This is a genomic window from Lacipirellulaceae bacterium (assembly GCA_040218535.1).
Taxonomy (GTDB): domain Bacteria; phylum Planctomycetota; class Planctomycetia; order Pirellulales; family Lacipirellulaceae; genus Adhaeretor.
The window spans coordinates 57,672-110,032 of record JAVJRG010000006.1 but is presented as its reverse complement, the minus strand read 5'-3'; the positions used below and the strand labels follow the sequence as shown (position 1 = coordinate 110,032).

Sequence of the window (52,361 nt, the reverse complement as noted above, 5' to 3'; positions counted from 1 at the left end):
TCCCCTTGCCGGCATCACAAGCAGCAAGCACTTCCCCGCGACGTTCCTTCGAATAAACCATCGGGCTCCTCCTTAAGGTGAAGTTACCAAGTCTACTCGAATTTCCTAAAGGGCGCTATGGTCTCGGGAAGTACGCTCTAGTTTCTAGCGATTCGTCGGAAGCTAACGAACCTGGAGTACCTCTCTCGGCTTCAAGGTTTCGAAGCTGTTCCGTCGCTTGATCTAAGAGAATTTGTAGCTGCTCGGCCCTCGCTTCCGCCTCATCACAGCGTGTGCGAGTTTCCTGAAGCTCAATAGCCAGTGACTCAAGTCGGGCCGTCAGCTCTGCGAGTTGCTCTTCATTGACTGCGGTATTCTCGACTTGCGAAGCATCGTTAGTTTGCTGGACAAGTGCCTCCAGCTCTTTCTGTTGAGCTGCACTGGCATCACGCAGCTCCAGTAGCGATTCATTGGCGGCTGCAAGTTCTGTGGCGAGCCGATCTCTCTCCTCAGTAAGCTCCTCGTTTGCTGAGCCGTCGATCTTTTCTTTGGCCTCAAGATCGTTCTTGAGCTCAAGAACTGCTTTCGATTTTTCGCTGAGCTCACTCTCCAGTCTCGACTTCTCCGCCTGCCATTCGCCTTGTTGCTCTTCCCAATTGGCAAGTTGGGCTCCTCGCTGACTTTCGGAATCGCCAAACTCCTCAAGAGCAGATTTCGCGGTCTCTAGTTCATCACGAAGTTGATCACGCTCGGCCTTCAGGTCAGAGATCTCTTCCTCGTCTCTCCCCTGTGCGGACTCGACTTGTTCTCTGAGTGCTGCAAGTGTCTCTTGGCTTGCCGACTGTTCCTGCTGCCACTCCGCTTTTTCCTGTGTCCAGGTCTCGCTAGCAAGTCGAAGCTGTTCTAACTCCCCTGATCGCTCGAGATTAAGCTGGCTTAGGTCGCTAATCCGTTTCTCAGCCGCGTCGAGTGCGGTCTGAAGCAGGTCGCAGCGCTCGCCGAGCTCGCCAGCTTCCTGATTGTTTTCAGCGGCGGCAAGTTGATCGGTCAGTCTGGCGATCTCTTCGTTGCGCTCTTTGAGTTCCGTCTCAAGGAGATCGAATCGCTCTGTCTGAGTGTTGAGTTGTTCCTCGGCGCCTGCCAATGCGTCGCGTGCATTAGCGAGTTCGGTGCGCACCTCTTCCAGTTGCCGATCACGCTCGGCTAGGAGTTCAGAAACCCCTTCCTCGCTCAAGGATTGATCGTTGACTGCTGTAGCCAGTTCGTCCCGCTCTAATTGCAGTTGCTCTTGCGCTGCTTGGGCGTCTTCTTGCAGTTTTGACTGCACAGCTAGCTCTTGCCGTGTACTTTCCAGCTCTTCGCGAAGGGAAGTGAGTTGGTTTTCGAGTTCTTCGACTTGCCCAAGCCGCCGTTGCGAATCTTCCGTGCTCTGTGCCGCGAGCTGGTCTGACTCGGCCTGCAGTGTGAGCCGTTCCTGGGAAGCTTCAGCGAGCCGTTTCTCAAGCTGTTCGATTTGGTCAGCTAGCCCTGATGCGACCTCGCGAGAGTCGCGACAGGTTTTCATCAGTTGTTTGCAACGGCTTCGGCTAGTCTCTCTTCCTACGGTCGTCTGGTAGACGAGCCAATCACTGAATGCAGAACGCTCTGCCTGCCGTGGGTCAGCTTGGGTAGAGGCTTGATAAGTCGCTGCTTCAGATTCTGAGGTCGGTGTCACTCCCCAATCAACGTTGTCTTCTTCCGGCTCTCCAGAAAACTCAGGTGCTATCTCAAGAGATCCCGTTGGGTCGTTATTCTCCTCGTCGAACTCGTTCTTCTGGTTAACCCATGCGATCTGCACCGCACCGACACGTATGACATCGCCGGGGTTGAATGTCGCAGTCTGAAACGGATTGTCGTTGAGTACAACACCTGCCGCCCAACTCGTTACTTGTACTGCGGCAGGCTTGCGGACGAAGACACAGTGCAACGGTTGCACGCCTGGCTGGGTTAATTGCAGGTCACATCGCGCGCTCGATCCGACGGTGAACTTTTCATTCTGAAAGCTTCGCTCGAACGAGGAATCTGGGGAGGGACTGATGCGCAGCGTGATCGTCTCGCCTTCGCGCGCTTCAAGGTTCGAGGATGGTGCCTGGGCAGTGATGCTCATGGTGGGGTCGTTGGTCTGCTTGAGATGGGGATCCTTGCACCGCGGCAGAGGTATACGCTTAGTGCGGAGATCTACCGTGACGTTATGCAATGGTAGGTCAGAAATAGGCCCTAACTTATGAACTGACGCGGAAAGTCGCAGAACCGATCGAACCAGGGGGTCGCGACTCGCTCGGAAAGGAAGCCAGGCGGCAGAACCGTTACATTCGCTACCCTCGTCGATCAACAGTCGTTTTCGTGACGACTAGAGGAGTAGGTGAACTCGAGCACAGCGGTTGTTGTCCAAGTGAGCTACCGATTGAGGGAGAGAAATATCCCCTAGCACGGTTTTAGACATCAGCCGTAAGTGAAATCTGGTTAATGATTTATGACGATTCGTTCTCGAGGGTTTTAGCTCGTAGCGGGAAACCACCAACTTCCCGACCTATTCCCAGTGGTTTGCGTACTATAGTTACGGTACTCCTGAACAGACGCACGTTTCGTCAGGGGATAAGTACAGGCGGCAACTGGGTTTACGCTCGGTTGTGAAAAACGAACAGAGGACTAGATAGGCATTTGGCAAACGCATAGCTACTGTCGCACGAAGCGTCTGCAGGGTTGTTTGGAAAGGAGTGTCTCGGCGTTTCCACCGAAAGAAAGAACAGAACCATGGCTCGCAAAGACTCATTGCTGAAACTTCGTGATTTGCTCATTAAGCGTCGTGACGCGCTGCGTAAGGCGCTCGCCGGTGACTTGAGCATGTTGCAATCCCTCAGGGAGCAAATCGGGAGCGATGTTGTTGACGCTGCCTTGGATGCCTCGCAGGACGAAATCAGCTCGAAGTTAGCTGAAGTCGAAAGCCGCGAGCTTGGAAACATAGAAAATGCTTTGGAACAGATTCGCAAGGGAACTTACGGCGTTTGTGAAGTCTGCGGCGGAAAGATCCCGCTAGCTCGACTGCAGGCTCTACCTTATGCAACGAGCTGCATTAACTGCCAAAGAGCCGCTGAGAGTTCGGGTTCGACCGGCCAATACGCAGGTGATTGGAGTCGCGTAACCGATTCTGGTGCGGACATCGACGTTTCGTTCAGCGATTTGGAAACTACCTGAGATAAATGCAATGCCATAGGCCTTGCATTCGTCGGGCAAAACGGCCCAAGAGGAGTGCGAGCCAGTATGAAGCCACTGCATGATCTCGGATGTAAGGTTCAGCTTCTCAATTTCCCATCGATGCAGTCGATGCTTGGCAGAGGCCTATCATTTATTCTACTGGCCGCCGTTTCTATTCGCCCAGCGCTTGCTCAAAATGGAAACGCCTCCGGTCTTGCTTCTACCGAGCGGGATCGTCAGTTTGCAGAATTGCAACGTGACGTTTCGGCACTCGACCGCGAACTGAGTATTTACAAGCGCGTCGTGCAACTTGTGTCTCCCTCAGTGGTTCACGTCGATGCCAAGCCGCTTCCGCGTTACGGTTTTCGTCGCGATGTCGAAGAAGCCGGCTCGGGAGTGCTCGTGCGGCTGCGTGGGAAAGATTACGTGCTGACTAATCGACATGTGGTGAAGCACTCCGACGAATCGCATATCCGACTTGAGTTGACCGATGGTCGCGAAATCCGCCCCACACGTATTTGGAGCGATAAGCAAACTGACGTCGCTGTCTTGGCGGTCGAAGCGAAAGACTTGATTCCAGCTAGGATCGGCGATAGTGACCAAGCGGAAATTGGCGACATCGTCATGGCGTTTGGAAGCCCATTCAATCTAAGGCAAAGTGTCACGCGTGGAATTATCAGCGCGAAAGGTCGCACGAATCTCGATTTGGGTGACGGAGAGGTCGATTATCAGAACTTCATGCAGACCGACGCCGCCATTAACCCTGGCAACAGCGGTGGACCGCTGGTGAACTTGCGCGGAGAAGTCATCGGACTGAACACTGCCATTGCCAGTAATTCCGGGGGCAATGACGGAATCGGCTTCTCGATCCCTGCGAATATCGCCGTCCGGATCATGCGACAACTGGTCGAAACCGGCCGTGTCGAGCGAGGTTTCCTAGGCGTCACACTGGACGGTTACTTCGACGACCGCTCGGCCCGTTTTGTTGGGCTGCCAAGGCTGATGGGGGCTCGTGTGAAGCGGATCACGGAAAATTCCCCTGCTGACCTCGCAGGGGTCCACACAGGGGACGTCATCCTTCGCATGAATGGGAAGCCGATCAACGATGATCAACACCTGATCAGTCTCGTCAAGCTTACCGAAATTGGCCGTCGTATTGAGCTAACGCTGTTGCGTGACGGACAACTTCTCAAGAAGACGGCCACGGTCGGCCGCCTCGATGATTTCGCCGATAATGTCGAGAAGGCACCCTAGCTTGGAAGCCGGACTCCCTCCGAGTAGAGCTATTCGGTGCGAGATAACTCTCTCAACAGGTAATCAACGACCCCGGCACTGTCGACATCGACAGCGACATCAATATTCGCTTGTTCATCCGGTCGGCGTCTGCGATCAATGACCGTTGCCCCAAAGGTGAGATCTCCGGAAGTCTCGACATCGCAAGGGAATGACTCGGTCGTAAACAGTTCAGGATGGACCACGGCAGCGACAGCCACGGCTTCAGGGACGATGAGTTCTTCCAGTCCAAGTTTCTGACGATAGGCCTGGAACGCGGGCGGCAAAATTCTATGCAGCAGCGCCCCCTTATTGGTTTCTTCTTTGGGAAGGTGATTCAACGCACCAAACGTCAGTGCTGCTTGCGAAGTCACTCCCAGCGGAAGCATGGTCTTGGTTGCGGGCGTATTGATAACACGTTTCGCCGCTTCTGCTGCGCAATAGATGTTGAATTCTGCTGCGGGGGTCACGTCACCACTGCCGTCTAGCGTTCCGCCGACAATGATCAGATGGCCAATCTGCTGAGCGAGGTTCGGTTCCATTTGCAGCACCGAAGCAATGTTGCTCAGCGGGCCTCCCGCAACGAGGGTTACCTCGCCGGGTGCCTTGCGAATCTCTTCAGCGATAATCTTCGTCGAGGCGTGTCGATTGTGCAGTTCAGCGCATTTGATGTCGGCACCGCAAAACCCGTCCTCTCCCCACAGCCAGTGATTGTTGGCGAGTAGGGGCTGATCCTCATCTGCCTCTCCGATTCTCGGCCAACGGGGCGGGTCGAGTTGCTCGACGATGGCTTGCAAGTTATGGGAGGCCTGACGTGGTGAGACGTTACCGCCCGTAGCGGTGACGGCCACCACTTCCAAAGTTGGGTCAAACAGCGACAAGCAAACCGCGAGGGCGTCACCCACGCCTGGATCAACGTCGAGAATCACTTTGCGTGAGGACGCATCCGATTCCATCGGCTTTGGCTTCGGTTGAGTCGTCGGGTTGGCCGCTGTTTGTTCAGATTCCATGCAGAAAAGTCCTTCGTGGCACAATCGCCGCTGGTCAACACTTTCAATGTGAGACCGCATTCTAGCGATTCGTAGTAGGCAACGACAACCCAACGACTTGCGCGTCAAACAAGCTCCGTCTAGAATATGCTTATCAAAACTAACCAAATCGGAAGCAAGTATGGCCCCTCAATTTCAATCACTGCTGGGAAGAATCGTCGCTGGCGAAGACCTGACACAAGAGGAAATGTCCCAAGCGATGGGAGCCGTGATGAGTGGCGAGTGTGGCGAGGACCAGATCGCTCTGCTCCTTACATCGCTGAATGCCAAAGGCGAAACCGTCGAAGAATTAGCCGGCGCTGCCTCCGCGATGCGGAACCACATGACCCCGATCAAGAGCCGGCACGAAAAGCTTCTCGATACTTGCGGCACTGGAGGCGGGGGGAGTCAGACGTTTAACATCAGTACGACCGCTGCCCTGGTGATCGCGGCCTGCGGCGTGCCTGTCGCGAAGCACGGCAATCGGAGCGTCACCAGCCGTAGCGGTTCGGCAGATGTGCTTTCTGAACTGGGCGTCAACATCGAGGCAAGTGTTCCGCAGGTTGAGCGTTGTCTCGACAAGCTTGGTATTTGCTTTTGTTTTGCTCCGCTAATGCACCCAGCCATGCGGCACGTTGCAGCCGTGCGGAAGAAGCTGGGCGTGCGAACGATTTTTAATTCTCTCGGTCCGCTGTCCAATCCGGCAGGAGCAACGCATCAATTGATGGGCGTTGGATTGCCCGAGATGCGTGTGCCTCTTGCGGCAGCGCTCGCTCGCCTTGGAGTCAAACGTGCCCTAGTCGTTAGTGGCTCTGACGGACTTGGGGAGATGACACTCAACGGGGCGACGAACGCAACTTGGGTACAAGGGACCATGACCAAGGACACAGAGTATACCCCAGCTGATTTTGGTTTAGGTGAGACGAATCTTGAACGGATACACGTAGCCAACCCACAAGAAAGTGCTTCGAAGGTTCGTTCCGTGCTGCTGGGCGAGGAAGGCCCAGCGCGAGACATTGTGTTGCTCAACGCTGCAGCTGGTTTGATGACTTTCGGGGTTGCCGAAGATCCACAGGAATCGGTTGCTAGAGCGGCAGAGGCCATTGATAGCAAGGCCGCCGTCAAGCTGGCAGAATCGCTCGCTGAACTATCCCACCAGTCGATCTAAGGGATGGGCGATTATAGCTGTCTCTTTCGATCCATCTCACAAACACAGGTAACCACAGTTGCCCAAGAATCCCGCCACTCGCGACTTCACTGGCCAATTAGTCTTCCTTGGCACAGGAACTTCCGTTGGAGTTCCTGCGATTGGGTGTAGTTGCCATGTCTGTACGAGCAATCATCCGCGAGACCGGCGGACACGCTGTGGCATCGTGCTTGGCCTGCCGGAAGGAAATCTGCTGGTCGATACCCCGCCCGATCTGCGGCAACAGTTGTTGCGGGAAAGAATCGGCATCGTTCACTCAGTGATCTACACGCACGAACACGCGGACCATATCTTCGGTCTCGACGACTTGCGTCTGATGCAATTCTATCTTGGTGGGCCTGTGCCGCTCTATTGCGAACCCTTCGTGGAGGAACGCATACGCAAGTCTTTTGACTATGCGTTTCAGAAGCGAGAGGGACTGCACGCGGGAGCGATTCCGCAATTAGAAATCCACCGACTCAACCTGGAACCGATTGAGATTCTAGGAGCAGAGGTTCTGCCGATTCGATTGAAGCACGGGCCGCGATTCGACGTCTTGGGTTTTCGCTTTGAGGACATTGCTTACTGCACGGACACCAGCGAGATTCCCGAGGAGAGCCTGCCTAGACTTCAAGACCTGGATGTTCTCATCCTCGACTGTCTCCGCCGCGACCCGCACACTACGCATTTGAGCCTTGACCAGGCGCTCGCAATCGGCGAGCAGTTGAAGCCCAAAAAACTGCTACTGACGCATATCTCGCATGATCTCGGTTATGAAGAAGTCAGCAAAGAGCTGCCGTCTGGGGTGGAACTCGCCTACGACGGGATGGTTATCCCGCTGACCTAGTCGTGGTTCTTCTTAACGTAGCCGCGTTCACCAGAACGTGGATGTCGTTCAGCCCGCTTCCACCGTTTGGCGACGGTAGCTGCGAATTACCTAGCGACTAACCGAGCATCGCCAAGCACTGCCAGGTAATCCAAAGCGATGGCGATCAACTCTTCATTGTACGGGGTTGAAGCGAACACAGGCTGATCGTTGGCTTGCAGGTCATCGAACATGTCCTCTTGTTCCTTCTCCGTATTTAGCTCGGCACGTTCGGCCAAGAACTTTTCTTTGTTGAGCGTAATCACCGGATTCTCTTTTCGTTCCAAGTACCGCTCAATGCTCTTCTTTTCTTTGTCGAAGTACTCAGACTCGGCGACGCGTGCCTCGGAGCGACGACGCAACTCATCGATCGCTTGAGGTGCTGCAAACGGATAGTTCTGGTGCGGCAGTGGTCGCACCCGATCGAACTTCATTGGGTAGTCGAGATCCGCCTCGCCAACTTCCCAGTGCGTCGTTCGCGACGGAAGTTCGATGTCCGAAACGACACCGCGGTTTTGAGTGCTGTCGCCACCAGGACGGTAGAATTGCTGAATGGTTAGTTTCAAAGCACCGTAGTTGGGTGGCTTGATCGGCATGATCTGACGGCCAAGGTCAGTGAGTTGCTGAACCGTTCCCTTGCCGTGGGTCGTTCGATCTCCAACGACAATTCCGCGACCGTAGTCTTGAATCGCACCGGCGAAAATCTCGCTCGCACTTGCGCTGAACTTATTGATCACTACAACAACGGGCTTCGTCCACACGGCACCCGGATCGTCGTCGGGATAGGGTTGAACGCGTCCATCGGGGCCCTTCACCTGAACGATTGGGCCTTGGTCAATGAACAATCCAGTCGTGTCAACAGACTCCGGCAGCGAGCCGCCGCCGTTGAAGCGAAGGTCCACAATCACGACGTCGACATTCTGCTTGTTGAAGTCTTCAAGCAGTTTCCGCACATCGCGGGTGGTGCTCTTGTAATTGGGGTCACCCTTACTGCGGGCCTCCATGTCCATGTAGAAGCTGGGCAGATCAATCACACCGATGCGGAATACGCCACCGTCGGCTTGGTTCTGTTCGAGAATCTTGCCGGAGGGCTCATCGCCGCTAGCCGTTTCGTCGTCTGTTGCCAGAGGTTCGCCTTTCGAGTCGCGAATGATCACTTCGCTACGGGCTTCGCTATCCTTCAGCTCGATGTGCTCGCGGACGATGTCAAGGACTTTGAGAGTGGTCCCGTCTGATGGTTTCACTTCGAGGCGGACGGTTGTTTGAGGTTTGCCTCGGATTTTCTCAACAACGTCGGTCAGCTTCATCTCTGCGATGTCGATCATTTCGCCCGAAGTGCCCTGCCCCACCGCCGTGATCACGTCGTCAACTTGCAAGCGGCCATCTTTGTCAGCGGCTCCTCCAGGAACGATACGTCGAACGATGGTCTCACCGTAGCGAGACTCCAACGACGCACCAATTCCGTCGAGGCTTAAGCTCAAGCTGATCTTGAAGTTCTTCAAGTTGTTTGGCGACATGTAACTGCTATGCGGATCGAAGCTCATCGTCACCGCGCTGAGGAACAGCTCCAGCAACTCGTCTTTGTCGGTTTGGTTCCACCGACGACGAATACTCTTGTACCGTTTGTGTAGCTTCTCCTTCGCCTCAACATCCTCTACGTCGTCTGCAGTTTGGAGAAGCAACTCGTACTTCACACGTTTGCGCCAACGATCCGCGATCTCGTCCGTCGACTTCGCCCAAGCGATTTGATCGGGATCGCGAACGAACGTTTCATCCACACTGTAGTCGTGTTCCGCGTCGATGAACTTGTCCGCATAGTCCATGCTGGTGTCAACTCGCAGCAAGAAAAGTTCGAAGATGCGGTTGGCTAGTCGGACATCACCACGGCGAATGTAGTCGTCAATGCGAGTCCGTTCTTTGGCGAACGAGTCGATGTCCTCCTGTATGAAGTAGAGTTTCATCGGATCGAGCTGCTTGAAGAACATCTCCAACGCGCGTTGTGAGATCTCGTCGTTCACCCGCATGTCGGACAAATGGTGGCGATCCATCAAAGCGCTGACCAAGAGCGCGATGCGTTGTTCGTTGTCGGTCGGCGGCTCAGGACGTGCTGTCGCTAGGGAAGCGAGCCAGCCGGTACTCGCCAGCGTGAACCCAAGAAGTGCAGCGGTTGTGAGGCGTTTGCGCGTGCTCATAGCTGCCCAGGTGCGTCGTTGAATCATGGTCTATTCTGTTCCGTCGTGGAAATCAAATGGTTCAGTTTGAGAAGATAGCAACCTCATCTTGATCTGGAGTCAGCCGCTACAGCAATACGTTTCAGCGTTTCCTAGGGTTCACCCAATCACAATCTCTCTCCTAGAGCCCCCAACCGCAAAACGCTGTCGAAATCGACTTCTTGTCTTTCAGACGCGTGGTTAATCACTGCAAGTTACTACTTGGTAAGTGGTTAGGGTTTCGGCACTACCACCGCGTCTGTAGGAACGCATCGTAGCGGAGTGAAACCGAAGCGACAAGATCGACGCAAATACCCTGCCTTGAGTGTCTCGCGGACAATCTTGGCATTGCCCTTTACACAAAGGCACCGACGAGAGCTTGGTCCCAGCGGGGGAATACGCTGCGAAGATCGAGCAGCAGCTCTGAGCCATCAACACGACAAATCACAGGGGTAGAGCGTTTCTGCAGGGAAGCAGCTAGCTCTGCCGCATCCCCGTTTTTCGGCGTGACAGCAATCGCCCAGGAGGAAGCAGAGAGCGTCTCGCCGTGCTCGGACATCCACGCCGATTCAATCTGACGGGGTACAGCATGGCCTACTCGCTCTTGCACATTAATTAGCTGCGCGAGACGTTCGGCTCTGAGCTGCAAGTTTTCTACCGGCGTTGAGAGTAGCTGCCAGACGGGCACCGTGAACGGCACTTCGTCAGCCGACTTGTAGAGGTCAAGCGTTGCTTTCAACGCCAGCGAATCGAGCTCGCTCGCAGCTAGTGTCTTCGTGAGTGGATGTGATCGGATTCTCTCCACTAATGCCCGCCCTCCAGCAATGATTCCGCAACTCGGCCCACCGATCAGCCCGTTACCAGCTGTGATGACTAAATCGGTGCCATCGGTGATCATGTTGCTCAAAGGAGGAATGGCGGAGTATCCAAAATCGCTCGGGTTAAGGAATCCAGCCGCAGACGCAAGTTCGACGTAGTGGCCAGGAGTCTCAGCCTTCGCGGTTGGGTTGGAGAGGCGACTGCAGCCTATCGTCAAGACATTCTCGACGGAGCTATTCGCGAACTCCCTGGTTCGGAGTGCAGCTCCGCAGCTTGAAGCAAGGCGTTGCCAGTCGTGCGCGGACTGCTGTAAGGATTCGGTCACATGCAATTCGCCCTGAGTTGCCAAGCTGGCTATCGTCAAGTAAAGGGCAGAATCACGTGAACTCGTGATAAGTGCATCTTCAGCTACAGCCAATGCGCTCACTTGCTTTTGTAACTTAGTTTGAAGAGACTCGCCGCTGCGACGATAATCGCCTGCGGCAGCAAGCATCGCGTGGACGGCAGCCTCTGGGATCGGAGCAGCAAGCTCACCCCCCACGATCATACCGGTCGCGTTGATGGCGGCACCGGAACTCTCAGAGTCGCCAAGCAGTCTCCGGGCGAACTGCTCTGCGAGGCTTGGGAGCGACGGCAGCTCGAAACTACTCGCCTTCTCGCTGACGGTGCTACGAAGGTCCTCGTAGAATTCAGCCGCGCGTGTTGCCACCGTCGATTGACTGACCTGCTCAATAACGCTCTTCACCTTGGGGTGGGCGAGCAGTTCTTTCGTGCTGGGTAGCTTCGGGAGTTTCGGCGACGAGGGCATGATGAAAGCTCTTGGACAGATGGCCACAACGAAAGACCATCTTAGAGCGACCCCGACGGAAGCGTCTACACTCTGTGCATCACCGACTTCGCTTACTTCACCTCTGCAGATTCGCTCATGCCGACGTCTGCTGGGGAAGGAAACGGATCTTGAGATGCCAGCTTCTCGATCTCTTTGAGTTCCCGAGCACTCTTGCGTGGGAGCGGCGAGCCATCGGGCCAGACTTGCCAGACGGAGCAACCCATGCATGACAAACAAAAGAAGAAGGCGATAGTCCCACCGACAATCTTGGTCCTGAGTGTGAGCAACGCTTTCATGGAGGGATCCCGATCGACTGGCCTGCAGCTAAAGTTGGATGAGAATTTAGGCATTCCGTGGGTTACTTCGGGCGTTCACCCTGCATGAACTCGCCAATAGTACGTGGGCCTTGAGGTTCCTGCTTCCCGCCGAATACGTTGCCCCAGCCGGAAGGTTGCTGGCGTGAAGCGACTCTCGTGTTGGTGGCTCCTTTCTTCTGACCGAAACTAAGCATCTCTTTCGCACCCTCCCAAGCCTTCTTCGAGCCGGAGACGACCTTGCCTGCGCTCGCCTTCACCGGGGCGAAAGTGTCCTTGGGAAGCTTGGGCATTTCGAATTTTGGCATCTCGATTTTGGGCATAGTCACCTTCGGCATGGCGATCTTCGGCTTCGGGAACCATCCCCAGCGGTTGGTCTCAGGCGTGGGAGTCACCGCGGAGTTTGGGGTGGCGGCTTGTCCGGCTGGATAGCCTTGGGCCTGGGCCGGCTGCGCGAGTGCGGAAAGGATGATCGCTACGGCAAGAATGCGAATGGTCGGCATCGCTTGGTTCTCCGTTACTGCTGCTGTTGCGGGTATCTGTTCTTGAAGGAAGCGAGCTGGAGTGTTTCAAAAGCGAGGTGCCCCGTCCAGGTCGATCGCTTGCTATTGGCTAGACAGCGGTCTTCAACACGCAGCGGCTTGCTAGCACTCGGCCCGTTCCAATCACCCACGAAGCAATTTAGGATGTACAGCCTGTTTCACTTCTATAAAGAACTACATGGCTTCCCTAAATATGCTCGGATTCATCGGTTCAGGTCGAATGGCAACGGCATTGGCTCGCGGCTGCCTGCAAGCAGGCTTGTTCTCCGCTGAAGAGATCATTGCTAGCGACCCCTATGAGCCAGCGAGACAGCAGTTCGCTGAGCGATTACCCGGCGTTACCCTAGTCGACGACAACGCTGCGGTCCTTGAAAAAGCAGACACCGTGTTCCTGGCGGTGAAACCTCAGAAAATGGACGAGGTACTCGACGCGATTTCTGAGAACGTTGAGTTTCGGCATTTGCTCATATCAATCGCTGCCGGAGTAACACTCGAACGATTAGCAAGCAAACTCCCCGAGAACACACGCCTCGTCCGCGTGATGCCAAATACTCCGTGCTTGGTCGGCCACGGCGCTTGCGGTTTCGCGGTAGGAGAAGCTTGCACCGAGGAAGATACCCACAGCGTCCAGAAGATTCTCAGCAGCGTCGGTATCGTGCGAGAGGTGGATGAATCACTTCTCGACACCGTGACGGGACTCTCCGGTTCCGGTCCAGCATTCGTTTACACCATCATCGAGGCTATGGCGGCAGGCGGGGAAGCTGGCGGTATGTCCGCCGAGCTAGCGCTTGAATTAGCGATTCAAACGACACGCGGTGCTGCAGAAATGCTTTCAAGCACCGGGCTCTCCCCAGCCGAGTTGCGAGACCAAGTCACCAGCCCAGGTGGCACTACCTTGGCCGGGCTGCAGTCGTTGGAAAAAGATCATGCCGCGGAAGCTTTGAAGGCGGCTGTCGTGGCTGCCACACGACGTTCTGTGGAACTTGGTCAGGGCTGAGCCTACCATTACAACAACTACAACAACGCAAAAGTTGTATCTTTGAACCCAAACCAGCTTTTCCTCCATGTCCATTTTCTGTCGCATTGATGACAAACACGTTCCGCTCTACCGCATCATGTGGGTTTCCGCGACGCCGCATTTCTGTGGCGAGGAAGACTGCATGCGTGAGGGTTGCTATGAGGTCAGGCTCGAACAGGGGGAATCTATTTGGGCCAAAGGCAACGAGAACGATAAACTGATTGCTCAGCTCGAACGCTGGCAGGGCGGCCTAGGCCCCACGGAATCTGAAGGGGATGGGGACGAACCTTGGTAGTCAAACGATTGTTGTGGGCACAAGCCCACCGTTAGCAACTAAGCAAAGCCGAAGACGGGGGACAGGAGACGATGAGCGAAAAGAAAGCGGACGAGCTGCATTGGCGAGAGACGTACTTCATCGTTTTCCCCAAAGACAATCGCCCCTCGCTCGATGAAGTCGAGCATGTTCTGAGCGATGCAAGTCCGCGGTTCAAGTTGCAAAACCTTGCTGCCGACGATCAAGGGATGTTTCAGTCCGTGTTGGTCGAATCCGACGAGGATCACGCCGCGGTCGAAGTGAGCTTCGAGTTGGGCGAGTCGGTCATCGAGCAGAACCTTGAGTTCGCCAAGCAGATGCAGGATCATGTCCCTTCGCAGCAGCTTCAGCAGTTGATGCAGGCGGACGCGCGGCTTGATGTGGCCCACTTCGAGCGTTGCCCCGCCGGAACGACGACAGCCTCCTCGGATCGAATGAAGCCCCCTACCCCGTCGCTCAACTTGGACGAAGCCTACAGCGACGATGCCTATGCCGACGATCCCTTCGGCGACGATTTTGGCGATGGGGGTGAGCCAGACTTCGAGATGCTCGATCCCACGTGTCTTCTGACAGTGGTTGATGCCCTCGCCTCTTTGACCGGAGGTTTGACGGTAGACCCGGCGGCTGGAGAGTTGGTCTAATCTTGTTCGAACATTTCGCCTGATGCTCGATCGATCGCGGCACGAGTGCCGCGGCGAAACGCAAGCTCTCTTTCCCTAACCACCTAAATACCTAGTCCCTTAAGATATGCTCGCGAAAGATACCAAGCCCGGCGCTATCATCAAACAGAACGAAGCCCCGTTGATCATTGAATCGGTCACTGTTCAGAGTCCTTCTGCCCGCGGCGGCGCGACCTTGTACAAGTTTCGTGCTCGCAATCTGGTCAGCAAACAGAAGGTCGACCTTTCTTGTAAAGGGACCGACAACCTGGAAGAGGCAGACTTTCAACGCCGCGAGGCGACGCTCATGTATGCCGACGCTGAGCAGGTTCACTTTCTCGATCAGGAAGATTACAACCAGTGGTCACTACCGCTGGAGGACTTGCAGGACGAGATGCAATATATCACCGAAGACCTGCAAGGCATCCTGGTGCTGATCTACGACGAACAATGCGTCGGCATACAGCTTCCCGCCTCGGTCGAATTGAAGATCGTCGAGTGCGACCCCGGCGTGAAAGGCAACTCCGCCACCTCACGCAATAAGTCCGCGACGTTAGAGACGGGACTTACGATCCAGGTACCTGAGCATTTGAAGCAAGACCAAGTTGTCAAAGTTGATACTCGAACCGGTGCTTTCCTGAGCAGAGTTTGATTCCTAGGACCCGTCATAGCCGCAGTGCTACGCACCGCCGGTCGAAGCCTAGAAAAGCTCACGCTGGCGAACCGCGGACTTCTTGCTTCTTTTTTTCTTCGGAGGAGACTTTTTGGTCGCTTTCTTCTTAAGCGACTTCTTTGCAGCCTTTTTCTTCGTTTGCTTTTTCGCAACTTTCTTCTTGGCAGCTTTGGCTGGCTTCTTTTTGGGCTTCGCCTTCGCCTTCTTCTTGGTACTTTTCTTTTTGGGCGTTGCTTTCTTTGCAACCTTTTTTTTCTTCGGTTTTTCTCCACCGAAGATGTTATCCCAGTTGTCAGAGAACTTCTGGGTTGAACCGACTCTTACCACGCTCATGACTGATCCTGAAAATCGACTGCTTGGTTTGTTTGGCCTGTTTCAAAAGGCTGATATTCTAATTGTGGACGAACAGTTCGTGAACATGCCCGTCGGGATCGGCAAAGAATGCCGCGTATTGCCCCCAGGGCATTTCGCTGGGGTGCTTCACGAGCTTTGCTCCCTTCTCCAGCAACTCAGCAAAATGCGTTTCTAGCTCTTCGCGAGACTCGCACTCAAACGCCATCTCAAAAGGCGTGCCGGTTGCAGATTGTTGGTAGCCTTCGTAGCCCGTGGTTTCCTTCATCACTTGGCGATCGCACAAAGCAAAACGAACCGGCTGGCCGCCGAACTCGACATACTGCGGTAGTTCTTCAAGAATCTGAAAGTCCAAGACATCACGGTAGAAAGTCTTCATCACTTCAAACTGGTCAGTGAAAAGACCAATCATGTTAATCTTCATAGGTCACCTTTTGCGTCATTCCGACAGGAGGCTCGCCGACCGAGGAATCTGGCATGTACTTTCATTCGGTTTCCTGAGCGAACTCTGCCACTTACCGGATTACTCGGTCGCTGGAAGCTCGGTCGGAATGACACGGACACACCATCTAACTCTGCTGCAATTTCTTATACCTGAACCGCTTAGGCTCATCAGCATCCTTGCCCACTCGCTCGCGATGTTCCCGTTCGTAGGTCTCGAAGTTGCCCTCGCACCAGTGGACGTAGCCATCCCCTTCGAAAGCCAGAATGTGAGTCGCCAATCGGTCGAGGAACCAACGATCGTGACTGACGACCACGGCACAACCGGCGAAGTTGGCGACCGCCTCTTCTAGCGCCCGGAGCGTATCGACGTCTAAGTCGTTCGTCGGTTCGTCTAACAGCAAAACGTTGGAACCGCGTCGCAGGAGTTTCGCAAGGTGAACGCGATTTCGCTCACCACCGGAAAGGATGCCGACCTTCTTTTGTTGATCGGTGCCACTGAAGTTGAATCTCGATACATAAGCCCGCGAGTTCATCGTCCGCTTGCCCATCTGCAAATTGTCGAGCCCACCAGAGATTTCCTCGTAGACGGTTGCGTCGGCGTTCAGATCGTCGCGAGATTGATCGACGTAGCCGAGTTCCACCGTTTCGCCAACGATCAACTCGCCGCTGTCGGGCTCTTCCTGCCCCATCAACATTCGTAGCAGTGTGGTCTTGCCGGCACCGTTGGGGCCGATAATGCCCACGATGCCACCAGCGGGAAGACGGAAGTTGCAGTTTTCGAAGATGAGCCGATCGCCGTACGACTTGCTGAGGTTCACGCCTTCAATCACTTTCTCGCCCAACCGTGGTCCCGGTGGAATTTGGATTTCTAGCTCCTCGGGGCGATCTTCAAATTCCTCAGCCACCATCTGCTCGTAAGCGTTCACGCGGGCCTTGCTCTTCGACTGGCGGGCTTTGGGAGACATGCGAATCCATTCCAACTCGCGTGCCAGAGTCTTTTGGCGAGCGGTTTTCTTCTTCTCCTCCATCTCCAGGCGTTTTTGCTTCTGCTGGAGCCAGGAGGTGTAGTTCCCTTCGTAGGGAAAGCCCTGCCCACGGTCGAGTTCAAGAATCCACCCGGCGACGTTGTCCAGGAAGTAACGATCGTGTGTCACGGCAACGATCGTACCCGCATACTCCGCGAGGTGGCGTTCCAGCCAGGCGATGCTTTCGGCATCCAGATGGTTGGTCGGCTCGTCGAGCAGCAGCAGGTCGGGCTTTTGCAGAAGCAACTTACAAAGGGCGACCCGCCGTTTTTCGCCGCCGGAGAGTTTCGTCACATCGGCGTCGGCGGGGGGTAAGTTCATCGCGTTCATGGCGATTTCAATCTGTCGATCAACCTCCCAGGCGTTCGCCGCGTCGATCTTGTCCTGCAAAGCTGCCTGACGATTCATGAGCTTTTCCATGGCATCGGGATCGTCGGCGACCTCCGCGTACTTGTCGCCGATCTGCTCAAACTCATCGAGCAACGCCCGCGTCTCGGCAACCGCTTCCTCGACGTTGCCTTGCACGTCTTTGTCGGGATTGAGCTGCGGTTCCTGCTCCAGCAAGCCAACCGTAAAGCCCTCGGTCAATTCCGCCGACCCGTCAAAGTCCTTGTCGAGCCCTGCCATGATCTTCAGCAGCGTACTCTTTCCACTGCCGTTGCGCCCGAGGACACCAATTTTCGCGCCTGGATAGAACGCTAGGTAGATTTCCTTGAGGACCTCACGCTGGTTGATCTTCTTGGTAAGATTGGCGATCTGGTAGATGTATTTTTTGCTCATGTGAGAGATTTAAGATTTGTGATTGCTGATTTAAGAATGTTTCGGTGGCTAGCTTCGCGAGGTCTTTACGCTTGCTGCGAAAATGGCGACTAGCTCGCTGCATTCCTGTCGAAGTGATTCGAGCTGCTTTGGATTGACGATTTCCGATTCAGCGAGTAACTCTAGCCAGTATGAAGTCTCGTCTGCTTCTCGTAGGGAGATCGTTAGGATGGAAGTAAAATGCTTCTTGGTACCAGCTCGGCAGGCTTCTCGGTAATTCGCTCCTATTGATGTCCCTGAACGAAGTAGTTGGTTGCCGAGCGTTCTGGCAACATTCGTGTTTGGAAGGCTACTGACGAGCTTGATGATGCGTAACGCGAACTCTTTCGTGCGGTCAGATAACTCCTGGCGATTCATCGGAATTTCTCATCTTGATAGTGATCTTAAATGTGAAATCAACAATCATAAATATCTACTCCCACTCAATCGTCGCTGGTGGCTTACTGCTGATGTCGTAAACAACACGATTCACACCCTGCACTTCGTTAATGATTCGTGTGGAAATCCTGGCCAGCAAGTCGTAGGGCAAGTGGCTCCAGTCGGCGGTCATGAAGTCGTCGGTATTCACACTGCGTACGGCGATCGTATCGTCGTACGTGCGGCTGTCGCCCATCACACCGACGCTTTGGATGGGTAGCAAAACGGCAAAAGACTGTGAGGTCGCCCGATAGAGCCCTGCCGCTTTGATTTCGCCGACTACGATGGCGTCCGCGGCACGAAGAGTGTCGAGTCGCTGCTTCGTGACTTCCCCAAGACAACGCACGGCCAGCCCTGGTCCCGGGAACGGATGCCGCCAGACAATTTCTTCAGGCAAGCCAAGTTGAAGTCCTAGGCGACGAACCTCGTCCTTGAACAAGTCGCGGAGCGGCTCAATCAGATCGAAGCCAAGCTCTTCGGGTAGTCCGCCAACATTGTGGTGCAGCTTGATTGTGTCCGCTGGGCCATCTGGGGCGGCACCGCTTTCGATCACGTCGGGGTAAAGCGTTCCCTGTGCGAGGTATCTCACGCCCTCGATCTTGTTCGCCTCTTCAGCAAAGCACTCAATAAAAGTGTGCCCGATGCGACGGCGTTTCTCCTGTGGGTCGGTCACGCCAGCAAGAACATCCAGAAAGCGATCCTCAGCTTTCACGACGTGTAAGTCGGTCTTAAAGTGGTCGCTGAACTCCTCGACCACGGCCCTTTCTTCATCGAGGCGAAGTAGACCGTTGTCGACGAGAATACAGGAGAGCTGTTCACCAATCGCTTCGGCTAGAATCGCAGCGACCACGGCGGAGTCGACACCGCCGGAGAGGCCACAGATCACACGGTTGTCGCCGACCTGTTCACGAATCCGCGCGATCGTCTCATCGGCAAAGTCGCCCAGCTTCCATGTGCCGTCGGCTTGGCAGACGGTCTTCAGGAAATTCCCCAGAACCGTCGGTCCCTCGGGGGTATGCGTCACTTCGGGGTGAAATTGAAGTCCATAAATGGGCAACTGTTTATGCTTGATTGCTGCGTAAGGGCACGTAGCGGTTTTGGCTAACGGCTGAAAGTCGTCAGCAATCCCCGCCACCTGATCGCCGTGGCTCATCCAAACTTGCGTCATTGCAGCGACATCGGCGAAGAGTTCCCCCGCGTCGGTGATTTCGCACTCGGCCCGTCCGTATTCCCTTGATGGAGCGTTATCGACCTTGCCACCCAGGGCTTGGCAGACGAGTTGCATGCCATAGCAAATGCCCAGCACGGGGATGCCGAGCTCGAACAGGTTTGGATCGCACTGAGGAGCCCCCGGCTCGTAGACGCTGTTGGGGCCGCCCGAGAGGATGATCCCGACGGGGTCGAGTTCCTGAAGCCGTTGGGCAGTGATGTCGTGACGGACGATCTCGCAGTAGACGTTTTGCTCCCGCACTCGTCGCGCGATAAGTTGGGCGTACTGAGAGCCGAAGTCGAGCACCAATACCCGCTGGGCGGCCGCGGCTGAGGGAACATTCGGCGGGGCGGGGGCGGTCTTGGTCATCTCAGTACTCTGCTCATTTTCGCTGTAGGAAAGCTCATCATTATAGGGGGGAGGTGCCTTTTCGGAAGTAGCCGCGGGCTAACAGCCCGCCGGTGAATTGCTCCTCAATGTTCACATTTCTCAACCTCGAAGTTGCTTTCTCGCCTCACTCGTTTTGGCAATGCGACGAGGCCGGTTATAGTGGGAATTGGGCGGGTAATGACGAAGTTGATGGAACTTGATAGCTCGAAGCCCTGAATTAGGAATACAGCGAAAAGTGCAGATACTCCTTACGAACGATGATGGCATCTACGCGCCTGGGTTGGCTGCCCTGGAACGTCAATTGCGGGCTCTAGGTGACGTGCAAGTGGTCGCCCCGCTGACCGAGCAAAGCGGCGTTGGCCACGCGATTACCTACCTGACGCCACTAATGGCTCGTGAGGTGTTCGACGGCCCCCGCCGGCGTGGGTGGGGGGTCGAGGGGAGCCCGGCTGACTGCGTGAAATTGGCAGTCTCTGAGTTGTGTCCCCAGCGGCCCGATTTGGTTGTCAGTGGCATCAATAGCGGCATGAATGCCGGGATAAACGTGCTTTACAGCGGCACCGTTGCTGCTGCGATTGAAGGGGCTTTCTTCGGAATCACCAGCATCGCCGTCTCCTTGGAGTACGACGAACAAGCCCGCTTCGACAGAGCGGCAGAACTAGCTGTACCAATCATCGGGCAAATCCTTGAGCAGAAGGACGCGGAGTCCCAACTCTTCAACTTGAATCTTCCAGCAACTGCTTTGGAGGCAGGAGCCGAAGTGAAAGTCGCTCCCCTTTCGGTCGCCCCTTGGGGTGAAGATTTTGAGCGACGCATGGACCCACGGAATCGGCCTTATTTCTGGGCTACTGGGGTTCAGCCGCAACCTCCGTCGCATATCGATACGGATCTCTCGTTGTTGCGTGAAGGATACATCACCCTTACGCCCCTCAAATTCGACATGACCGCGCGTGACGAGCTGGAAGCGATGCAATCGTGGCAGCTTGGCACGCCATTCGCTGATATCAACAATTAACCTCCTCCCCAATCGAGACACACCATCATGAAGATGCCCTTCGTATTTACGCTTGTTGGTTTGTTCCTTTCAGTTGGCTGTGAAGCTCCGGAACTTCCCGGAGCCGATGTTGAATTGACTGCGGAAGAAAAAGCAGAAGTTCAAGAACAAGTCAAGGAACCGGAACCAGAGCCGCTGGCGGTTGATGAGAATGGCGTGAATGAAGGGGCTTCCGAGTTTACCTCCAAATCTCCACAGCAAGGACGTAAGTCGCGGGAGGCGGGGGGGTATCTCGGCACGGTTTCTGCTACTTACTTTGAGACAAAGCACAAGCTTTTTAATATCCAAGTTCAAAATCAAATGAGAACCTTCAATGCGATTCATGATCGCTACCCAAAAGATCATGAGGAGTTCTTGAAGGAAATCATTAAGCCGATTGGCATGCCGATTCCTGAGCTTCCCGAAGGTCAGGAAGCGATTTATGACCCTTCAGATCACACTTTGAAAGTACAACCGATTCAATGATGGAAGCTGTTAGCTAATAGCTATTAGCTCTTAAGAAAGGAACGGACGCCGCTACGATTCGCCTCTTCGTGTTATTTCCTCTTCGTGTTATTTCCTCTTCGTGGAAAGGCCACAATGTACCGTCGTTCGACTGATCCCTTTCGACCTGCTCCTTGGTTTTGGAAAGTAGTGCTTGCCGCAGTCTTGGCAGGTTTTGCTCTCTTGAATCAAGCCCGTGCTGCCCAACCCTGTAGCATCGGTGGGTGCCAGTCTGCATGCACGCATGTGGTTGTCGTCAAAGCCGAGCCCGCGAGCTGGATCTTCGCTCCCTCACGCTACACGCACGACCCAGATACCGGGGCGCGTGTTGCCCAATATCAGCGAACTCGCGCGATCGAGCCGCTGGACGATCCTCGTGCGGTGACCAGTGGTTACGATCGCAGCCGAATCATTCAGCGAGGTGCTGACGGCTCAGTGAACACTTATTACCGCGTTCGCTCCTACGGTAATGGTCTCGGCGGACTTGATGCGGAATGGGAACGCTGGCACGACGCTCGCCGTGGTTTTCCGGTCGTTCCAGGTTATGGTGCAGGGGGCTATGGCTTTGGTGGCGGAGGCTTCGGGGCTCCGTTCTATGGTGGGGGCTTTGGGTTTCCTGGATTCTTCGGTTCTTGGTTAGGCTATCCGCAGATCGGTCGCCCTGCCCTCGGTCAACTCGACCCTGATGGGGCGAACGGTTTCCGGGATGGTGTGCGTCCTCGCACGCCGGACCGGCAGTTCTATCGCAACTCGCCATGGCATAATCGCGGCGGGAACCTGGGGCCGGGGAGCTAAGTCGCTCCGGCCGTCATGCCAACGATTTTTTCGCAAGCTGGGCAACAAAAGACGCGATGGACCGCGAACCAACCCCGCTTGACCTCAATAAGAACCTCGATGCGTTCTTCGCAGTGAGGACATTTGGGGGTAATGTCTTCCCTTTCGATTTTTACCATTTTGATTCTCCGTATGTCATTTACTCCGGAGAGGTATTCGCTTCACAACGAAATATCTTGCATTGAAGTCGGGGAAGTCGACTCAATTCCCGGCTCGTAATCGTTGCACGGCGTTGATCGGTTTCCCTTTGTTGTAAATCGTGTAGCCGTCGATCAGCCAGCGGTCGTCTCGTTTGGTCCAGGTGACCTCCACATCGTCGAAGTATCCGACGAGCGCGCCGCCCTTCTTCGAAGTGCCGTTGATCATACCGCGGAATTTTGTTTCGGCAGTCGCTGGCTGATTGTCTGAGTTGACGGTCGTGATGACTTGGCTGCCGCCTGTCGCTTTTACTTGAATGAGTGGCAATGCAGCTTCGGCATCAGCGCGGATCATCGTTGCCTTGGGATCGATATGAGTCAGCAATGCTGGCAAATCATTTGCTTCAATGGCGTCGAGGGTTTGCTGCAAGGATGTCTCAATCTGTTCGCGATCAGTGACCACGAACCTCTCAACGGCCAGCAAGACGAACGTCAAGGCCAGCACAACGGCCAGGGCAGCAGCCGACTTTCCAGTGCGACGGGCTAGGAATACGAGACCCGCAAAAGTCGTCGCCACGGCCCCGACGGCCCCGACGGCCACCGCGTTCTCTAGGAGCAAACTCATGTGGTGTTCCCCGAGTCAATGTTCCGTCGTCCGCGAATGAGCATCGTGATGCTCAAGCCCAGGATCAGTGCTAACGTGAGCTGGAGTGGCCAGAGGGGGATTTCGAGCTTATTCGGGGTCGAGTACTCGGGAGTTTCTACGGGGCTCTCTGAAACATCCTTTCTGCCAGTGGCATCGGTTTCTACTTCGTACCCTTCGGCGACGGCAGCGCGAGCTTTGTAGCGGTTCTCAATGCCCGCTTGGCGTTTGCCGAACTTTCCTCCAGTGGCTAGCAGGACTGCGAGGCCAACTGTGGCGAAAATGGCGAACCAGAACCACGGGGAGTCGGTGATCGGGGGTGCGTTGGTGGGCTCGTTCATAAAACTGAAACCGGAGTCTCGACCTTATTGCTTTTTGCACAGTGAACGTGTTTTCTGGTGCAAAAGTCTTGTGACGGCGATACTGTGAATTGTGCGAACTCGTTACCTTGCAATGACTTGTGGGTTTTTGCCGATAGCGAGGTGGATGACTTTTGCTTCAAGCGTCGTATTATTCCCCTTGTTGCTTAGTGCTTCCTCCACAAGTGGTCGCTATTTCCCATGTAACCGGGGGCTAACGCCCGGCGGCTGATGTCTGATGGGAACTGCTTTGCATTCTTTCTAAGCTACCCGATGTGCTGGCTTGAATTCAACGAGAAAGACGCGCGGCACGATCGGTGACCCGTAGGCTGACGCCTTGCGGCTCTGGGGCTTGGCGATTGGGTTGATGCCAGATTCTGTCAGTTCGGTTTATTGTGGGGTCCGGAGCGGAGTGACTCGACCTCTAGCTTGTACGCGAACGCACCCATGCGGCCTTGGTGGCCGCCGGTGAAGTGGCCGTAGAACAGCGATTTGGGGTCAAGATGATAGCTGCCTTGCGACCCGTAGAGATTCTTCGGCTGCTGTCTGGTGGTCGGTTCTTTTGCTTTGTCCTTGAAGCGTTCAATGCCCTCTAAATCGATATCTTCGTACGAGAGTGCAGCGTCTTCTTCGCCCTCTGCTGTGGCGAGCATGCGTGTCCAGGTGGGTTCGCCAACGAGTGTTTGATGATGGCCTCGCATTTGGTCGACCAGGGTGAGCGTCAGGCGATCTTCGATCTGCTGGACGTTCAGCCAGTGGGGCCATTGTTGGTTGGGAATCACATTGCCGGCAACAACTTTTAATAGTGCAGCTCCGCGCATCTCTTGCGGGGCCTGATTACCGCCGAACTGTTGCACCTTGCCGCGCCACGCCAAGCGGAGGGTTGCCGTGAGGCCGTGATGAAGTTTCAGCTCGCGCTTGACGACAGGTTTTTCTTCCTGGGTTGCCGCCTTGGTAGCGTGACTCGTGAGATTCAGCGAGAGTGTTTCCGTTTTGTAGCCGTCTGCTTGTGCCGTGACTGAGAGAAAAGTCGGGTAGCACTTCATGCGTACGATCCCCTCTGAGTCTGAGGTATAGGTTTCAGGATTCGTCGAACGACCGGTCCGTGGCTTCACGCTAACATTGGCTTTTGGGACCGGGTTCTTCTCGGCATCGACCAGCTTTAGTTCGACCGGTTGCTTATCTTCTTCGGTAAAGCGATACGCCTGCAGTTCTCCGGCATCTTCGGCGTGATGAAAACTCCCTGAGAGTTCGAACTTTTGCTGTTTTAGTTCATAGCTGGCTGTACTAAGCGTCAGGTGCTCGTAGTTGTGGCTCGAACTCGGAGAGATCGAATACTGAAAGAAGAAGTATCCGTCGTCGCAAGGAGTCAAAACTTCCTCCGAACCACGACAACTGACTTGCAACTCGGTCTTGTTCAGCGGCTTCTCATGTTGATCCACGAGACGGAAATACATGTAAGCCGTCATCCGACCGTTGCGATTCACCTTGGCGGTTTCTGCCGTTAGGTTGGCCGCGTCGATAAAGCGGACCAAATCCTCCGGGAGCGACTCGACCTTCACACGGGCGGCGACCTTCTTTTCGAGGGGTTCCAGCATCCCAGGCAAGGCGGCTTCGATCTCCTGGCGGTGCTTCTCCAGAATTCTGCTAGCCGCTTTTCCTTCGCCATTGTCGAGTACCGCTCGTGCGTACCAATAAGCCACTCGTGGATTGTCCGGAGCTTGGCGATAGGCCTCAGCAAGCAGGCCAAGCCCTTCCGAAGCGTTTTCGGTCATCGCACGAGTCTCGAAAGCAGCCAACAAAAGTCGCTGAGCCGCGTCGCCCTGGTGCCCTTCGACCGAAGTGATGCTGGCGATCTTCTCCAGCGGAACGGTGAGTGCTGCTTGGTCGTCAACCTGCAGCTTGACAGCATCGCCGTCCATTTCGATCTTCGTGGCGACGATCTCGGTGCCGGAGCGGAGGGTGATTCGCTGTTCGGCATTAAGTTGCGGTGTGTGAAGAATGCCGACGACCGAAAACAACGCGGCAACGAGTAAGCGAGAGCGATAGCGAGGAGACGTGGGGTGCATGAATACTCCCAAGGCAAGAAACTGGCAGCTTTCTCGCATTATAGCAGAGATAGCAACCGCGACCTGTTTGTTACATGCCGGATTCTTCCATCGTGCCGAGTTTACCCATAGGGATCGTCGAGCAATTCCTGCAAGCGTGACTTGAGCGGCTCTTCGAAGTGGTCGGTCCAGGTCTCATCGATGAGGCCGACTTGGATCATGTCTTGGATGTGGACACGATCTTTGAGCCGATGAGAGGTGAGCTTCATTAAAACGAGAGATTCTAACGAAACGGTTCGCGTCGATTTGACAAACTCGACTTCATCAAGCGTAGGAGTCGGTGTTGTTTCGTGAGGTTTCACCAATTCTCCGGCGAACACCAAATGCACGGCTTCGCTCGGCTTGTTGTCCTCGCCATCCAGAAAAAGGGATACGCCGTTGACGACGTGATAGTGAAAGCCATGTTCCTTAGCGGCAAAGATTGCTTCATCGAGCGAATCTCGATCAATTAGGATGTCGACATCGCGCGTATTCCTGATAGCTCCTTCATCGACTTGGGCAACCCACACTTGGACCGCGTTACCGCCGACGACTGCGTACGGGATGCTCGCCTGTTCCATTGCTGCACAGAAACGGTTTAGGCGGTCACGAACTTTCTCCACAGCTTGCTCGATTCTGTCCCAGAGGACATCACCAGTGTAGCGGATTTCGACCATGCCTTTAGTTTATTCCAGGACGAGGAACGCGTCGAGCAAGCTCAACGGCTAACGAAGCCATCGAGATTCGTCGTATTCGTGCGATTCGTTGACCGTATGGCGTTGCTAAACGGCTCACCGTTTCGCAAACAACGGCCCGCCGTACTCTGCCGTGCTGCCGAGCATCTCTTCGATCCGTAGCAACTGGTTGTACTTGGCCATGCGGTCGCTGCGGCTGGCGCTGCCGGTTTTGATTTGGCCGGTGTTTAGGGCGACGGCCAGGTCGGCGATGGTGGCGTCCTCGGTTTCGCCGCTGCGGTGGCTGGTGACGCTGGTGTAGCTGTGGCGGTCGGCGAGGCGGATGCTGTCGATCGTCTCGGTGAGCGAGCCGATTTGGTTCACCTTGATGAGAATGCTGTTAGCGATTCCCTCGTCGATGCCGCGTTGCAGGCGCTCGACGTTGGTGACGAACAGGTCATCGCCTACGAGCTGGCACTTATCGCCGATCTTGTCGGTGAGCAGTTTCCAACCTTCCCAGTCGTCTTCGCCGCAGCCGTCTTCAATGGAGCAGATTGGGTGCTTGTCGACCCAACTGGCGAGCAGGTCGACCATGCCGGCGGAGTCGAGTTCCTTGCCGTCGATGGTGTAAACCTTCTTGTCGGAGTCGTAAAACTCCGTGGCGGCACAGTCCATGGCGAACCAGACTTGCTCGCCTGGTTTGTAGCCTGCCTTCTCGATGGCGGTGAGGATCACGTCGAAGGCTTCCGCGTTGGCGCCCAAGTTCGGGGCGAAGCCTCCTTCGTCGCCGACGGCGGTGTTCATTCCTTTTTCGCTGAGGACCTTCTTGAGGTTGTGGAAGATCTCGCAGCCGCAACGCAACGCGTCGCTGAAGTTGTCGAAGCCCAGCGGCATGACCATGAACTCTTGAATGTCGACCGAGTTGTCCGCGTGTTCGCCACCGTTGAGGATGTTCATCATTGGCGCGGGAAGCAGGCGGGCGTTCGAGCCGCCGAGGTAACGGAACAGCGGCAACTCGCAAAATCGGGCGGCAGCGTGAGCCGTGGCCAACGAAACGCCGAGGATCGCATTCGCCCCGAGACGGCTCTTGTTGGGCGTGCCGTCGAGGTCGAGCATCTGCTGATCGACGCCTATTTGATCGGTCGCGTCCATGCCGATCAGCTCGTCGGCGATTTCGTCATTGATGTGCGAAACGGCCTTGGTGACGCCCTTGCCCATGTAGGCGTCCTCGCCGTCGCGCAGCTCCCAGGCCTCGTGGGCACCGGTGCTGGCACCGCTGGGGACCGCTGCCGAGCCGACGGTGCCGTCGGCGAGCGTGACGTCGACTTCCACGGTAGGATTACCGCGGGAATCAAGGATTTGGCGTCCGTGGACATCGACGATGGTACTCATGGCGGGGGCCTTTCTGGCTGGACCGGTGTGGAGGGATTGTGTCAAGTTGTCGGTAGGCGAGGGCTACCGTTTGATTGGCAAACTGCTCATTTTAGGGTTGGACGGCTCGCTGTCGAGCGGCCCCACATGGGTATCTCGGTGAAAAGCCCCACAGACGCTCGGTGAAGAGCATATTAACATGTGGGTTGTTAGGCATACATTGCATTGCCTGGTTAGCCAGCGATCCGTGTCCTGAACTGAGCGTTCGATCATCAAAAGATTCGCTTCTTTGTTAGGAGTACCATAGTGAGTGAAATGGAATTGCCCGTCGTGGGATTGAATGGAGACGCTGCCAGCACGAAGGAGCTGAATGTCGAGGCGGCTGTGCGTGATCGCTATGGTGCGGCTGCACAGGAAGCGGAACCTGCCCTTTGCTGTCCCGTGGACTACGATCCTCAGTACCTAAAGATCATTCCTGAAGAGATCATCGAGCGGGACTATGGTTGCGGTGATCCTTCTAAGCATGTCGCTGAAGGCGAGACAGTGCTCGACTTGGGCAGCGGGGGTGGGAAGATTTGCTACATCGCCTCCCAGATCGTTGGTCCAGGGGGCAAGGTCATCGGCGTTGATCGTAATGATGAGATGCTCGCCCTCGCTCGTAAGTACCAGGGTGAGATCGGCGAGAAGATTGGCTACAAGAACGTCGATTTCCGGAAAGGGAGCATTCAGGACTTGGGGCTCGACTTAGAAGCTTTCGAGCAGAGGTTGGCGGAGAACCCGATAGCCACAAGTTCTGATTGGTTGAAGGCAGAGAGTTACGCCGACGAACTGCGTGCTTCGAAGCCACTTGTCGAAAGCGACTCGGTGGATGTGGTGGTCTCAAATTGCGTGTTGAACCTCGTGAGTAACGCGGATCGCAAGCAGTTGTTCGCCGAGATCTTTCGCGTGTTAAAGCGAGGAGGTCGTGCAGTCATCTCCGACATCGTTAGCGACGAACCGGTTCCGCAGCATTTGCAGAACGATCCGAACCTATGGAGCGGCTGCATCAGTGGTGCGTTCGTTGAGGGAGAGTTCCTCAAGGCGTTTGAAGACGCGGGCTTTTACGGCGTCGAAATACTCAGCCGTCAGGAGGAAGCGTGGGCAGTGGTCGAAGGGATTGAGTTCCGCAGCGTGACGCTCAGAGCTTACAAAGGAAAAGAGGGCCCCTGCATGGATCACAAGCAAGCGGTGATCTACAACGGCCCCTGGAAGCAGGTGAAGGATGACGACGGACACACACTCAAACGCGGTGAGCGGACGGCCGTTTGCAAGAAGACGTTTGACATTTACACACGCGAGCCTTACGCCAGTCACGTGACGCCAATTGAGCCGCACACGCTCGTTTCGCCAGAGGAAGCAACCGAGTACGATTGCCACCGCAATGCGGTGCGGCACGTGCGGGAAACGAAGGGGCTGGATTACGACGAAACGAGCTTGCCGGGAGAGGATTGCTGCGGGACCGAGGGGTGTTGCTAACATCGTCCACGGCTAAGCCGCAACGGCTCACCCTTCCAGCTCTTCCCAACGCTCGTAGGCTTCGTTGAGCTTCGCTTGTGTTGCGTCGAGTTCGGATTGGTTCTGTGCGAGTTCTTCCTTGGGCAGCTTGAAGTACTCAGGGTCCGCCATTTTCTCGTGCCAAGCGGCTAAATCGCTCTCAAGTTCCTCGATTAGCGCGGGTAGTGTGTCGAGTTCTCGTTGGTCTTTGTAGGAGAGTTTCTTGGTTTGAGTTTTCGGCGTCGCGTGCGGTTTCGCCGTGGTCGGTTTTTCGGAGGTCGGTGTTTCTCTTGCTAAGGCGCGAGCGGCGGGTTTCCGCTGCCTGAGCCAATCGTCGTAGCCCCCGACATACTCATGGACGCCGTCGGTTTCGAAGGCGATGGTGCTGGTAACGACGTTGTTGAGGAACTCGCGGTCGTGGCTTACAACAAGCAGTGTCCCGCCGAAATCGATGAGCCGTTCTTCAAGCATCTCCAAAGTTTCCGCGTCAAGATCATTCGTTGGTTCATCGAGGACGACCACATTCGCCGGCTTCGCGAACAGCTTCGCAAGCAACACGCGATTGCGTTCGCCACCTGAGAGGAACTTGATTTGGGTACGTGAGCGTTCAGGCGCGAAGAGAAAGTCTTGGAGGTAGCCGTAGATGTGCTTCTTGACGGGCTGGCCTTTTTCATTGACGACATCGATGCTGTCGTACCCTTCGCCGACAGCGTGTTCGACGGTTTCTTCTTCGTCGAGTTGGCCTCGGATTTGATCGAAATAGGCGATGTCGAGATTCGTGCCGAGCTTGATGCTGCCCGATTGCGGTTCCAACTCGCCGAGCAGCACTTTCAGCAGCGTGGTTTTGCCAGCTCCATTTGGCCCGATGATGCCGACCTTGTCACTCCGCATGAGGAGCGTCGAAAAGCTCTCGAAGATCGGGCTGCCATCGTTGTAACTAAACGAGACTTCTTCTGCCTCAGCGACAAGTGCACCGCTTTTACGAACTTCTTGAATCTTGAGCTTACTTGTACCTTGTCGGTCACGGCGTTTGCTACGCTCGTCCCGCATTGCTTTGAGGGCACGGACGCGGCCTTCGTTTCGAGTTCGGCGAGCTTTGATGCCTTGGCGGATCCAGCGTTCCTCTTCGGCAAGCTTTTTGTCAAAGAGGGCGTTCTGCTTTTCCTCCGCGGCGAGGGCCTGTTCTTTGCGGACCAAGAACGTGTCGTAGTCGCAGGACCAATCGAAGATTCGACCGCGATCGATCTCGAGGATGCGGGTGGCGAGTCGCCGAAGGAAGGCGCGGTCGTGCGTGACGAAGAGCAACGTGCCTCGCCATGCCGAGAGGAACTCTTCCAGCCAGATGATTGCTTCGACATCCAAGTGGTTGGTTGGCTCATCGAGCAACAGCACATCGGGCTCGCCGACCAACGCTTGCGCCAGCAGAACACGACGCTTCATGCCACTTGAGAGCGAGGAGAATTCCGCATCAGCGTCGAGGCCCATTTGGGTGATTTGCTTTTCAGCCGTGTGCTGCACTTCCCAATCTTCCGCGGAATCGGCAACCCCTTGGGCAACGATATCAGCGACGCTTCCACGCATCTCTTGCGGCACATCTTGCCGTAGCTGGGTGACACGCACGCCCGGAGCGAGACTCACCCTTCCTTGGTCAGGGGTGAGCGCACCGGAGACTAGCTTCATCAATGTCGTCTTGCCAGCACCGTTCCGCCCAAGCAGGCCGATGCGCTGGCCTGACTCGATGCGGCAATTGACCGCGTCTAAGAGCGGTGGGCCGCGGAAACCGATAGAAACTTCTTCGAGAGCAACGAGCGTCAAAACAATCCTTTACTAACTCATCTTCGTGAGCTTTGTCACGCGGCCAGTCTTGACCCATTCAGCGACATAGATGTTCCCGTCGGCGTCGAAACACGCGTCGTGAGGGTGGACGAATTTGCCGTCGAGCCACTTCTTCTCGTCGAGGCGAATGTTGTGGCCGCCGGTGTCTTTCTTGTCCTTGAGGATTCGCTCGCTATCTTCGCCGAGGTGGGCAATCACTTCGTTGTTTTTATCGAGCAACGTCACGCGGCCGACAAGATCGGGGACCAGCAGGACTTCGCCGTGGACATCCATATTGGCGGGCAGCAGGAAGTCGCCTTGCGTGCGGAGGTGTTCGCCCAGCATGTTGAACCACTGCAAACGGGCGTTGGCACGGTCGGCCACGACAATGGTTGGTTCGTCGCCGCGATCGTCGATCCAGATGCCGTGTGGGAGATTAAAGGTCGAGTCACCTTTCTTACCATTGCTTGGGCTGCCAAAGGTCGAAACCCAATTCCCGGCGGCGTTGTAATAGTGGATGCGAAACGTGCCGTAGCCATCAGCTACGTAAAACCCATCGCCACCGGGATGAAACGCGATGTTGGTAGGCATGAAGCGGTTGCGGCCCCAGGGATTGTCCTTGGCATCGCGGGGGAACTGGTCTTCGCCCTTGGCATAGAATCCGCTCTCTAGCGGAGCACCGTTGCGCCAAATCTGTTCGCCTTCGAGCGTTAGCTTTGCGATGGAGCGTTGTTGTTGGTAGTTGCAGATATAGAGGAACTCGCCATCGGCCTCCTTGCGAGTCTCAATGCCGTGTCCGCCCCCTTGGAACTGGCTACCGAACGAGCGCACATACATGCCTTCGGCGTCGAACACAAAGATTGACGGATGGTCTTTCTTACCAAGGTGGCCTTCGTGAATTACATAAACGAGCCCCTGACTGTCCACCGCAACGTTGTGTGTGGTTTGCCAGGTGAATTCGTCGGGAAGCTGAGCCCAGTAGTGATCCACGCGATACTGATGCTCGCCCGAGCCAACAATCGTTTCGCCACCCTCGGCTGCCCTAGCGGTATGAATGGCCGGTGTCGCCAAAGCAGCTAGTGAAGCTGCGGCTGAGGTCTTAACGAATTGACGCCGTGAAAAGGCATTGTTGGATATCTTCATGGTTCGAATCACCTTGAATATTTAGGGGAAAAGAAGGTTCCGCAGGCTGGGACCGCCATTCTACCCTTAAGAATCGACAGTGGAACCGTTAGAGGGCAGGCTGCGGTGAGCGCTTCAGCAGGCTTGCTGCCTCGGCTAGCCAGGCTTCGCTGGGCCTGCCGTAGGGGCGGAACTTCGTTTGCGTGCCCAGATCGTCGCGGTAGAAGAGGGCACGGTGTTCGCCCAACTGAGCGGCAGCGGGTGAGTCGATCAGGCTCGTGGAGTCTGCCGCGCTCATCTGCATGGCGACGCGGAAATCGATCTCGCGCAGTGTGAGCCGATCAACAGCGCGGGTGAGGCTGTTGTAAGACTCGCACCAGAAGAGGAAATGAATTCCTACTGCGGGGCCTTCCTTGAGAAGCTGCCGGAACATCTTGTCTGTTGAAGGTGGCTTGTTGGCACCGCCGGTTGAGAAGCTAAAGTCGTCCTCGGTGAGTCGTAAGTCGCGAAACTGGGAGAGGTCGTGAAGGACAACGAAGTGCGAAGCAAGCCGTTCTTCAGGAGTACTGGCTTCGGCAGCATTGGTCCGACTGAACAGCAGTTCGTGAAGGCTGGCGATCTGAGTTGCGGCAGCGTCAGGGAGCATGCGTTGAAGCCTCTCGCCGAATAGCGGTGCAAGTGTCTCCCACTGGTCAGGTTGCTCTGATTCAGATCGTGTGCCGTCCAGAATGGTGAGGCTCACGGGCTTGTCGCCAGGCTTTGCTGCCAGAGCAAGAACTGCCGTTGAAAGCATGCCAAAGGCCATTGATTCGTCGCCGCCGACGATTGCCAAGTTGGCACCGCTTTGTCTTTTGAGGGAAATCTTTAGCGGGGGTTCGATGCGAACTGATGAGCCGAGCCAAAGATTGTTTTCCTCGCATGCGGCAAAACCGGCAAGCGATTGTTTGAGTTCTTCATTGTGGCTTGGATCGGCGGGGACGTTGCCTTCGAAGACGATGGCCGGATCGAAAGTGAGACTCGACTTCTGCTGTCTCTCGGCGAGTTGTTTGAGATAATCACGTCGCTGGGCATCGGGTAGCCAGGCGACTTGGAAGGTGTGGTTCCCTTCGACGAAACCATTTTGGTCGTTGTAGATAGCCTCGCCGGGGCGGCTTAGCAGGCGGGCGGCGCTGTTTTCGTCGCTGAGAATCAGATTCGCGTCCGCTTCGCTACATTCCAAGGCGACTCGAACGGCCATTTGCCCCAGTGTGCTGCGTGCCAGGGAGTAAGCACCCGAGAGCGACTGCGAGCCGAGAATAACGTGGATGCCGAACGCTCGACCTTGGCGGACGAGCCGATCAAGAAGGAGGGCCGCATCTTGAGCGAGCCGATCATCGGCGACGAACAGTTCTTGGAACTCATCGATGATCAGCACGGTGCGTGGCAGCAATTCGTCGGGTGCAGCCTCACGTAATCCGGCAACATCTTGCACGCCATGTTGGCGGAACAGCTCACCGCGACGGCGGAGTTCGACGTCTAGGCGTTCCAGCACACTGACGCCGAATTCGCGTTCGCTTTCGATGGCGATGACGCGGGCATGAGGCAACTTGCCAGTTGAGTAAGCGGCAAACTCGACGCCTTTCTTAAAGTCAACGAGGTAAAACTCCAACTGATCGGGACCGTAGTGCATCGCCAGATTGGTGATCATCGCGTGCAGCAGTGTACTCTTTCCAGAGCCGGTCTTTCCTGAAATCAGCACATGCTGAGAGGTACCCTTTCCAAGCGAAAGGCTTTGTAACTGGCGAGCTCCGGCGCGACCGATCGGGGCCTCAAGGCTGCGACCGCTATTGCTATTCCAAAGCTCTCCCTCTTCGGGGGCAATCCAAGAGAACGGGACTTCGACTTTGCTAGCGATGCGGGATTCTTCTCCCGCAATGCGGAGGATCTTGTTGAGAATGTCGGGCGAAGGGAGCTGGTCGAGCTTCAACGGTAGGCGATCGAACAGGGGGTAGTCCCACGCGAATTGATCTTCTCTAGCGACAAGCTTCACGGCATTCTCACGTAGTTTTTCGAGTGAAAAATCGTGCGGTAGCTTCAATTCGCTGTCGACACTGAGCAACACATGCACGCCGCAGCGGGGACCCGCTGCAGCGAGGTTTTCGAGACGTTTGGCCGTGAGTTCGGTAAAACCGGCGGGGAAGTTAGCTACGGCGATCACGTGATACGGCTCAGCAACTTCGCCAGCGTGGGCGTTGTACTCATGGATCGTGGCGAAGTCGTTACGTAGATACTGTTGCAGTACCTTTTCAATATGATCGGACAGAAGCGCCAACTGGCCGGCGATATCCTTCGAGTCAGTCCATATCTGCTTGCCGATAAGCTGATCGTGATAGTCGGACAGATGAGCCAAACCGCCGAAACTCTCACCCAGCCCGGCAGCGTCGATGGCCGTGATCCGCAGCTTCCCGGCGGGGGCTGTGGTCAAGAATTTCAGGAGGAGAACTTGCAACAGTTCACTCGCCTTGGCACGCATTTTCCCTGAGGCTGAGACGAGCAAGTTCGGTGAATCGGCTAGCGTCATGAGCGCTGGTAAGTCGAGACTCGTCTGCTCAGGACGGAGACGCTCGTCCTCGGAGATGGCGTTGCGAATCGACTTCATCGGCAGAGTCGCCTTGCCGAAGCGAAGAGAAGCTGGCAGCGTGTTCGGGCGACTCCAGCTTGAGTAATCTGTCTTCTGCCAATTGGGCAAGATCGAGTCAAAGTCTTGCTTGGCCCTGGCAAGTTCGCAGGTGATGGTTGCGTAGGAGGCTTCCCACTTCGATTTCATCCCGTTCCAGGTTGTCTCACGCTGCGTTTCCGCAGCGGCCAGGTCTTTTTTGCGCTTCTCGCTGAGCGATTGCTCGGCAGCGATTCGGTTTTGGACGTGTGTCTCAAGCAGCGGGGGGTACTTCTCTTCGATCGCATCGAGGGCCGACTGTCGCTCGGCGGCGAGAGTCTCGATCTTGTCGTGGACCTTTTTGGTGAGTTGTTCTTCGAGTCGATTACAAGAAGTTTGGCTGGCCAGGATTGCCGCCTCGCATTTTTCGGCAGACTCAGTGAGGTCTTTATCGCGTGCTGCTAGATGGGCTTGCTGTTGCTGCTGGCAAGTGGTTTCGGCGGCTTCGCGTGCCGCGGACTCCAGTTCACCGGCGATGCCTAGGTGATTGAGAATCGATTGGTAAAGGCTGAGCGACTGGCGACGCCCCATCGGCATGAAGATGGCCAGGAGGACGAGCGTCAGGGCGATTCCTCCGCCCAGTGTTCCCATCAGAGCGAGTGGCCAGGAGCCCCCAGAGAGCGACCAGGCAGGAATGGCAGCGAGGATTGCTGAGGGTAAGAACCAAGCTACTCCTCGCCACCCTTCTAGGAAGAGCGAAGGAATTCGCTGATCTTGCAACTGGAGGATCTGTGTCCGTAGCTCGCCTACGGCAGCGGTGAGCGCTGCCGTGGGCTCGGGGACATTCTCAGCAGTGCTACTTGGCTGCGGGGTGAGTTGCTTCGCGGCCTTCTCAAGCCTTCGCAATGAAATGAGCGATTGGGCATCACGCCGCAAGCCTTCGACTTGGCGGCTTTGGGCTTGGATGTAGTTGAGCTTTTCAACACGCTGCTCTTCAGGTTGGTCCTTCAACCCATCATAGAGTGAGAGAGCCTGCCATTGGGTCTCGCTCTTCTCATGTTCCGCGGCCTTCTGAACCTTCGCGTGTTGAGCCTCTAGTTCATCGAGCCGTTCTTTGAGCTGCGCAAGGAGCTGGTCCTTCTCGCTTTGAAAACGGGCCGCGGCCTCACGCTTTGCCTCGCCGTACTCGTTCTCGAGTTCCCGTCGACGTTTGAGATGTTGCTCGGCGACTTGCGATTGAGAGGATTGAAAGAGCTGCTCGATCTTTTCAATGCGAGTTCCGTAAGTCGCCTGAATGTTGGCTTCCGCCTCTGCTCGCTCGTTGGCCGCCTGCTGGAGAGCCGTCATCAATTCCAGAACCCGACGGTTGGTCATTTGCGCTGGATTGGCCTGCGCTGTGACCTGACCGTTGGAGTTGTCAGGAGTCGAGTTAGGAGTCGAAGGGCTTTTCATACTTGTTTGGGGTCTTCACATTCACGGTGCATCGACGCGACGATCTGCGTGGTGCGACTCGAAGCCTCGAGGGAGAGTTTTACCAGCGGAGAGAGTGGCTCTAAATGTTGCTCGCAAAACTTGCGACTCACGGCGTCGTTCCAATTCTCAGAGACCTCATTCCAAAGGGCGAGCAACTCGTCGAACGCATCGCGAAGTTGGGCACTGCCGGTGTAGAGGTCGGTTTGTCGCATAATGACTGGCTATGAAGTTTCGGAACCACGGATGAACACTGATTTACACAGATAATCGAGTTAGTCGTGTGGGAAGGGTGAGAGGTAAATGCGACAGATCAAAACTCATTTGTGTTTATCTGTCTTCATCTGTGGTTTCAGGAATGGTGTTTCGAACTGAATTTTCAACGGTGTAGTTTTCAAGCTTGTTGAGGATGATCTTGAGTTTGGCTAGTGCGTGGGGCATGTCTGTGACGAGTTGTTCGCGGAGTTGGCCGACGCGTCCCTGGTATTCATAAACTTCGTGGTTGAGGGACTGTTTCCAATGCCGCACGGTTTCACTTTTCTCTCGACAAAGTTCAGCACGCCGCTTGGCGGCGTGAAGCACGTCACGTTCTTCGCGGCAGGCCGGTCGTTCGCCGGCGACGGGGAACATCAAACAATGCTCAAGGTCGATCTTCGCGAGATTGACCGCTTCGTCAGCTTTTCTTGTTTGCTTCTTCCAGTAAGCAGGCTGCTCATGATCGATCCACTCGCACGCCCGTTGGAGTTCGCCATCGAGCAATTCCAACGCGGCTTGAGCTCGGGCGTTGAATCGCGCTAGGCCGGCGCGAAGGTCTTCAATCGCTTGTGAATTACGAACTTGAGCGGGCTGTGACATCGAGGCTTTCTACTTTTGCTGGAGATACTCTTCGATGCGTTCCGCCTTGCGTAGGAGAAAGGGCGTGTACTCGTTCGTGGCTTCGATCGAGCGCCCTAGCAGACGGAGGATTTGCTCGAACTCCTCAGTGAACTTTTTCTGTTCCTGATCTCGCCAAGTCGCGCTGAGGACGTGAAGCTGGTTGCCGAGCGTCGAGAGACGCTCTTCGAGTTCGGCATTGAATTGACGAAGCTGGTGCGCAAAGCGGCGCAACTCCGCTGGGTCGACAATCGCTTGCGACATTCGCGATCCCTTTCCTGTTCCTGAGAAAGCTACAACGGTTACGTGAGCCAGCTCAACCGACCTGACAGATGAGGCAGGTGCTGAGCGGCGGTAACTTATGTCGTTGATCGCAACCCTTAGAAATGGTTGCGTTTATGGTTATCTCCCCACCAGTAAGCATAACCTGAGCACGGCAGAGAGTAAAGAAAACGCCATGCGCAGTGCTTGACTCGTGTCATTCCGAGGTTCTCGCCGGAATGACACGAACTATCGCGGTGGCAACGTCGCCGGCTCTTGGGCGGCTTTTTCGATCGGTTCTGCCGCTGGCAGCGGGCAACCGTTGCGATAGGAAGAATCGATTTTATCGAGCTCTTCGGCAACCGCTCGGACGGTCGAGCGGATCTGCGCTTCGGTGTGATCGCTCGTGATAAAGAATCGCAAACGAGCAGCGCTTTCTTCAACCGCTGGATAAAGAATTGGCTGCACGTTGATGCCGCGATCGAACAGTTGACTCGAAAGTGCCAGGGCGTCTGCGGAGTTCCCCGTGATGATCGGTACCACGGGGGTGTTGTTGCTCGTGCCGGTGTTCAGGCCAGCAGCTTGGGACAGTTCGAGGAACAGTCGTGAGTTTTCGGCGAGCTTGGTGACTCGCTCGGGTTCCTCTTGAAGCAATTCCAACGAAGCGAGTGCCGCGGCTGCGTTCGAGGGCGAGAGGCCAACGCTGTAGACAAAACCGGGAGCAGTGTATTTCAAGTAATCGATGAGCTCTGACTGTCCGGCAATGTAACCGCCGCAACTGCCGAACGACTTGCTGAGCGTCCCCATCCAGATGTCAACGTCTTTGGGGTTCAGGTCGTAGTGTTCTGCCATCCCGCGCCCCCGGAGGCCCATCGTGCCCATCGAGTGAGCCTCGTCGACCATCAAGTAGGCCTTCTGATCTTTCTTGATGTCGACGAATTTCGGCAGGTCGGGGTAGTCGCCATCCATGCTGTAAACGCCTTCAACGACGATTAGGACGCGTTGGTACTCGCCGCGGATTTCGCGCAGGATGCGTCCGCAGGCTTCCCAGTCGTTATGTGGGAAAGGCCGACGGCGAGCGCCGGAAAGAATCGCCCCCTGCATGATGCTATTGTGCGAGAGTGCGTCGTGCAGAATGAGGTCGCCGGGGCCAAACAGGTGGCCAATCACCGATTCGTTCGTCGAGTGCCCGCCGACGAACACGATGGCATCTTCAGCGCCGATGAAGTCGGCAATGCCGCGCTCAAGCTGCCCGTGCAAAGGCTTCTGCCCGGAGACTAGCCGGCTAGCAGAGACGCTCGTGCCGTACTTCTGCACGGCATCGCGTGCCGCCTTGGTGACATACGGATCTCCCGACATGCCCAGGTAATTGTAGCTACAGAAATTGATGTACTCGTGCCCGTCGATCTGTGTCTTGTCGTTGGTGACGCCCTCGTGGACCGTGAAGAACGGTTTGCGTCCCGTCTTCTCGACCAGCTTCTTGTTCTCTTGGAGCCGACGGTATTCTAGCGACTTGGCGAATTGGTAGTTTTCTTCAGGGATTTCTTGAACCGACGTTTTCTGCGATCGATCCGCCAGTTTACCACCGAGGTGCTCCTCGATTGCTTCGACAACTTCGCCGCAGGTTTCCATGTTGGGAAGAACATGGTCTGGGAACCGCCCGCCGAAGGCGTCTTCTAGGGCGGCGACGATTTCCATGCGTTCCAGCGAGTCGAGACCCATCTCGACAATGTTCGTGTCCCACTCAAGCTCTTGAGCACGTTCTTTGGCGATCAGGCGAACTTGTTCGTAGACCTTTTCAGCGATTTCTTCCTGCTGAGCAGAGATTGCGTGTTCGCGGGTCGCTCGATTCTCTTGTCTTAATGGCGGCTGTGGTTTCGCCGCAGCACCATTCACGGCAGAAGCAACGGACGCGGGTGGCTCCGCGGTGAGTGGACGCCGTTGAACGGGTTTCGTTTCTTCGACGTGCGATCTTGCTTCTTCCTCTGACGACTCGTCCTCCAAAATATCGGCGGCGGCTTCCATTCCGTCGGAATCGAGTAGCGATTCATCTTCGCTGGTGCGACGGACTGAAGCGGCGATTTCGTGGATACCTTCCTCGGCGGACCACATTGCCAGCGCGGCAAGCGTGCCTGCTTCATAACCTGCCTCGCAGGCGTGGCGTTGGATCTTACCGCTAGAAGTCTTGGGGATGCTGCCGGTTTTCAGCAACACGATCGAGGAAACAGCCAGCTCATGTTTGTTGGCGACTTCCTTGCGGATGGCCTCGAAGATCGCGGCCACGTCCATATCGCGGCGGCGGTTGGTCTCTTGGACGACGACGAGGCGCTCTTCGCCTTCATCACCTACGGCAAATGCAGCCCCGGCGCCAGGCTTGAGATGCTTGTGCGCTTGGTCGACGGTCAGTTCGATGTCCTGCGGATAGTGGTTTACTCCGCGAAGAATGATGAGGTCTTTCAGGCGACCAGTGACGAATAGTTCGCCGTCGGAGAGAAAACCGAGGTCGCCTGTGCGGAGAAACGGACCGCGACCGTCGCTCAGGCGAGCTTGGAAAGTTTCTTTCGAGATTTCCTCGCGCTTCCAATACCCCTGCGCGACACTTGGGCCGGAGACCCAGATTTCGCCGACGCGGTTTTCGCCGAGGAATTCGCGGGACTCAGGGTCCGCGATGACGATGTTCTGGTCGAGGAGATTTCCACCGCTGCCGACGAGGGCGCGTGAATTCTCACCCGCAGTTTCCGTGGGAACGGCCTTGTGCTCTTCGAGGGCGGCGATCTCGAAACTGCGGACGACTGGCTCGGTCTGCTTGTAGCCGCCGGCTACGATCAGCGTCGCTTCGGCAAGTCCGTAGCAGGGGTAGAATGCCTCTTTGCGGAAACCGCATTCGGCGAAGGCTTCGCTGAAGCGCTTCATGGTTTCAGCACGGACTGGTTCAGCACCATTGAAGGCAAGCGACCAGCGACTGAGATCGAGTTGTTTCTTTTGCTCGGAGGTGACTTTCTCAACGCACAGATCGTAGGCGAAGTTCGGTCCACCGCTGATGGTCGAACCGGTTTGCGTCATGATCTGCAACCAACGCAACGGTCGTTGCAGGAAGTGCGTAGGCGAGAACAGCATGTTCGGACGGCCCATGTAAAGCGGCTGGAGGATGCCACCGATGAGGCCCATGTCGTGATACAACGGCAACCAGAACACGCCACTGCCTGAGCGGGAATGCTCGAAGGCGTAGGCGATCATTGCCGAGTTGTGCATCAGGTTCGAGTGCGTGAGCATGACACCCTTGGGGACTCCCGTTGAGCCCGAGGTATACTGCAAAAAGGCGAGCGTATCGCCGTGGACGTCGGGACGCTGCCAAGTGTCTGCCAGTTCGATTTCCCATTGATCGGTCGCACGCCAGCGCATCTGTTGTAAGACCGGCGTGTCGGTGATCATCGTCTGGACGCGTTCCAGCACGTCGTGTGTGGTCAGCGCGATGGCAGCTTGGGCGTCGTTGGCGATCGCTTGAATGCGCGCCATGTTGCGATTACGCCGCGGCGGATAGGCAGGAACGGCGGTCACCCCTGCGTAGAGACAGCCGAAAAAGGCGGCGACAAAATCAAGTCCCGACGGATAAAGCAGCAGCGCGCGTTCGCCTTCGAGCCCCATCGATTGGAGCGAGGCGGCAATAGCGCGTGCCTTTTTGTCGACATCGGCGTAAGTCCATTCGATGGACTCTTTCTCGCCATCGACGAGAAAGCGAAACCCAATGTCATCGCCTTGATGCGTGGCGCGGTGCTCAAGAAGCTCAACGAGCGTCGAGGGTCCGAAGAACGAGCCGGGTAGTTGATCCTGATTCACGTGAGGTTAGACTCCGAGGGTGTTACCACAACTCGGACAACTGGGGCCGAGTATCGATGGTTAACACGAATTGTGTGGGGTGGCGAGATTGCCATGGGTGGGATAGCGAGAGGGTTCGATGCTTCGGATCAGCGAAGCTAAGGGGTCGTTAAAGCTCTCTTGTTAAGCTCCCTCTTATTAAGCGTTGAACAAGGGCCTCCGTTACTGCCTCCTCAAACTGGCAGCACCAGGTCTAAGTTAGCGGCGGGTTCTCGACGAGTTAGGCTGACTGACGCGGATCGGCTGAAGTCTCGTGCGAGGCTTGCCGCTGAGCAGGGCCTTCAAGCTCATCCAGCCGTCCATGAGTTGTTGCCACTCTCTGCCGAGACGATTCACGAGAAGTTTGGAGAAACGACTTCGCACTTGCCTGACTCCGATCGTAGGGTTTGCCAGTGGGAACGCTTTTGGGCCAGTTTTTGGCTTCAAGCGAACCTCTTATCATAGTTGGAACCGACGGGGGCTGCACCCCGCCAAAATCGCCGCAACCCTGCGAGAATCCTCAGGATTGACCCTAGAAAAATAACACTCTGACCCGCTGAGGGCAAATTTTCGGGATGATGGCGACGCTGTGAATAGAGTGAATGTTTCGCCCGGGCAGCCTTCAACCGTCGCGATTGCTAGCAGCTACCTAGGAGTGATAGTTTACCACCCGAGCGACCAGGAGCCCCGCTGGATCCGAGGGGGGATGTCCCCGGGGGAGGCGTTTCTTAGCCCTTTGAGGCTGAGTGAGGCGGTCGTTGCCGGTCAACGCCTCTCGGCCTCGTTGCCGCACATTCGTCGGACGATTTCGATGAGAGCTGCGTAATGAACAATTTGCATCACGCCGACGACACGTAGCCAGGCGATGAACCCGTAGCCTCGTTTCGAGAGGCGTTGGCGAGCCTGGCCAAGGCCTTTCCAGCGAGGTAGGATTTTTGTGGCAGCATCGGCCACTTTCGATGCCAGTCCCCGTCCTTTGGTGTTCGCCCGCATGTCGAAGCGACCACCGGCTCTCCTGCGGGTTTGCGTCAGCACTTCTTTCAATGTCGTCCGCGTCGGGTGGCTGACCACGGCGTCATCAAGATACCTGACTGAGTAGCCTTGAGCCGCCGCGCGCTGGGACCACTCAGCGTCGGCGCCGCTCATCAGCGAATCATCGAAATCGCCAACTTGCTCGAACAGTTCTCCACGCGTGACCATGTTGGCCGTGACCACCCCGTTGGATTTGGCGACCCTCGATTCCTGATTGAGGCGAATCGCAATGTCGAACAGCTCGACGGATTTGGGAGATTTCGGGTCGTAGGCAACGACGTCAATGCGACCTGCGACAACGTCGGTTCGATCTGAAGAAGCTAACTCGGCAGTTGCCTTCTCAAGCCAGTCAGGCGCAGGTAAGCAGTCGGAGTCGGTGAAGGCGATATAGTCTCCCTTCGCCAGAGTTAGACCATGATTGCGCGCTGCGAACGACCCGGGCTTCGACTCAGTGGAATAACGTGTGAAGTCGTAGCTGGCGACCAATTGCTCTGGCGGGTCGTCGGAACCGTTGTCGATCACGATCACTTCGAACTGATCGCGCGGAAGCGTTTGCTTGCTCAACGCGTCAAGGCACAGCTTCAGAAAGTCGCTGTGGTTATAGACGGGGATGATTACCGACACGAACATGAAGTCGAGGCTCGCAGTGGGCGGTGTGTGCCAAATGGACGAGTGATCGCTGACGCAAGAGTACTTCCTTACTCTAGCTTTTCCTACTGCCTCAAAGACGGCTTCGAGAAAACTTTCGGCTCGCAATTCTCGCAACTAAGGTGGTTGAGCGCCTCAAGCGACTGCGTCGGCCAGTTCTTTCAGCCTGTCTGGCGTTGAGGCTGAGACTAGCAGTACAGAATCGGGCCGTTGTAAGTGGGCATTTCGGATCAGGTCTGCGGCAGGGACTTCGGTGCGACCGTCTAAGGATTGCCGAGAGTTGCGAAGCACTCGGTGAAACAAATAGGTGACGTTCTCCTGATAGCTGTCGATCTGCTCGGCGGGCCAAGCAGATTGCCACACGGTACCAAACGGGGCCCAGCAATCGTCGACCGCTCCGATCCCTGTGCCGAACGCTTTGATCGCACCATTTTCCAAGAGGCTTTCAAACCGCTCTGCGACCTCCGGCACGAGGTCGTCGGGATGGGGCTCGTGAGCGAGCAGGATGTCGATCGTATCACGCTTGAGAAATTTTAGGCTACTTTCTACGGTGCTCTCAATGCCAGCTTTTGAGAAGTCGTAGCGGGGACGCGTTTTCGCACCCGCAGGTTTCGAGATACTGTTGCGGATCAGTATCTTCAGTCCGCGCGTCCGATCCAAGATCGGTTTAGCGATCGAGCGAATCCAAGCCTTCCGGGCGTTGTAGGGTTTACGAGGCGGACCGACTTTCGTCGTCACGATGACTTCTTTCGAATTACCGAGGACGTGTCCCAAGGCTTCTTCAGCGGTTCCGTACGAAGGGGCCACGTCGAAATAGTTGATGCCAAGATCCAGTGCCGTTTCGATCAGCTTGGCAGACCGTCGCAGCCCAATTCGGCCGTCGAGTCCCGCGCAACCGAATCCTAAGCAGGAAGCAGTGCGATCAATCGGCTTGAGGTAAACCTGCTTCATGGGAATCCTTAGCAAGATACTCGGCTAGCCTTGTGGCGAATGCCATGGCAGTGAAGGTGCAGTTGGCATTGCTGTTTGTGCGGAAGATGCAGGCCCCGTTCGCGAAGAGGTTGTCTGTGCCAAAGACTTGCAAGTTCCTATCAACCACGCCCTGCTCCGCACTCTCTCCCATGATGCATCCGCCGGAGTGGTGGTTCGTGTCGTGGAGTTGGTCCAGAAACTTCGGGTCCTCCTCCAACAGTGCCGGCTCGACGACCAAATCCGCCAATTCAGACTCTTGCAGCGCTTTCTCAACACGCCTGGTGAAAGAAGCCAGGTGGTGAATCTCGTTGCTAGAGAGTTGCCAGTCGAGCAAAACCTTGGGGAGGCCAAACTCATTCGTCTCGCTGGAGTCGATCTTGATTTGGCTCTCACGCAAGGGCTCGGTCTCGGCTTGAACCGTTAGCGAAATGCGCGAGCCGCTGGGGATCAGCACTCGGTGCTCCACAACAAACTTCCACATTAGCGGAATCATGTGACGAGCACAGGCGAACGCATTGCGGAAGAACTCGGAGATCGAACCGATCTTTCGGCTGTAGAGGGCGGCTTGGAAAAACTGCTTGAGGAAGACGAGGTTTTCCTTGATGGAATTTTCGAAAGCGATCCACACCTGATTGTTGAGAACAGGCTCTTGATCGAGTAGCTCGTTGAAAAGCCGTAGTTTGGGTTGGAACTTATGGCTGCGGAGGACGATCGTGCAAAACAGGTCGTAGAAGGCTTTGGAATCGCGTGGCTTAATCATCGCGACTCGTCCGCCAAGATGGTCTTGAAAGTACTTACCGACATTCTCGTTATGTTTCCAAGGACATTCCCAAGACTCATCGGCGGCTGCGTGTAGCAAGAGTCGCGCATTCTCGATCGTCCCGGCACTAAGCACGAAGCTCTCGCCAGTGATTGAGTGACGTTCCCCCTTGGAGTTGCAAGCCTGCAGACTTTCGATGTGACCGTTCCTTCCGGTAAAGCCGGTGACCGTCGTGTTGAGAACGACCGATAGTTTCGGTTTCGTTTCGATCTCTTCGCGGAAGATGGCGGCAAGGTTAGGTATTTTGAGCCAGCGAGAGAGAAAAAGCTCGACCTCGGTTCCCAGTTTGGGTTTATCCTTCTTCAGTGACTTCCAGACGAATTCATCTTTTTGGAGATCCTGATCGATCCCGAGGGCATCGTAGGTCGGACCGTAATACGGGGCGAACTCTTCATAGCTCACGGGCCATTTTGAGCCTGGCAGCCAGTCTCGCCCGTTGAAGTCGAGCGGGTTGAACTCAACGAGTTGCCCGCCCCAGAGGTTCGTCGTGCCCCCGAGGGCGACGCTGCGTCCAAGTCGGATTCCCTCATGCTTGCGGCCGATTACCGAGTAACTGTCAGAAGAAAAGTTACTCAGCGTTTCGTCACCCGCTTCGAGGACGACCACCTCGCGCCCAGCCCGCACCAGTTGCACCGCCAGATGGATCCCGACGGCCCCCGCCCCAATCACGACAACGCGATTGGGGTTCTGCTTCTGAGCGGTAAATTCGTCGAGATTCGTGAATAGCATACAGCGTTGCGTAGACTCAAAGAGTAATGGCCATTTATAATAGCAGCCGCAACGCGTTCTTGTCCGACTCCAAGGCAGCCGAGGGCTGACGCCCGAAGGGCTGATGGATTGTTGAAACTGCTTCTAGTCAAAGTACGGTTGCTAAACATAATAGCTGTGTCTTGAGCTATTAGCCACCTCCGGCCAAGGACGAAATAGGGCCGCGACACTGCTGCATCGATGCAAAGTCACTAGCACTTATGGATCACGATCCTGATCATCTTTTGGTTGGCTGCTTGCCCTATCAGGGCTCGGGTAACCCCTATCAAGATCTCTTAGCCGAGTCTGTAGAGAAAACTGGGGTTAAGGTCGAAAACCTACCGCGAGGTATGAAACCTCTGATCAAGCTTGCCTTTGGTCGTTCGCCAAGCGTTATTCACGTTCATTGGCTGGATGATTATCTATTTCGCAAGAGTCTCGTTTCGACCGTGTTGAAGTCACTACTAACAGGATTCTGCTTTCTCCTGCTTAAGCTGCGGGGGAGACGATTCGTCTGGACGCTTCACAATTTGCATAACCATGAGAACGCCTATCCGAAAGTAGAGCGTTGGTTCATGCGTTTTTTTTTGCGTCTGGTCGATGGAGTTATTTCGCATTGCGAGTACGCTAAAGGTGCGCTAGCAGAGAAGTATGGCGTGAGATTACTTGAAAAGACATTCGTCATTCCACACGGCAACTATCCAAGCAGTGTAGTTGCTCCGAATCAAAGGCATCAGATTCGAGATGAGTTGGGTCTTGATTCGACAAGCGTACTTTTCCTTTTTGTTGGGCAAGTCCGACCCTATAAAGGAATACTCGGTCTCATTGACCAATTCAAAGAGCTGGAAGATTCGCGTGCGAGACTGATGATTGTTGGAAAAGTAAGGAATGAAGCCCATGCGGAAGTGATTGATTCCCGAATTGAACGAGACGGTAGAATTCAATTTCATCCTGGGCGGGTGGAGCAGGCAAGGCTTGATGAGTACCTCTGTGCAGCCGATGTATTCGTTGCTCCGTTCACAGAGGTTTTGACGTCGGGCAGTGTGATTTTAGCTATTTCTAATGGTTTACCTTGCATCGTGCCGTCGCTAGGCTGCCTGCCTGAAACCCTTCAGACACAACCAGAGTTAGTCTACCAAAGCGACCTGCCAGATGATTTAGGACAGAAGTTGCAGTATGCGATTGACCATTCTGAGGACTTAGCTGCGATTGGCGAGAGCAACTATCGCTACGCAAGAGATTCGCTAGGATGGGAAGCTATTGGGCAAAAGACGGCAGCCCTTTACCGCTCGTCTCCAATCCCAAACACCTGACCGATTTCGCACCGTCGGACGGAAGAACCCACGGCTGCAAAGTATGGCGTCCACAGGACAATCCAGGCTCCAGGATCAGTGCGCTCCCTCGCGACTAGCGTTGGCTTGCTCAATGGCTTGTTGCACGAGCGTGTTCATTTTTCTTCTGTCAGCTAGAGCAAGCGAGCGCTTCTTGAGTATTGAGAAATATGCCTGCTGAAGGCGTGAATTTCCTTTCGAGAGCAATCGCGTAGCTCGTGAAACCTGACGGTCAGTGAATTCTGGTTTATAGAGCATGATGCGTTTGCCAGCAGCGATCTTGTAAGCGTAACCGTGAGATTCGGCAATAAATCGAACAGCTTCTTCGGAGTAGAAGAATACGTGCCTCCCTGTCATCAGGTTAAGATATTGCCAGGAATCATCCTGTCCCGAGAAAATCTCTGTAGAAGCGATGTAGAGTTTCGGTTGTTCAGACAGTGAATTCGCAATTTCTCCTGCTGGGTTGGGTAGGTGTTCCCAAACCTCGAAAGCAGTGACCACATCGAACGTGCCCTCAACACCGTCTGCCTCAAAGCCGTTGGCGTAATTGTTTGTAGCCAGCGGATCGCGATAGTAGGCGTCGATTCCGACGTCTCTGAGAAGTCGTACAAGCAATCCGTCTCCGGCACCCCAGTCGAGTAATTTGGCAGTGGAGTCTAATTGGAATGCACGATAGATCATGAACAGCAGACGTTGCCAGGCTACCGCTCGGGATGCTGCATTGACGTCAAGGTGTCTGCGATTGTCACCGTAGGACTCGTCAAGCCAGTAAGGAGTTTCCGTTTGAAGCGACCTGCACTCATTGCACCGGAAGAACCCAATTTCATACTTTCCCAGGATAGTCTTTTTGAATTGCAGTTCCGTAGAACTCTTGCAGAGACGGCAGGAGGTAGACATAGAGATCTCTTGTTTTGATTTGCGATTCTGGAGTTCTTCGAGACTCTGCTTGCTTTCTAGTAGTGCTATTAGGATAGGTGCTTCCGTACTTCTAACCGTTGAAAAAGACGGCAGCCGGCAATAGCTAGTCGCGAGCAGTGTTGACTATTCTTATTCTAGCTTACCTAACGAACTCACATCACCATTGTTTGTAAGTTGCTTGGCGATCGTCACCTGTTCTTCCTCAGAGAAAAGTTTCATGTACTTCTCCAACCCATAGTCCTTGATGCTCTGTTCTGTCGAAGCTTTCCATTTCTCATAAGGCAAGACCGTTTGAGTTGCTCCACTTTGCCCAGTGCTATTTACTGGGGCTTCGAGTACTTTTGCTTCGGGCAAGCCGAGCCAACGCCATACAGTTTCAAGATAGCTGTCTGGCTGCTCGCAGAATTCGTGATAATTCAGCACCAGATGGTGCGGGTGTGCTTCTTGCTGGAGCGTGCGATTCAAGTCGTTATTCCAAGTCGTCACACACGAATCGATCGTAGGAAAAGCAGCTCGCCAGGCATGATAGTCTTTCTTAACAGCCTCCCAAATTGAGGCAACGGTCGCCCTGCCATCACGGATGACATGGACAAAAAGAGCATCTGGAACGTGTTTCTGGATCAGATCGATATACCGCAGGTGAGTAGGAGACTTCTCGATCCAACCAAGTGTCCCTTCCCGTCTTGAGATCGCGTCAAACTGACGAATAGCATAATCGATTCTTGGTCCGATGGCTCTTGTTGCCGGGAATTGCCACTCGCGGAATTCGGGAGAGTCGATGTGTTGGCCGATTTCCAGTAGACGCCTTTGATAAGCAGCCTTCGTGCTGCGTCCATAACCGAATTTTGATAAAAGACCTATAACCGTATCTGCGAAACTCTCCCTCGGCGAGCGGCACTTTGCAAGTCCAGCACGCAGTCGCTGCATACCGACAAGTTGTGGCATTAGCTGCGTTTCCGGAAAAGTGCTTAGTCCGCCATGCGCCGACAACCGCGACTGGACCAAAGTTGTGCCGCTGCGGGGACAACCCACGACAAAGACGCGTACTGGTTTCATTCGATTTAGGCTTTGCGAGGGATGAGAGAGTAATGCGTGATCGTGATAGGGGATGACTTCCTTGCGAGGAGGCTAGGAATAGGCAAGTCAAATGGATCAAAACTCGGTCGTTTTCTTGAGTTTTCCATCACGCAATTCGCGAAATAGCTGCAAGAGATCGAGTATGCTCTTGCGCGTACTCGGGTAGATGAGGACAAACGCAGAGACGGCAGTCAGGCAGGAACCAGTAATCACCAGCAGCCTCATACCCGGTTCTAGGTCTGCAGTAAGTTCTTGGCAATACCATGCCAATGGGGCGACGAGAGTCGAGACGACAATAGGGTCAGCAAACAGTCGGTAGATGTCTCTCGCCTGAACTGGTCCACGTCTGCAGGTATACCACACATTGCAGGGGAAAATGATTAGACATGAAGTCGCGGAATAGGCAATAGCGACACCTAAGGGTCCCCACCGATTGCCAACTAAGAAGCTAAGAACAATGATTGGCCCAGCAAAAAGAATCCATCGCAGGCTATCGGCAGTTCGGCCTTGAGAAACCAGGAGCCACCCTAGGGTCGATCCGATCGATTGCGAGATCGCGACCAGTGATAATACGCGAAGTATTGGGGCGACATCGGACCAACCGTCGCCCAGCACTGCATCAACGATCGACTCGGATACGGCAAACGTAAAGGCAGCAATTGGCATCGTTACCAAAGATAGTTTGCTGACAACGTTTACGTACAGGTTCTTGTAGCGGGTTGGTTCGTCAACGAGTCGGCTTAAGGTGGAGACCATAAGGCCCGATAACGGAACGCTAATGCTTCTCGTAGGCAAAAGAAATAGTTTGTAAGCCCGTTCGTAGTAGCCTAGTGGCTCTTCTCCCCATGACTTTCCGATGATTAAGTTGTCTGCATTTCTTACGAAATAATTCATGAAGTTGAAGCCGGTAAGATTGGCACCGAAGACCACCAAGCTTCGCGTTCCGCTCCTCTTGACAGGAAAGCTTGGCCTCCAATGACAGAATCGCCAGAGGGCAAGCATGCGAAACAAACTCATTGCGACGGGGATGACAACTAAAGCCCAGTAGTCCCATGGCTGGCCACGCCAGATAGCTGCACAGGAGATGCCAATAATCTGTGCACCGATGAAGGATCCGAGATCCAAGACGGCTAGTGATCTAAAGTCCATGCTTCTTTTGAGCATCGCTTGGTGTTGTATGCTCAGCCCACTTATCAGAAAAGTAATCGACAAAACGAGCATAATGGACGTCAATCGGGGCTCTTCGTAGAACCAGCTAACAAAGGGTGCGAGTATTGCGCTGGCCACCGCAACACATGCTCCTAGCAAGGCAGATATCCAGAATAAGTTTGTCGCTTGCTGTGTTGTCAACGACTTGCTCTGGATCGTGGCGGCTGACAGACCCGCATCCACGAACATCGCGGCGAAGTTGGTAAAGAAACCAACCATCGCCACTAAGCCAAAGTCTTCTGCCTGGAGTAAACGGGCAAGAATCGGGATAGTCGCGAAGCCAACAAAGATTCGTACACACTGAGCCACACCGGTAACAACACCTCCGCGGACCGTTTTGCCCTTGAGGTCTTTGCGAAGCTGGTCGCTCGAGAAGTAGTCGATCGGTTGTTTCAAAGTGTCAGGCTCTTTTTGGCCGTGGCGCTCGTGACGCGATTTCTTGCCGTTGGTCCTTGCGGAAGTGCAAGGCATTAGAAGTGTCGCAGGCTCGGCGACTTGGTAATTGAATGAATTAAAGGCCCATAAAAGCTCCAAGGCCTTGCTCGGCGAAACCGGCAAGGCCTGGAACTATTAGAATCACTAGATTGTCAGGCCGCAATCAATAAACGACCTCGAAGCCACCGTTCACGCCATTGACGAAGATATTCTGCGTTCCGGCGTCGTCGCGGAAGCCCATATCCGGTAGACGGTAGCGGACGTGCTGCGAAGCCCGTCGGATGTTGTCAACGAAGGTGCCCGTGTATCCGAGCTTCAAAGCGAGTGCCTTGGTCACTTGGTAGCTGGCATTAGCACGGATTTCGACCAATGGGGCGAAGTCCTCTTCTTGACGACCGTGGTTGGAAACCGTAGGTGGGAAATACAAAGGATGATTGTGCTGCCCAGGAATCAGGTCTTCGCCAAGAGCTGCCGTTTGATCCATGTTCTGAATGTTGTAACCAAACATGAAACGGCCATTGAAATCGAACAGGAAGCGACCCCGCTGGCTCTTATAGGCTAAGGCGATTTGCGGTCCCACGATGTTGTTGACGATCGAGGTGTCCCAGAAGCTGTCGCCCAAGACCCCGCCCTGGCCATCGACGCGAAAGTTATCGTCGAGTTGGAAGAACCTTACACCGTAGCCCATTTGCAGGAAGCTATTCTGCTTTGTGGCCATTTTATGGCGGTTGTCGAGCACGTGGGTTCGCATCAGCTCGACACCGTCAATTCGCGTGCGATTGCGGATTTGGATAGACTGCCAAGATGTTGGGAGTTCCACGAGGTCGCCAAAGTCGTGCGGAAGACCACCACCAATCACGTTGGGGACCTCACCCGGATCGCCACCTTCGAGACCATCTGGACCGAATTGCCCGTCGCGGTCGATGTCGTCAGCGAGTCCATCACCATCGAGGACACCATCTCCGTTGCTATCGGCTTCAAGGCTGCCGCCGGGGACTCCTCCGGTCGCGCCAGTGCGGACATCAATGAAGCCCGACATAAAGGGGATGGTGGTTGTCAGAGGGCCACCACCTGGGGCAGCCCCAGGCAGAACAACGGTCAGCCCCGGGTCTTCAAAAGCGATGGGTACCGACCCAAGAGGACTTAGGAGTTGGTTATTGGGGTTATTTGGGATACCGCTCGGGAGTCCCAAGGCACCACCGTTCGTATTGTCTTGAGGAGTGAACCCGAACCCAAAGTTCTGGGCGGAGATGCTGTCAAAACCATCCAAGACACCCACCAGCCAACCAGCGTTGCCGTGAAAGTATCCACCTTCATAACGATGGCCGTAACCGACGCTTGCCCGCGGTGCGGCATTCATGATTCCGTTCGGGCGTAGGGGAGCTGGGATGATAAACTCGTCGCCAGGGACGAAGATTTCGTCACTATCGGGGTCCGTAGGATCAGAAAGCACGATGATTCCTCCCGAGTCGAAAACTCGGAAAGCATTAAGCGATCCAGCGGCTGTTCCACCTTGCAGTCCAAGCGGATGCCGTTCTCCGGTAGTCACCCAGGCGATGCGATCGTAGTTGAAGAAGAACCCGCAGTCCTTGCGAATAGGACGACAATCGAAGTCGAAGTCGACCGGCGCGAAGTACTGCGAATCGAAGTCGTTGCAGCAGATATTGCAGAACGGATCTTCCACCTGTGCCTGGGCAACACTTCCGCACAGGAGCAACAAGCAGGCAACGGTAAACTTTGTCATTCGAGCAGTCATAGGATTCTCAGCTTCCCCTCGTGGACGCAACTGGTGGAACCGGCTGCGAAACGTTAGTCAGCTCCCGTCCTCCAAGTGAGAACAGGATCGTCTGTGCCGGTAGTATCGTCCTCTCTGGAAGCACCGGTTGAGGAAACGTGGTAAACTCTAACGGAAATAACGGTTTTTCTGGCCGTGAGGTGCTAGCGTTGGCCTCCGCTTGCAAGCCGGGCTAATCCGCAAGCGGCGGGTGGTGATTTGTTTCAGCCTTTTGCCAGCGGTATACTTCCCCAAGTTCCCGAATCCCTGTTTCTGACTGCTCCCAAAGGCCTTTAATGATGGCTTCGAATCGTTTTTCGAACTTGCTAGCACGCGGTGCTGCGCTGCTTATCGCGTTTTCGTTCGCGGTCTTGGCAAGGAAATCAACAGCGCAGCCGGCAGTGCTCGAACGCCCGCAGGCAAACCAAGCGAACGAGGCCGAAGCCGATTCTCCGGGTTCGACGTGGCTTCGAATCGATGAAGACAAACAGGGTAAGCCGCTAGCACTTCAGACAGCGATCGTCCGCTACGTGCCAGAGGCCGAGAAGGCCAGGGTCACCCGCGGCGGAACTCCCTCGCGGTATGTCGATCTGGT

At 55.3% G+C, this 52,361-nt stretch carries 44 protein-coding genes (1 of these 44 only partly in view); 14 read left to right on the top strand and 30 right to left on the bottom strand.

All coding sequences use genetic code 11. The annotated features are described in order from the left end of the window. Positions 1-115: 115 nt before the first annotated feature. Positions 116-2,125 (bottom strand): FHA domain-containing protein, encoded by a 2,010-nt coding sequence (locus tag RIB44_09190; GenBank protein ID MEQ8616755.1) that lies wholly within the window; start codon positions 2,123-2,125, stop codon positions 116-118. Between the two features lie 647 nt (positions 2,126-2,772). Between RIB44_09190 and RIB44_09185 the strand changes: the two genes are divergently transcribed. Beyond that, the gene (locus tag RIB44_09185; protein MEQ8616754.1) at positions 2,773-3,213 is read left to right on the top strand and encodes a TraR/DksA family transcriptional regulator; all 441 of its coding nucleotides are present in this window, start codon (positions 2,773-2,775) and stop codon (positions 3,211-3,213) included. 66 nt (positions 3,214-3,279) lie between these two features. Continuing rightward, a complete protein-coding gene (locus tag RIB44_09180; GenBank protein MEQ8616753.1) occupies positions 3,280-4,467 on the top strand; it encodes a trypsin-like peptidase domain-containing protein in 1,188 nt (395 codons plus the stop codon). A 29-nt stretch (positions 4,468-4,496) separates the two neighbouring features. Here the strand turns inward: RIB44_09180 and RIB44_09175 are convergent, their stop codons facing one another. Then, positions 4,497-5,495: a nucleoside hydrolase gene (locus RIB44_09175; GenBank protein MEQ8616752.1), complete on the bottom strand. Its 999-nt coding sequence runs from the start codon at positions 5,493-5,495 to the stop codon at positions 4,497-4,499. Between the two features lie 160 nt (positions 5,496-5,655). Between RIB44_09175 and trpD the strand changes: the two genes are divergently transcribed. Both trpD and RIB44_09165 read left to right on the top strand, forming a co-directional pair. Further along, positions 5,656-6,681, top strand: a complete 1,026-nt coding sequence (gene trpD / locus RIB44_09170) for an anthranilate phosphoribosyltransferase (GenBank protein MEQ8616751.1) — start codon at positions 5,656-5,658, stop codon at positions 6,679-6,681. Positions 6,682-6,739: 58 nt separating this feature from the next. Next, positions 6,740-7,546: an MBL fold metallo-hydrolase gene (locus tag RIB44_09165; protein ID MEQ8616750.1), complete on the top strand. Its 807-nt coding sequence runs from the start codon at positions 6,740-6,742 to the stop codon at positions 7,544-7,546. A gap of 86 nt (positions 7,547-7,632) precedes the next feature. Here RIB44_09165 and RIB44_09160 read toward each other — a convergent pair whose 3' ends face one another. From RIB44_09160 to RIB44_09145, 4 genes are all read right to left on the bottom strand, one after another. Next, positions 7,633-9,783 carry a carboxy terminal-processing peptidase gene (locus RIB44_09160; GenBank protein ID MEQ8616749.1) on the bottom strand — a complete coding sequence of 717 codons (2,151 nt, stop codon included), beginning with the start codon at positions 9,781-9,783 and terminating at the stop codon, positions 7,633-7,635. Positions 9,784-10,129: 346 nt separating this feature from the next. Beyond that, positions 10,130-11,401 (bottom strand): hypothetical protein, encoded by a 1,272-nt coding sequence (locus tag RIB44_09155; GenBank protein ID MEQ8616748.1) that lies wholly within the window; start codon positions 11,399-11,401, stop codon positions 10,130-10,132. Between the two features lie 92 nt (positions 11,402-11,493). Beyond that, entirely contained in the window at positions 11,494-11,718 is a 225-nt protein-coding gene (locus RIB44_09150) for a hypothetical protein (GenBank protein ID MEQ8616747.1), read from the bottom strand. 62 nt (positions 11,719-11,780) lie between these two features. Then, entirely contained in the window at positions 11,781-12,239 is a 459-nt protein-coding gene (locus RIB44_09145) for a hypothetical protein (GenBank protein MEQ8616746.1), read from the bottom strand. Between the two features lie 217 nt (positions 12,240-12,456). Here RIB44_09145 and proC point away from each other — a divergent pair, with 217 nt between their 5' ends. The 4 genes from proC to RIB44_09125 all read left to right on the top strand — a co-directional run bounded on the left by proC (position 12,457) and on the right by RIB44_09125 (position 14,920). Then, positions 12,457-13,275, top strand: a complete 819-nt coding sequence (gene proC / locus RIB44_09140; GenBank protein ID MEQ8616745.1) for a pyrroline-5-carboxylate reductase — start codon at positions 12,457-12,459, stop codon at positions 13,273-13,275. A 67-nt stretch (positions 13,276-13,342) separates the two neighbouring features. Further along, positions 13,343-13,591, top strand: a complete 249-nt coding sequence (locus RIB44_09135; GenBank protein ID MEQ8616744.1) for a hypothetical protein — start codon at positions 13,343-13,345, stop codon at positions 13,589-13,591. Positions 13,592-13,662: 71 nt separating this feature from the next. Further along, the gene (locus RIB44_09130) at positions 13,663-14,250 is read left to right on the top strand and encodes a hypothetical protein (protein MEQ8616743.1); all 588 of its coding nucleotides are present in this window, start codon (positions 13,663-13,665) and stop codon (positions 14,248-14,250) included. 106 nt (positions 14,251-14,356) lie between these two features. Beyond that, the gene (locus RIB44_09125) at positions 14,357-14,920 is read left to right on the top strand and encodes an elongation factor P (GenBank protein ID MEQ8616742.1); all 564 of its coding nucleotides are present in this window, start codon (positions 14,357-14,359) and stop codon (positions 14,918-14,920) included. A 48-nt stretch (positions 14,921-14,968) separates the two neighbouring features. On the opposite strand, the gene RIB44_09120 is transcribed toward RIB44_09125, so the two are convergent. The 5 genes from RIB44_09120 to guaA all read right to left on the bottom strand — a co-directional run bounded on the left by RIB44_09120 (position 14,969) and on the right by guaA (position 19,576). Then, complete coding sequence (locus RIB44_09120) at positions 14,969-15,274, bottom strand: hypothetical protein (protein MEQ8616741.1); 306 nt, start codon at positions 15,272-15,274, stop codon at positions 14,969-14,971. Between the two features lie 58 nt (positions 15,275-15,332). Continuing rightward, positions 15,333-15,716, bottom strand: coding sequence for a VOC family protein (locus RIB44_09115; protein MEQ8616740.1), 384 nt, complete (start codon positions 15,714-15,716; stop codon positions 15,333-15,335). Between the two features lie 145 nt (positions 15,717-15,861). Continuing rightward, positions 15,862-17,541: an energy-dependent translational throttle protein EttA gene (gene ettA / locus RIB44_09110; GenBank protein MEQ8616739.1), complete on the bottom strand. Its 1,680-nt coding sequence runs from the start codon at positions 17,539-17,541 to the stop codon at positions 15,862-15,864. 48 nt (positions 17,542-17,589) lie between these two features. Beyond that, positions 17,590-17,937, bottom strand: coding sequence for a four helix bundle protein (locus tag RIB44_09105; protein MEQ8616738.1), 348 nt, complete (start codon positions 17,935-17,937; stop codon positions 17,590-17,592). A gap of 55 nt (positions 17,938-17,992) precedes the next feature. Next, on the bottom strand, positions 17,993-19,576 hold the full coding sequence (guaA, locus tag RIB44_09100) for a glutamine-hydrolyzing GMP synthase (protein ID MEQ8616737.1): 1,584 nt from the start codon (positions 19,574-19,576) through the stop codon (positions 17,993-17,995). Between the two features lie 256 nt (positions 19,577-19,832). Here guaA and surE point away from each other — a divergent pair, with 256 nt between their 5' ends. The 3 genes from surE (at position 19,833) to RIB44_09085 (ending at position 21,929) form a co-directional block, all read left to right on the top strand. Next, positions 19,833-20,612 carry a 5'/3'-nucleotidase SurE gene (surE, locus tag RIB44_09095; GenBank protein MEQ8616736.1) on the top strand — a complete coding sequence of 260 codons (780 nt, stop codon included), beginning with the start codon at positions 19,833-19,835 and terminating at the stop codon, positions 20,610-20,612. A gap of 27 nt (positions 20,613-20,639) precedes the next feature. Continuing rightward, positions 20,640-21,116 carry a hypothetical protein gene (locus tag RIB44_09090; protein ID MEQ8616735.1) on the top strand — a complete coding sequence of 159 codons (477 nt, stop codon included), beginning with the start codon at positions 20,640-20,642 and terminating at the stop codon, positions 21,114-21,116. Between the two features lie 114 nt (positions 21,117-21,230). Continuing rightward, on the top strand, positions 21,231-21,929 hold the full coding sequence (locus tag RIB44_09085; GenBank protein ID MEQ8616734.1) for a hypothetical protein: 699 nt from the start codon (positions 21,231-21,233) through the stop codon (positions 21,927-21,929). 240 nt (positions 21,930-22,169) lie between these two features. On the opposite strand, the gene RIB44_09080 is transcribed toward RIB44_09085, so the two are convergent. The 5 genes from RIB44_09080 to eno form a co-directional block, all read right to left on the bottom strand. Next, the gene (locus tag RIB44_09080) at positions 22,170-22,730 is read right to left on the bottom strand and encodes a hypothetical protein (GenBank protein MEQ8616733.1); all 561 of its coding nucleotides are present in this window, start codon (positions 22,728-22,730) and stop codon (positions 22,170-22,172) included. Further along, positions 22,727-23,089 (bottom strand): hypothetical protein, encoded by a 363-nt coding sequence (locus RIB44_09075; GenBank protein ID MEQ8616732.1) that lies wholly within the window; start codon positions 23,087-23,089, stop codon positions 22,727-22,729. Before RIB44_09075 ends, RIB44_09080 begins: the two co-directional genes overlap by 4 nt. Positions 23,090-23,487: 398 nt before the next feature. After that, complete coding sequence (locus RIB44_09070) at positions 23,488-25,176, bottom strand: tetratricopeptide repeat protein (protein MEQ8616731.1); 1,689 nt, start codon at positions 25,174-25,176, stop codon at positions 23,488-23,490. 101 nt (positions 25,177-25,277) lie between these two features. Continuing rightward, positions 25,278-25,871 carry a hypothetical protein gene (locus tag RIB44_09065; protein ID MEQ8616730.1) on the bottom strand — a complete coding sequence of 198 codons (594 nt, stop codon included), beginning with the start codon at positions 25,869-25,871 and terminating at the stop codon, positions 25,278-25,280. A 114-nt stretch (positions 25,872-25,985) separates the two neighbouring features. Continuing rightward, entirely contained in the window at positions 25,986-27,260 is a 1,275-nt protein-coding gene (gene eno / locus RIB44_09060; protein ID MEQ8616729.1) for a phosphopyruvate hydratase, read from the bottom strand. Between the two features lie 294 nt (positions 27,261-27,554). Between eno and RIB44_09055 the strand changes: the two genes are divergently transcribed. Continuing rightward, positions 27,555-28,754 (top strand): methyltransferase domain-containing protein, encoded by a 1,200-nt coding sequence (locus tag RIB44_09055; GenBank protein ID MEQ8616728.1) that lies wholly within the window; start codon positions 27,555-27,557, stop codon positions 28,752-28,754. A 27-nt stretch (positions 28,755-28,781) separates the two neighbouring features. Here the strand turns inward: RIB44_09055 and RIB44_09050 are convergent, their stop codons facing one another. The 10 genes from RIB44_09050 to RIB44_09005 form a co-directional block, all read right to left on the bottom strand. After that, entirely contained in the window at positions 28,782-30,587 is a 1,806-nt protein-coding gene (locus RIB44_09050) for an ATP-binding cassette domain-containing protein (protein ID MEQ8616727.1), read from the bottom strand. Between the two features lie 12 nt (positions 30,588-30,599). After that, positions 30,600-31,730, bottom strand: coding sequence for a peptidase (locus RIB44_09045; protein MEQ8616726.1), 1,131 nt, complete (start codon positions 31,728-31,730; stop codon positions 30,600-30,602). A gap of 88 nt (positions 31,731-31,818) precedes the next feature. Further along, positions 31,819-35,796 (bottom strand): FtsK/SpoIIIE domain-containing protein, encoded by a 3,978-nt coding sequence (locus tag RIB44_09040; protein ID MEQ8616725.1) that lies wholly within the window; start codon positions 35,794-35,796, stop codon positions 31,819-31,821. Further along, positions 35,793-36,029, bottom strand: coding sequence for a hypothetical protein (locus tag RIB44_09035; protein MEQ8616724.1), 237 nt, complete (start codon positions 36,027-36,029; stop codon positions 35,793-35,795). Before RIB44_09035 ends, RIB44_09040 begins: the two co-directional genes overlap by 4 nt. A 115-nt stretch (positions 36,030-36,144) precedes the next feature. Next, positions 36,145-36,669, bottom strand: coding sequence for a hypothetical protein (locus RIB44_09030; GenBank protein ID MEQ8616723.1), 525 nt, complete (start codon positions 36,667-36,669; stop codon positions 36,145-36,147). A 9-nt stretch (positions 36,670-36,678) separates the two neighbouring features. After that, the gene (locus tag RIB44_09025) at positions 36,679-36,951 is read right to left on the bottom strand and encodes a WXG100 family type VII secretion target (protein MEQ8616722.1); all 273 of its coding nucleotides are present in this window, start codon (positions 36,949-36,951) and stop codon (positions 36,679-36,681) included. Positions 36,952-37,197: 246 nt separating this feature from the next. Further along, complete coding sequence (locus tag RIB44_09020; GenBank protein ID MEQ8616721.1) at positions 37,198-40,785, bottom strand: aminotransferase class I/II-fold pyridoxal phosphate-dependent enzyme; 3,588 nt, start codon at positions 40,783-40,785, stop codon at positions 37,198-37,200. 783 nt (positions 40,786-41,568) lie between these two features. After that, complete coding sequence (locus tag RIB44_09015; GenBank protein MEQ8616720.1) at positions 41,569-42,459, bottom strand: glycosyltransferase family A protein; 891 nt, start codon at positions 42,457-42,459, stop codon at positions 41,569-41,571. A 159-nt stretch (positions 42,460-42,618) separates the two neighbouring features. Continuing rightward, positions 42,619-43,434, bottom strand: a complete 816-nt coding sequence (locus RIB44_09010) for an aldo/keto reductase (protein ID MEQ8616719.1) — start codon at positions 43,432-43,434, stop codon at positions 42,619-42,621. Beyond that, positions 43,406-45,004 carry an FAD-dependent oxidoreductase gene (locus tag RIB44_09005; protein MEQ8616718.1) on the bottom strand — a complete coding sequence of 533 codons (1,599 nt, stop codon included), beginning with the start codon at positions 45,002-45,004 and terminating at the stop codon, positions 43,406-43,408. Before RIB44_09005 ends, RIB44_09010 begins: the two co-directional genes overlap by 29 nt. Before the next feature lie 275 nt (positions 45,005-45,279). Between RIB44_09005 and RIB44_09000 the strand changes: the two genes are divergently transcribed. Further along, on the top strand, positions 45,280-46,335 hold the full coding sequence (locus RIB44_09000; protein MEQ8616717.1) for a glycosyltransferase family 4 protein: 1,056 nt from the start codon (positions 45,280-45,282) through the stop codon (positions 46,333-46,335). 75 nt (positions 46,336-46,410) lie between these two features. Here RIB44_09000 and RIB44_08995 read toward each other — a convergent pair whose 3' ends face one another. The 4 genes from RIB44_08995 to RIB44_08980 all read right to left on the bottom strand — a co-directional run bounded on the left by RIB44_08995 (position 46,411) and on the right by RIB44_08980 (position 51,736). Continuing rightward, positions 46,411-47,250, bottom strand: coding sequence for a class I SAM-dependent methyltransferase (locus RIB44_08995; protein ID MEQ8616716.1), 840 nt, complete (start codon positions 47,248-47,250; stop codon positions 46,411-46,413). 150 nt (positions 47,251-47,400) lie between these two features. Further along, positions 47,401-48,327, bottom strand: coding sequence for a sulfotransferase (locus RIB44_08990; protein ID MEQ8616715.1), 927 nt, complete (start codon positions 48,325-48,327; stop codon positions 47,401-47,403). Positions 48,328-48,423: 96 nt separating this feature from the next. Beyond that, positions 48,424-50,028, bottom strand: coding sequence for a lipopolysaccharide biosynthesis protein (locus tag RIB44_08985; GenBank protein MEQ8616714.1), 1,605 nt, complete (start codon positions 50,026-50,028; stop codon positions 48,424-48,426). Positions 50,029-50,155: 127 nt separating this feature from the next. Further along, on the bottom strand, positions 50,156-51,736 hold the full coding sequence (locus RIB44_08980; protein MEQ8616713.1) for a BBP7 family outer membrane beta-barrel protein: 1,581 nt from the start codon (positions 51,734-51,736) through the stop codon (positions 50,156-50,158). A gap of 329 nt (positions 51,737-52,065) precedes the next feature. On the opposite strand from RIB44_08980, the gene RIB44_08975 reads away from it, so the two are divergent. Beyond that, on the top strand, positions 52,066-52,361 hold the 5' portion of the coding sequence (locus tag RIB44_08975) for a hypothetical protein (protein ID MEQ8616712.1). It continues 757 nt past the right edge of the window; 296 of the gene's 1,053 nt are visible here — the first part of the coding sequence; its start codon is at positions 52,066-52,068; its stop codon lies beyond the right edge, outside the window.

What these genes read in the sequence shown, in the direction of transcription:
- RIB44_09005 (MEQ8616718.1), bottom strand. Translation starts at nt 45,004, where the DNA reads ATGCTATTCACGAATCTCGACGAATTTACCGCTCAGAAGCAGAACCCC.
- RIB44_09135 (MEQ8616744.1), top strand. Translation starts at nt 13,343, where the DNA reads ATGTCCATTTTCTGTCGCATTGATGACAAACACGTTCCGCTCTACCGC.
- RIB44_09185 (MEQ8616754.1), top strand. Translation starts at nt 2,773, where the DNA reads ATGGCTCGCAAAGACTCATTGCTGAAACTTCGTGATTTGCTCATTAAG.
- RIB44_08990 (MEQ8616715.1), bottom strand. Translation starts at nt 48,327, where the DNA reads ATGAAACCAGTACGCGTCTTTGTCGTGGGTTGTCCCCGCAGCGGCACA.
- RIB44_09150 (MEQ8616747.1), bottom strand. Translation starts at nt 11,718, where the DNA reads ATGAAAGCGTTGCTCACACTCAGGACCAAGATTGTCGGTGGGACTATC.
- RIB44_09160 (MEQ8616749.1), bottom strand. Translation starts at nt 9,783, where the DNA reads ATGATTCAACGACGCACCTGGGCAGCTATGAGCACGCGCAAACGCCTC.
- proC (MEQ8616745.1), top strand. Translation starts at nt 12,457, where the DNA reads ATGGCTTCCCTAAATATGCTCGGATTCATCGGTTCAGGTCGAATGGCA.
- RIB44_09035 (MEQ8616724.1), bottom strand. Translation starts at nt 36,029, where the DNA reads ATGCGACAAACCGACCTCTACACCGGCAGTGCCCAACTTCGCGATGCG.
- RIB44_09180 (MEQ8616753.1), top strand. Translation starts at nt 3,280, where the DNA reads ATGAAGCCACTGCATGATCTCGGATGTAAGGTTCAGCTTCTCAATTTC.
- RIB44_09115 (MEQ8616740.1), bottom strand. Translation starts at nt 15,716, where the DNA reads ATGAAGATTAACATGATTGGTCTTTTCACTGACCAGTTTGAAGTGATG.
- RIB44_09120 (MEQ8616741.1), bottom strand. Translation starts at nt 15,274, where the DNA reads ATGAGCGTGGTAAGAGTCGGTTCAACCCAGAAGTTCTCTGACAACTGG.
- RIB44_09065 (MEQ8616730.1), bottom strand. Translation starts at nt 25,871, where the DNA reads ATGGTCGAAATCCGCTACACTGGTGATGTCCTCTGGGACAGAATCGAG.
- guaA (MEQ8616737.1), bottom strand. Translation starts at nt 19,576, where the DNA reads ATGACCAAGACCGCCCCCGCCCCGCCGAATGTTCCCTCAGCCGCGGCC.
- ettA (MEQ8616739.1), bottom strand. Translation starts at nt 17,541, where the DNA reads ATGAGCAAAAAATACATCTACCAGATCGCCAATCTTACCAAGAAGATC.
- trpD (MEQ8616751.1), top strand. Translation starts at nt 5,656, where the DNA reads ATGGCCCCTCAATTTCAATCACTGCTGGGAAGAATCGTCGCTGGCGAA.
- RIB44_09070 (MEQ8616731.1), bottom strand. Translation starts at nt 25,176, where the DNA reads ATGCACCCCACGTCTCCTCGCTATCGCTCTCGCTTACTCGTTGCCGCG.
- RIB44_09085 (MEQ8616734.1), top strand. Translation starts at nt 21,231, where the DNA reads ATGTACCGTCGTTCGACTGATCCCTTTCGACCTGCTCCTTGGTTTTGG.
- RIB44_09080 (MEQ8616733.1), bottom strand. Translation starts at nt 22,730, where the DNA reads ATGAGTTTGCTCCTAGAGAACGCGGTGGCCGTCGGGGCCGTCGGGGCC.
- RIB44_09040 (MEQ8616725.1), bottom strand. Translation starts at nt 35,796, where the DNA reads ATGAAAAGCCCTTCGACTCCTAACTCGACTCCTGACAACTCCAACGGT.
- RIB44_09010 (MEQ8616719.1), bottom strand. Translation starts at nt 43,434, where the DNA reads ATGAAGCAGGTTTACCTCAAGCCGATTGATCGCACTGCTTCCTGCTTA.
- RIB44_08985 (MEQ8616714.1), bottom strand. Translation starts at nt 50,028, where the DNA reads ATGCCTTGCACTTCCGCAAGGACCAACGGCAAGAAATCGCGTCACGAG.
- RIB44_09130 (MEQ8616743.1), top strand. Translation starts at nt 13,663, where the DNA reads ATGAGCGAAAAGAAAGCGGACGAGCTGCATTGGCGAGAGACGTACTTC.
- RIB44_08980 (MEQ8616713.1), bottom strand. Translation starts at nt 51,736, where the DNA reads ATGACAAAGTTTACCGTTGCCTGCTTGTTGCTCCTGTGCGGAAGTGTT.
- RIB44_09105 (MEQ8616738.1), bottom strand. Translation starts at nt 17,937, where the DNA reads ATGAATCGCCAGGAGTTATCTGACCGCACGAAAGAGTTCGCGTTACGC.
- RIB44_09025 (MEQ8616722.1), bottom strand. Translation starts at nt 36,951, where the DNA reads ATGTCGCAAGCGATTGTCGACCCAGCGGAGTTGCGCCGCTTTGCGCAC.
- RIB44_09030 (MEQ8616723.1), bottom strand. Translation starts at nt 36,669, where the DNA reads ATGTCACAGCCCGCTCAAGTTCGTAATTCACAAGCGATTGAAGACCTT.
- RIB44_09045 (MEQ8616726.1), bottom strand. Translation starts at nt 31,730, where the DNA reads ATGAAGATATCCAACAATGCCTTTTCACGGCGTCAATTCGTTAAGACC.
- RIB44_09155 (MEQ8616748.1), bottom strand. Translation starts at nt 11,401, where the DNA reads ATGCCCTCGTCGCCGAAACTCCCGAAGCTACCCAGCACGAAAGAACTG.
- RIB44_09125 (MEQ8616742.1), top strand. Translation starts at nt 14,357, where the DNA reads ATGCTCGCGAAAGATACCAAGCCCGGCGCTATCATCAAACAGAACGAA.
- RIB44_09055 (MEQ8616728.1), top strand. Translation starts at nt 27,555, where the DNA reads ATGGAATTGCCCGTCGTGGGATTGAATGGAGACGCTGCCAGCACGAAG.
- RIB44_08995 (MEQ8616716.1), bottom strand. Translation starts at nt 47,250, where the DNA reads ATGTCTACCTCCTGCCGTCTCTGCAAGAGTTCTACGGAACTGCAATTC.
- RIB44_09090 (MEQ8616735.1), top strand. Translation starts at nt 20,640, where the DNA reads ATGAAGATGCCCTTCGTATTTACGCTTGTTGGTTTGTTCCTTTCAGTT.
- RIB44_09190 (MEQ8616755.1), bottom strand. Translation starts at nt 2,125, where the DNA reads ATGAGCATCACTGCCCAGGCACCATCCTCGAACCTTGAAGCGCGCGAA.
- RIB44_09175 (MEQ8616752.1), bottom strand. Translation starts at nt 5,495, where the DNA reads ATGGAATCTGAACAAACAGCGGCCAACCCGACGACTCAACCGAAGCCA.
- RIB44_09075 (MEQ8616732.1), bottom strand. Translation starts at nt 23,089, where the DNA reads ATGAACGAGCCCACCAACGCACCCCCGATCACCGACTCCCCGTGGTTC.
- RIB44_09145 (MEQ8616746.1), bottom strand. Translation starts at nt 12,239, where the DNA reads ATGCCGACCATTCGCATTCTTGCCGTAGCGATCATCCTTTCCGCACTC.
- eno (MEQ8616729.1), bottom strand. Translation starts at nt 27,260, where the DNA reads ATGAGTACCATCGTCGATGTCCACGGACGCCAAATCCTTGATTCCCGC.